This window comes from Pseudomonas sp. GW822-FHT03F04 (assembly GCF_058801405.1).
Window position 1 is genome coordinate 229753 of sequence record NZ_JBXANF010000007.1, and the last position, 54128, is coordinate 283880.

The window sequence follows — 54128 nt, forward strand, 5'->3', positions numbered from 1 at the left end:
TACGCTTTCATTCCCACGCCGGTCGATACACCGCCAGCGCCGTCGATTCTAACGGGTTGCTGGGTCTGCGCATATTGTTGCTGCGGGAACACTGTCATGCGAGTGGAGGTGATCAGGGTGTCGCGGTTCTTTTCATCGGTGCGCTTGACGCGAACCGAGTCGATCAGCTCGACCTCGGTGCCACCGGAATTCACTTCACCGCGCTCGCTGGTCACGTGCCATGGGAAGTCGGTGCCGCGATACATGTTCAGGTCGGGCTTGGTGACCAGTGTAATGTCGGTCGCCTTGACGTGCTCGGCCTTGTCGGAAGTCATTTCGTACTGCACCTTGCCGTCTTCCAGGTATTGCAAGGTGTGGGTGTTGGTCGCGTACCAGTCGATCGGGCTCTCTTCTGCCGAGACAGGAGGCTTGTCGAGGAAGCGTTCCGGGCTGATGTTCCAGTAGCCGACCGCGCCGAAAATGGCCGCGATGCAACCGAACAGCAGTATGTTGCGAAACTTTTTGCTAAACATGGTTTGACTCACAAATACGCGTTATTGGCGGCATCGAGGCTGCCCTGGGCGCGCAGGATCAGTTCGCAGAATTCACGGGCGGCACCCTCGCCACCACGGGCCTGAGTGACGCCATGGGCGTGCTCGCGCACAAAAGCGGCAGCGTTGGCCACCGCCATCCCCAGCCCCACCCGGCGAATCACCGGCAGGTCGGGCAGATCGTCGCCGAGATAGGCGACCTGTTCATAGCTTAGGCCCAGTTGCTCGAGAAGGCCGTCGAGGACGACGAGTTTGTCTTCACGACCCTGAAACAGGTGCGGAATGCCCAGGTTTTTCGCCCGGCGTTCGACCACCGGGGTCTTGCGACCACTGATGATGGCCGTTTGCACGCCGGCGTTCATCAACATCTTGATGCCCTGGCCGTCGAGCGTATTGAAGGTCTTGAACTCGCTGCCGTCTTCAAGGAAGTACAGGCGCCCGTCGGTGAGGACGCCGTCGACGTCGAAAACCGCCAGTTTGATGGCTTTGCCGCGTTGCAGCAGATCGGTGCTCATTTACATCACTCCTGCGCGCAGCAGGTCGGAGAGGTTGAAGGCGCCGATCGGGCGATCGTCCTCATCCACGACGACAAGCGCGTTGATTCGATGGTCTTCCATGATTTTCAGGGCCTCGGCGGCGAGCATTTCGGCGCGGGCGGTCTTGCCGTGCACGGTCATCACCTGGTCGATGGTGGCGCTGCGTATATCAATGCTTCGATCCAGCGTACGGCGCAAGTCGCCGTCGGTGAAGATCCCGGCAAGCTTGCCGTCGGCTTCAAGAATCACGGTCATGCCCAGACCCTTGCGGGTCATTTCCATCAGTGCGTCCTTGAGCAGCGTGCCGCGTTGTACCTGCGGCAGCTCCTGGCCGGCGTGCATGACGTTTTCCACTTTCAGCAGCAGGCGTCGGCCCAGTGCGCCACCCGGGTGGGAAAAGGCGAAATCTTCGGCGGTGAAGCCGCGGGCTTCCAGCAGCGCCACGGCCAGGGCATCGCCCATGACCAGTGCGGCGGTGGTCGAGGAGGTCGGTGCCAGGTTCAGCGGGCAGGCTTCGTGCTCGACGTGAACGTTGAGATTGACCTCGGCCGCTTTTGCCAGAGGCGATTGCGGGTTGCCGGTCACGCTGATCAGCTGGATGCCCAGGCGCTTGATCAGCGGCAGCAGGGTGACGATTTCGTTGGTGGAGCCGGAGTTCGACAGGGCCAGGATCACGTCGTCACGGGTGATCATGCCCATGTCGCCATGGCTGGCTTCGGCCGGGTGCACGAAAAATGCCGGGGTGCCGGTGCTGGCCAGGGTCGCGGCAATCTTGTTGCCGATGTGCCCGGACTTGCCCATGCCGACCACGACGACACGGCCCTTGCTGGCCAGAATCATCTCGCAAGCGCGTACGAAATCGGCGTCGATATGGGGCAACAAGCCTTGTACGGCTTCCACTTCGAGGCGGATGGTGCGTTGTGCCGATTGAATCAGGTCGCTGGTTTGGCTCATGTCAGAAATCGTATAGCCCGATGAAAAGGCGGCGATTATAGCGGTTATGTTGAAAAGCCTCACGCAAGTTCGTCGTGCTTTGTCATTCCTCGTTACTAAAACCCTCTAATAGAAGCATCGGGCCTGTCATATCGCTGAACGTGGCCGGGGAGAGGCCTTGGGCGCTTGCCCTTTGCAGTGATATAGTTCGCCGCCAGTTCGGCCTGCCCGGGATGTAGGGGCTTTCTCCAGAAAGCCAGGCGTCCGAGTGAGAGGCTGCATCGCAAGGAGTTTAGATGAGTGCCGATAACGCCTACGCGGTCGAGCTGAAGGGAGTCTCCTTCAAGCGCGGTGCGCGGAGCATTTTCAATAACGTCGATATCCGCATCCCGCGCGGCAAGGTCACCGGCATCATGGGGCCTTCCGGGTGTGGCAAGACCACGCTGTTGCGCTTGATGGGCGCCCAGTTGCGGCCTTCGCAGGGTGAGGTCTGGGTCAACGGCCAGAACCTGCCGAAGCTGTCGCGCAGCGATCTGTTCGATGCACGCAAGCACATGGGTGTGCTGTTTCAGAGCGGCGCGCTGTTCACCGATCTCGACGTGTTCGAGAACGTCGCCTTTCCCCTGCGCGTTCACACCGAATTGCCGGACGAGATGATCCGCGACATCGTTCTGCTCAAATTGCAGGCAGTCGGCCTGCGCGGCGCCATCGAATTGATGCCCGACGAGCTGTCCGGCGGCATGAAACGTCGTGTGGCGCTGGCCCGGGCGATTGCGCTGGATCCGCAGATTCTCATGTACGACGAACCGTTCGTCGGCCAGGACCCGATCGCCATGGGCGTTCTGGTGCGCCTGATCCGTCTGCTCAACGACGCGCTGGGGATCACCAGCATCGTGGTTTCCCACGATCTGGCGGAAACCGCGAGCATCGCCGACTACATCTATGTCGTAGGTGATGGCCAGGTGCTTGGGCAGGGTACGCCGGACGAGTTGATGAACTCGGACGAGCCGCGTATCCGTCAGTTCATGACCGGCAACCCCGATGGCCCGGTTCCGTATCACTTTCCAGCGACGGATTACCGCGCAGATCTTCTGGGGAAGCGCTGATGCGCAGAATTTCATTAATAGAACGCGTGCGTCGATTCGGCGAGTCAGCCATCGACGCTGTCGCGGTATTCGGTCGGGCGACCCTGTTCCTGTTCCATGCCCTGCTGGGCCGGGGCGGCATCAGCGGTGGTTTCGGCCTGCTGGTCAAACAGTTGCATTCAGTCGGCGTCATGTCTCTGGTGATCATCGTGGTGTCCGGGATCTTCATCGGCATGGTGCTGGCGCTGCAAGGCTTCAGTATTCTGTCGAGCTATGGTTCGGAGCAGGCGGTGGGGCAGATGGTTGCCTTGACCCTGCTGCGTGAACTGGGTCCGGTGGTGACGGCGCTGCTGTTCGCCGGTCGTGCCGGTTCGGCGCTGACGGCGGAAATCGGCAACATGAAGTCCACCGAGCAGTTGTCCAGCCTGGAAATGATCGGTGTGGACCCGCTCAAGTACATCATTGCCCCGCGTCTGTGGGCCGGTTTCATTTCCCTGCCGGTGCTGGCGATGATCTTCAGCGTGGTCGGCATCTGGGGCGGTTCCTGGGTCGCGGTCGACTGGCTGGGCGTCTATGAAGGCTCCTACTGGGCGAACATGCAGAACAGCGTGAACTTCTCCAGCGATGTGCTCAATGGCGTGATCAAAAGTATCGTTTTCGCCTTTGTCGTGACCTGGATCGCCGTATTCCAAGGCTATGACTGTGAGCCCACTTCCGAGGGGATCAGTCGTGCCACCACCAAGACCGTAGTGTTTGCCTCGCTGGCAGTGCTCGGCCTGGACTTTATTCTGACCGCTTTGATGTTTGGAGATTTCTGATGCAAAACCGCACCCTGGAAATCGGTGTCGGCCTGTTCCTGCTGGCAGGGATCCTGGCCTTGTTGCTGCTGGCCCTGCGGGTCAGTGGCCTGTCTCCGACGTCCACCACCGACAGCTATAAACTTTACGCGTACTTCGACAATATCGCCGGTTTGACGGTCAGAGCCAAAGTGACCATGGCCGGTGTGACCATCGGCAAGGTCACGGCGATCGATCTGGACCGCGACAGTTTCACCGGTCGGGTAACGTTGCTGGTGGACAAGAAGGTCGACAACCTGCCGACCGACTCCACAGCGTCTATCCTCACTGCTGGCCTGTTGGGCGAGAAGTACATCGGTATCAGCGTGGGCGGGGAAGAAACCCGCCTCAAGGATGGTGGAACCATCCACGACACGCAGTCGTCACTGGTACTGGAAGACCTGATCGGTAAATTCCTGCTCAATACCGTTAGCAAAGACGCCAAATGAGGAGCTTTTGAATGATCTCTACCTTGCGACGTGGCCTGTTGGTGTTGCTGGCGGCACTGCCGCTGGTGGCTAACGCCGTGGCGGCGCCTTCGGCGCACGACCTGGTTCAGGACACCACCAAACGGATGTTGGCCGATCTGGCCGCCAATAAAGAGAAGTACAAGCAGGACCCGAACGACTTCTACGCGGCGCTGAACAGCATCGTCGGACCGGTCGTGGATGCCGAGGGCATTTCCAAGAGCATCATGACGGTCAAGTATTCGCGCAAGGCAACACCGGCGCAGATGAAGACTTTCGAGGAAAACTTCAAGAAAGGCCTGTTCCAGTTCTATGGCAACGCCTTGCTCGAATACAACAACCAGGGCATCACTGTTGATCCGGCCAAGGACGAGTCGGGCGATCGCACCAGCGTCGGCATGACCGTCAAGGGCAGCAACGGCGCGATCTACCCGGTGTCGTACACGCTCGAGAAGATCAATGGCGAGTGGAAACTGCGCAACGTGATCATCAACGGCATCAACATCGGCAAGCTGTTCCGCGATCAGTTCGCCGATGCAATGCAGCGCAACGGCAACGACCTGGACAAGACCATCAACGGTTGGGCCGGGGAAGTGGCCAAGGCCAAGCAGTCGGCTGAACAGAACGGAAAGCCTGCCCAATGACCGAGTCGGCCATTCGTCTGGACGCCGCCAGTGAGCTGCAACTCACTGGCGTGCTGGATTACCGCACCGGTCCCGGCCTTCGGGAGCAGGGCCGGGCGCTGATCAAATCGTGCAATGCCCCGGCATTGGTGATCGATTGCTCGGCGGTGGAAAAGTCCAGCAGCGTCGGCCTGTCGTTGCTGCTGTGCTTCATTCGTGATGCGAAAGCCGCCGGCAAGGCCGTCAGCATCCGCGGGATGCCCGAAGACATGCGTGAAATTGCTCAGGTCAGCGAGCTGACCGAGCTGTTGGCGCAACCCTGAACCCGCATCTGTAAAGAAGCCCCCCGTCAGAGTCCTGCGCAGCGGGGTTCGCAGGCGCGGGGCTTTTTTGTATGATGTCCGACCCGTGCGCACAGGGCGCCGATTGAGGTTGAGCATGCAGGCCGTAGAAGTGAAGAGCTTCCTTGAAGCAAATCTGCCCGGAACCCGGGTGGAAGTTGAAGGCGAAGGCTGCAACTTTCAGCTGAACGTGATTAGCGATGAACTGGCGGCGTTGAGCCCGGTCAAGCGTCAGCAAAGCATCTATGCCCATTTGAACCCATGGATCGCCGATGGCAGCATCCACGCGGTCACTATGAAATTTTTCAGCAGCGCGGCCTGGGCCGAGCGCACCTGAGCCCTAGGGCGTCGAGATTGTTATGGATAAATTGATTATTACCGGTGGCGCTCGTCTTGATGGCGAGATCCGCATTTCCGGGGCGAAGAACTCCGCCCTGCCGATCCTGGCTGCCACCTTGCTGTGCGATGGCCCGGTCACCGTCGGCAACCTGCCGCACCTGCACGACATCACCACCATGATCGAGCTGTTCGGTCGCATGGGCATCGAGCCTGTGATCGACGAGAAGCTCAGCGTCGAAATCGACCCGCGCACCATCAAGACCCTGATCGCCCCGTACGAACTGGTGAAAACCATGCGTGCGTCGATCCTGGTGCTGGGCCCGATGGTTGCCCGTTTCGGTGAAGCCGAAGTGGCTCTGCCTGGCGGTTGCGCGATTGGTTCGCGTCCGGTCGATCTGCACATCCGTGGCCTGGAAGCCATGGGTGCGATCATCGACGTCGAAGGCGGCTACATCAAGGCCAAGGCCCCTGAAGGCGGCCTGCGCGGTGCACACTTCTTCTTCGATACCGTCAGTGTGACCGGTACCGAGAACATCATGATGGCCGCTGCTCTGGCCAAGGGCCGCAGCGTGCTGCAGAACGCCGCCCGCGAGCCTGAAGTGGTCGACCTGGCGAACTTCCTGAACGCCATGGGCGCCAAGGTTTCCGGCGCTGGCACCGACACCATCACCATCGATGGCGTCGAGCGTCTGGGTTCGGCCTTCTACAAGGTCATGCCTGACCGTATCGAAACCGGTACCTACCTGGTGGCCGCCGCGGTTACCGGTGGCCGCGTGAAGGTCAAGGACACCGATCCGACCATTCTCGAAGCCGTTCTGGAAAAACTTCGCGAAGCCGGTGCAGAAGTCACCACCGGTGAAGACTGGATCGAGCTGAACATGCACGGCAAGCGCCCGAAAGCGGTCAACGTGCGCACTGCGCCGTACCCGGCGTTCCCGACCGACATGCAGGCGCAGTTCATCTCGCTCAACGCCATTGCCGAAGGCACTGGTGCCGTGATCGAGACGATCTTCGAAAACCGTTTCATGCACGTGTACGAGCTGCACCGCATGGGCGCCAAGATCCAGGTCGAAGGCAACACGGCGATCGTGACCGGCACTGAAATCCTCAAGGGCGCGCCAGTGATGGCAACCGACCTGCGAGCGTCGGCCAGCCTGGTGATCTCGGCCCTGATGGCCGAAGGCGATACCCTGATCGACCGCATCTACCACATCGACCGTGGTTACGAGTGCATCGAGGAAAAACTGCAGATGCTGGGCGCCAAGATCCGTCGCGTTCCGGGCTAGTCGCTGCATCTGGACACAGGGAAGTGTCCGTTGAATTCGTTTTGATCGGGGGTGGTAACGCCCTCGATGTATGTCCGGCGCCGATTGCGACCGGACATGAGTACCTTGATAAGGACTGACGTTTCCCATGTTGACCATCGCACTGTCCAAGGGCCGCATCCTTGACGACACCCTGCCGCTTCTCGCCGAAGCGGGCATCGTGCCGACCGAGAATCCGGACAAGAGCCGCAAGCTGATCATTCCCACGACTCAGGAAGACGTACGCCTGTTGATCGTGCGTGCCACCGACGTGCCGACCTATGTCGAGCATGGCGCGGCCGACCTCGGCGTTGCCGGTAAAGACGTGCTGATGGAATACACCGGACAAGGCCTGTACGAGCCGCTGGACCTGCAGATCGCCCAGTGCAAGCTGATGACCGCCGGCAAGATCGGTGCTGTCGAGCCCAAGGGCCGTCTGCGCGTTGCGACCAAGTTCGTCAACGTTGCCAAGCGTTACTACGCCGAACAGGGCCGTCAGGTCGACATCATCAAGCTGTATGGCTCGATGGAGCTGGCACCGCTGATCGGTCTGGCCGACAAGATCATCGACGTGGTCGATACCGGCAACACTCTGCGTGCCAACGGTCTGGAACCCCAGGAACTGATCGCCACGATCAGCTCGCGTCTGGTGGTCAATAAAGCTTCGATGAAAATGCAACACGCCCGAATCCAGGCGTTGATCGACACCCTGCGCAAGGCAGTGGAGTCTCGACACCGCGGCTGATGTACCTGCGCGACCTTGAGTCGCGCCCGTCTATCCGCCTCATAGCCAGAATCTCAGGTGCCCAAGCGGAAACGACTGCTAAGTTAGGGCGCCTGAGTTTTTGCCATTCCTATGAGGCTCTCGCTATGACCGCACCGACTGCAATTCGCCGACTCAACGCTGCTGACCCGGATTTCGCGCATCATCTGGATCATCTGCTGAGCTGGGAAAGTGTGTCTGACGACTCGGTCAATCAGCGGGTGCTGGACATCATCAAGGCTGTGCGCGAGCGCGGTGACGCGGCGCTGGTCGAGTTCACCCAGAAGTTCGACGGCCTCGAAGTCGCCTCGATGGCGGACTTGATCCTGCCGCGCGAGCGCCTGGAACTGGCCCTGACTCGCATCACCGCACCGCAACGCGAAGCGCTGGAAAAAGCCGCCGCCCGCGTTCGCAGCTATCACGAAAAACAGAAGCAGGATTCCTGGAGCTACACCGAAGCCGACGGCACGGTGCTGGGCCAGAAAGTCACGCCACTGGATCGCGCCGGTCTGTACGTGCCGGGCGGCAAGGCGTCGTATCCGTCGTCGGTATTGATGAACGCGATTCCGGCCAAGGTTGCCGGCGTGACCGAAGTGGTCATGGTGGTGCCGACCCCGCGTGGCGAGGTCAACGAGCTGGTGCTGGCGGCGGCGTGCATCGCCGGTGTCGACCGGGTGTTCACCATCGGCGGCGCCCAGGCCGTTGCGGCGCTGGCCTACGGTACTGAAAGCGTGCCGCAGGTGGACAAGGTCGTCGGCCCGGGCAACATCTATGTGGCCACCGCCAAGCGTCACGTATTCGGTCAGGTCGGCATCGACATGATCGCCGGCCCGTCGGAAATCCTCGTGGTGTGCGACGGCCAGACCGATCCGGACTGGATCGCCATGGACCTGTTCTCCCAGGCCGAGCACGACGAAGACGCCCAGGCGATTCTGGTCAGCCCGGACGCCGAGTTCCTCGACAAAGTGGCCGCCAGCATCGACAAACTGCTGCCGACCATGGATCGCGCCACCATCATCGAAACTTCGATCAATGGTCGCGGTGCACTGATCCACGTGCGCGACATGGCCCAGGCCATCGAAGTTGCCAACCGCATCGCCCCGGAACACCTTGAACTGTCGGTCGCTGATCCGCAGGCCTGGCTGCCGCAGATTCGCCACGCCGGCGCGATCTTCATGGGCCGCCACACCTCCGAAGCGCTGGGCGACTACTGCGCAGGTCCGAACCACGTATTGCCGACGTCCGGCACCGCGCGTTTCTCCTCGCCGCTGGGTGTGTACGACTTCCAGAAGCGCTCGTCGATCATCTTTTGCTCCGAGGCCGGTGCTTCCGAACTGGGCAAGACCGCATCGATCCTGGCCCGTGGCGAATCGCTGAGCGCCCACGCTCGCAGCGCCGAGTACCGCATCAAAGACGAAGTGAAGGGGAACTGAACATGAGTAAATTCTGGAGCCCGTTCGTCAAGGATCTGGTGCCATATGTGCCGGGCGAGCAGCCGAAGCTGACCCGTCTGGTCAAACTCAACACCAACGAAAACCCGTACGGCCCGTCGCCAAAAGCCCTGGCGGCGATGCAGACCGAACTCAACGACAACCTGCGCCTGTACCCGGATCCGAACAGCGATCTGCTGAAAAACGCCGTCGCCAAATACTACGGCGTGCAGAGCAATCAGGTGTTCCTCGGCAACGGTTCGGACGAAGTGCTGGCGCACATCTTCCACGGCCTGCTGCAACACGATCAGCCGATCCTGTTCCCGGATATCAGCTACAGCTTCTATCCGGTCTACTGCGGCCTTTACGGCATCCAGTTCGATGCAGTGCCGCTGGACGCGCAGTTCCGGATCAACCCGGCCGATTACGCCAAACCGAACGGCGGGATCATCTTCCCCAACCCGAACGCGCCGACCGGTTGCCTGCTGGCACTGGAAGCGGTCGAGCAGATCCTCAAGGCCAGCCCGGATTCAGTGGTGGTGGTCGATGAGGCCTACATCGACTTCGGCGGCGAAACCGCGATCAGTCTGGTGGACCGTTATCCGAACCTGCTGGTGACTCAGACCTTGTCCAAGTCCCGTTCGCTGGCGGGTCTGCGGGTCGGTCTGGCGGTCGGGCATCCGGACCTGATCGAGGCGCTGGAGCGGATCAAGAACAGCTTCAACTCCTACCCGATCGATCGCATGGCGAACGTCGGTGCGGCAGCAGCGTTCGAGGATCGCGAATACTTCGACAAGACCTGCGCGCTGGTCATCGAGAGTCGTGAGTGGGTGGTTGCTCAGTTACAGGCCAAAGGCTTTGAAGTGCTGCCGTCAGCGGCAAACTTCATCTTCGCCCGGCATCCACAACACGATGCGGCAGGGCTGGCGGCCAAGCTGCGAGAGCAGGGTGTGATCGTGCGCCACTTCAAGCAGGAACGGATTGCCCAGTTCCTGCGGATCTCGATCGGTACGCCGGAGCAGAATCAGGCGTTGATCGACGGTCTCGGCGAGCTCTGAAACGACGCTGATCCCTGTGGGTTCCGTCCCGCAGGGATCAGCGTTGATTCATTCGTGATGCGGTTCGCCCAGGAACGTCAACGAACTGAACAACCCCCGACTGCTCACCTCTGCACTGCCCTTCACCGGCACTTCCACCTGCGCCGCAATCACATTCAATCCCTCATTACGCACCAGTACCTGTGCGCGACCGTCCTTGTCGGTTTCGGAGCTCAAGGTATTCGGTGCGTTGCGGTAGTCACCGATCAACTTCACGCCCGCTGCCGGTTTGCCATCCAGCAACACCCGCACCGGCAATGATTTCCCAGGCCCTACGGTCAGTGGATCGACCTCCGGCAAAATCAGCAATTTGATCTGATCCAGTTTGGGAAGCTTCGCTCCCGACTGATAAATCGCCAGGCTGTACTTGAGGGTCTCGGTCGACTCGATGGCTCCCGGGACTTTGCTGCGCCCCTCGTTGATCCATTTCTTGTCGGCGGTTTGCGACCACATGCCGTTGTTCAGCGCCACGGCCAACACCGCAGGCGGTTTCAACGGTTGCAGGCGGGCGTGATCTGCAAGGCGCTGCACACTGACGGGAATCATCTTGCCGCCCGCGTCAAAGGCCCACGCCCCGCTGACTTTCTGCGGTTTGAACGCATTGTCTTCGGCACCGTGGCCGTAGACGACTTCGATATTGCCGCGCCGTTGTTCGGTCCATAAACCATGGGCCGAAGCGTGAGTGGCGAACAGCGCGGCGATGAGCAGCAGGGATTTGCCGTATTGCATGGTGACGTCCTTTTACAGGTTAAGTGTCAGGCTGATCGTGAAATTGCGCGGCTCGCCGGGGTTGACCCAGTAATTGCTGTACGAGCGCTCGTAGTACTTTTCGTCGAACAGGTTGTTCAGGTTCAGGCCGACGGTGATGTTGTCGCTGGCCTTGTAATGGGCCAGCAGGTCGATGGTGTGATAGGCCGGCAGTTCGAAATCGCTGCCGGACTCACCCGAGCGGTCACCGACGTAGGTGAACGCCGCGCCGAAATCCGAGCCGCGCAAGCGGCCGTCCTGAAACTCGTAAACCCCCAACAGACTGCCGCTGCGTTTGGCCACCCCGAGGATGCGGCTACCGGCAGGAATCGCGGCATCACCCTTGGTGACTTCGGCGTCAATCCAGGCGAAGGCGCCGATCACTCTGACGGCGTCGGTCACTTGCCCGGTGACTTGCAGGTCGAAACCCCGACTGCGGGCCTTGCCCATGGCGCGGCTGGTGTCGGTGTCCGGGTCGAGGGCGAGGACGTTTTCCTTGTCGATATGGAAGAAGGCGAGGGTGCTGCTTAAACGTTCGTCGAACAGCTCGTTCTTGATGCCGATTTCGTAACCCACGCCTTCTTCCGGATCGAAGGGTTTGCCAGCCGCATCGAGGCCGTTGTTCGGTTTGAATGAGGTCGAGGCGTTGGCGAACAGGCCGGTGTCCGGGGTCAGTTGATAGAGCAGGCCTGCACGTTGAGTGAGCGCGTCGTGGGTCTGGCGGCTGGTGGTGTTGCGGCTGTGGTCATCGATGTTTTGCTCAAAGTGCTCGAATCGCACACCGAGCATCCCGCGCAGTTTTTCGTTGAAGACGATTTGATCCTGCAGGTTCAGCGCATGGCTTTCGACGTGTTCGAAGAAGTCTGTGCCGGAGCGTGCACCGTCGGGCTTGGGCTGGCCGTACACAGGGTTATAGATATCGATGGCGTAAGGGCCGCCGGCGATGGTGGTGACGCGTTCGTTCTTGCGGAAGTTCTCGTATTCGCTGCCGATCAGGAGTTCGTGTTGCCAGCTGCCGAGGTCGAACAGGCCGCGCAGTTCCAGTTGGGTGATGCTGTCGTGCCAGTTGGTATCGCGTTCGCGATAGCGGCGGTTGACGGTGTGGCCATCGGCGTTCAGCGGGCGGTTTTCGGAGGCGAACCCCCAGAGTTTGCCTTCCTTGTAATGGCTGGCCAGGCGCAGTTTCCAGGCATCGTTGAGGTGGTGTTCAAGCGTGGTTTGCAGCTTGTTGTTGTGGTTGTCGATGTTGCCGTCGTTGGGCTCGCCGAGGAACGTTGAGCGCGAAACACCGCTCCATTTATTGTTTGGCGCAACGATGCCGCGATCGAAGGTCGAGCTATGGCGCACGAATTCGCTCTCCACCAGCAGACTGGTGTCCGGGCTCAGTTGCCAGCTGAAGGAGGGGGCGACGAAGACGCGTTTGCTGTCGACGTGGTCGCGAAAACTGTTGTTGTCCTCGACCGCGAGGTTGATTCGCGACAGAACGTTACCCTGCTCATCGAGTGGTGTGTTGACGTCCAGTGCCGTGCGGTAGCGATCCCGACTGCCGGCGCTGGTTTGCAGGGTGGTGAAGGCCTCGGGCTGCGGTTTTTTGGTGACGATGTTCACCGTGCCACCCGGATCGCCTCGGCCGTACAGGCTGGCGGCCGGTCCCTTGAGCACTTCGATGCGCTCGATGTTGGCGGTGTCCGGTGTGCTCGGGTAACCACGGTTGGCGCTGAAACCGTCCTGGTAAAACTCGGAGGTGGTGAAGCCGCGCACGCTGTATTCGTAAAGCGTCAGGCCACCGAAGTTGTTTTGCTTCGACACGCCACCGGCGAAATCCAGCGCACGTTCGACGCTGGTGCTGCCCAGATCCTTGAGCACGTTGGCGGGCACCACACTGATGGCCTGCGGGATATCGCGGATCGCGGTATCGGTTTTGGTGGCGCTGGACGAGCGGGTGGCGCGATAGCCCTTGACCGGCCCGGTAGGGGATTCGTAGTCAGAAGTGACGCTGATGGCGTCGAGTTCGAGCGTTTGCGGTTCATCGGCAAACGCGGGATCGCCCAGCAGCCCAAGGGTCAGGCCGAGGAGGGAGGCCTTTTTTCGAGACGACATGTTATGTTGTTCCAATGCACTAATTGAAACAATATAACATGCCTGTTGAGAATGTCTGTTATTCGCGCCATTGGCGCGAACATAGTCTTACTCTTCTTTTTCCTGCACCGGCGCGGGTGGCGGGCGCAGACCAATTTCAGCGGTCAGCTTCAACTCCTTGCCATTGCGCATCACCTGAATCGTGACCTTGTCGGTCGGCTTGATCCGCGCCACCTGGTTCATCGACTTGCGGCCATCGCCCGCAGGCTCGCCATCAATGCTCAGAATCACGTCACCCAGTTGCAGGCCGGCCTTCTGTGCCGGGCCGTCGCGGAAAATCCCCGCCACCACAATCCCCGGACGCCCCGACAGACCGAACGACTCCGCCAGTTCCTGAGTCAGTGGTTGCACTTCAATGCCCAGCCAGCCACGAATCACCTGACCGTGCTCGATGATCGACTTCATCACTTCCATCGCCAGTTTCACCGGGATCGCAAAACCGATGCCCTGGGAACCGCCTGACTTGGAGAAAATCGCGGTGTTGATCCCGGTGAGGTTGCCGTTGGCATCCACCAGTGCGCCGCCGGAGTTGCCCGGGTTGATCGCCGCGTCGGTCTGGATGAAGTCTTCGTAGTTGTTCAGGCCGAGCTGGTTACGGCCGGTGGCACTGATGATGCCCATGGTCACGGTCTGGCCGACCCCGAACGGGTTGCCGATGGCGAGGGCGACGTCGCCGATGCGGATGTTGTCGGAACGGCCGACGGTGATCGACGGCAGGGTTTTCAGGTCGATCTTCAAGACGGCGAGGTCGGTTTCCGGGTCGCTGCCGATCACGCGGGCCAGGGTTTCACGACCGTCCTTGAGCGCCACGACAATCTGGTCGGCGCCGGTGGTGACGTGGTTGTTGGTCAGGATGTAGCCTTCCGGGCTCATGATCACGCCGGAACCGAGGCTCGACTCCATGCGTTTCTGCTTCGGCGAGTTGTCCCCGAAGAAACGACGGAACTGCGGGTCTTCGAACAGCGGATGGCTCGGCTTGTTGATGACTTTGGTGGTGTAGAGGTTGACCACCGACGGCGCGGCGATGACCACGGCGTCGGCATAGGACACCGGCCCCTGCTGCGTGCTGGTGGTCTGCGGGGCCTGGTGCAGGTTGACGTCGAGGCTCGGAAGCCCGACCCACTGCGGGTAACGCTGAATAATCAACAGAGCGATAAGCACGCCGGCCAACAGCGGCCAGCCGAAAAAACGCAGCGCCTTGAGCATTAAGCACGTCCTGGAAAAGTTGCAGGCGGGGTCAGACCGCCCATAATGTCGCGCATTATACGAGGCCGCGCGTGCCTCTGAACGGGATATTTAGGAGTCTTTCATGGCCGTCGCCCTGAGCACCCTGGTCGAAGAAGCCGACCGTTACCTCGGCAGTGCGAAAATTGCCGATTATTGCCCCAACGGCCTGCAGGTCGAGGGCCGCCCGCAAGTGATGCGCATCGTCAGCGGCGTCACGGCCAGCCAGGCGCTGCTCGATGCCGCCCTCGAAGCCGAGGCTGATCTGGTGCTGGTGCATCATGGTTACTTCTGGAAGGGTGAGAACCCGTGCGTCACCGGCATGAAGCAGCGGCGTCTGAAAACCTTGCTCAAACACGACATCAGTCTGCTGGCGTATCACCTGCCGCTGGATCTGCACCCGGACGTCGGCAACAACGTGCAACTGGCTCGGCAGCTCGACATTACCGTCGAAGGGCCGCTGGATCCGGACAACCTGAAGATCGTCGGCCTGGTCGGTTCGCTGGACGAGCCGGTGACCGCCCGCGACTTCGCCCGTCGTGTACAGGAACGCATGGGCCGTGAGCCGCTGCTGGTCGAGGGCAGCGCGATGATCCGTCGGGTCGGCTGGTGCACCGGCGGCGGTCAGGGCTACATCGACAACGCCATCGCTGCCGGCGTCGATCTGTTCCTCAGCGGTGAAGCCTCCGAGCAGACGTTCCACAGCGCCCGGGAAAACGACATCAGCTTCATCGCCGCCGGCCACCACGCCACCGAACGCTACGGCGTGCAGGCGCTGGGCGACTATCTGGCGAAGCGGTTTGCCCTGGAACACATCTTCATCGACTGCCCGAATCCGATCTGACTTTTCCCTGAAAAGCACCCGAACGAGCGGGCATATTCATATGCCCTTTCGATCTAGTTGGCGTCCTGATTAGAAGGGGTCGCTGTGCTAGGATTCCCCGCTCGAACACGGCCCGCTGGCCGTTCATAAGAAAGCTTTCGTGAGTAGCCATGGTCGACAAACTGACGCATCTGAAACAGCTGGAGGCGGAAAGCATCCACATCATCCGCGAGGTGGCCGCCGAGTTCGACAACCCGGTGATGCTGTACTCCATCGGTAAAGACTCCGCCGTGATGCTGCATCTGGCACGCAAGGCGTTCTTCCCGGGCAAACTGCCGTTTCCGGTGATGCACGTCGACACGCAGTGGAAATTCCAGGAGATGTACAAGTTCCGCGACAAGATGGTCGAAGAGCTTGGCCTGGACCTGATCACCCACGTCAACCCGGATGGCGTTGCGCAGGGCATCAACCCGTTCACCCACGGCAGCGCCAAACACACCGACATCATGAAGACCGAGGGCCTGAAGCAGGCACTCGACAAGCATGGTTTCGACGCCGCCTTCGGCGGTGCCCGTCGCGATGAAGAGAAGTCCCGCGCCAAGGAGCGCGTCTACTCGTTCCGCGACAGCAAACACCGCTGGGACCCGAAGAACCAGCGTCCGGAGCTGTGGAACGTCTACAACGGCAAGGTCAACAAGGGCGAATCCATTCGTGTGTTCCCGCTGTCGAACTGGACCGAACTGGACATCTGGCAGTACATCTACCTCGAAGGCATCCCGATCGTACCGCTGTACTTCGCCGCCGAACGCGAAGTGATCGAGAAGAACGGCACGCTGATCATGATCGACGACGAGCGCATCCTCGAACACCTGTCCGACGAGGACAAGGCGCGCATCGTCAAAAAGAAAGTGCGTTTCCGTACCCTTGGCTGCTACCCGTTGACGGGCGCGGTGGAGTCCGAGGCCGAAAGCCTGACGGACATCATTCAGGAAATGCTCCTGACGCGAACTTCCGAGCGCCAGGGCCGGGTCATCGACCACGATGGCGCAGGCTCGATGGAAGATAAAAAACGTCAGGGTTATTTCTAAGGGGTTGTCATGTCTCACCAGTCTGATTTGATCAGCGAGGACATCCTCGCCTACCTGGGCCAGCACGAACGTAAAGAGCTGCTGCGCTTTTTGACCTGCGGTAACGTCGACGACGGCAAGAGCACCCTGATCGGGCGCCTGCTGCACGACTCGAAGATGATCTACGAAGATCACCTCGAAGCCATCACCCGCGATTCGAAGAAAGTCGGCACCACCGGTGACGACATCGACCTGGCGTTGCTGGTCGACGGCCTGCAGGCCGAGCGCGAGCAGGGCATCACCATCGATGTCGCGTACCGCTATTTCTCCACCGCCAAGCGCAAATTCATCATCGCCGACACCCCCGGCCATGAGCAGTACACCCGCAACATGGCCACCGGTGCATCCACCTGTGACCTGGCGATCATCCTGGTCGACGCCCGTTACGGCGTGCAGACCCAGACCCGTCGCCACAGCTTCATCGCCTCGTTGCTGGGCATCAAACACATCGTTGTCGCCATCAACAAGATGGACCTCAAAGGCTTCGATCAGGGCGTGTTCGAGTCGATCAAGGCCGACTACCTGAAGTTCGCCGAAGGCTTGAAGATGAAGCCGACGAGCATGCACTTCGTGCCGATGTCCGCTCTGAAGGGCGACAACGTGGTGAACAAGTCCGAGCGCTCGCCGTGGTATACCGGCCAGTCGTTGATGGAAATCCTCGAGACCGTGGAAGTGGCGGGCGACCGCAACTTCACCGATCTGCGTTTCCCGGTGCAGTACGTCAACCGTCCGAACCTGAACTTCCGCGGTTTCGCCGGCACCCTGGCCAGCGGCATCGTCAAGAAGGGCGACGAAGTCGTGGTCCTGCCGTCAGGCAAGAGCAGCCGCGTGAAATCCATCGTCACCTTCGAAGGTGAACTGGAACACGCAGGTCCTGGCCAGGCCGTGACGCTGACCATGGAAGACGAGATCGACATCTCCCGTGGCGACCTGCTGGTACACGCCGACAACGTACCGCCGGTGACCGACAGCTTCGAAGCGATGCTGGTGTGGATGGCTGAAGAGCCGATGCTGCCGGGCAAGAAATACGACATCAAACGCGCCACCAGTTACGTGCCGGGCTCCATCGCCAGCATCGTCAACAAGGTCGACGTCAACACCCTCGAAGAAGGCCCGGCGAGCGCGTTGCAGCTCAACGAAATCGGCAAGGTCAGGATCGCGCTCGATGCGCCGATCGCCCTCGACGGTTACGACAGCAACCGCACCACCGGCGCGTTCATCATCATTGACCGTTTGACCAACGGCACCGTTGGCGCCGGCATGATCGTCGCGCAGCCAGTGACTCATGGCACGGCTACGCACCACGGCAAGCTGGCCCATGTAGCGACCGAAGAGCGCGCTCAGCGTTTCGGTCAGCAACCGGCGACCGTGCTGTTCAGCGGCCTGTCCGGCGCGGGCAAGAGCACTTTGGCGTACGCGGTCGAGCGCAAACTGTTCGACCTCGGTCGTGCGGTGTTTGTGCTGGATGGCCAGAACCTGCGTCACGACCTCAACAAAGGTCTGCCGCAGGATCGCGCCGGTCGCACCGAGAACTGGCGTCGTGCCGCGCATGTGGCGCGTCAGTTCAACGAAGCGGGTCTGCTGACGCTTGCTGCGTTTGTGGCGCCGAGTGCCGAAGGTCGTGAACAGGCGAAAGATCTGATCGGCAAGGAGCGTCTGCTGACGGTCTATGTCCAGGCTTCGCCGACTGTTTGCGCAGAGCGTGATCCGCAAGGGTTGTACGCTGCGGGTGGCGATAACATTCCGGGTGAGTCTTTCCCGTATGACGTGCCGTTGGATGCTGATCTGGTGATCGATACTCAGTCGTTGTCGCTGGATGAAAGTGTGAAGCAGGTGTTGGATCTGTTGCGTAAGCGTGGCGCGATTTAAGCGTTAGCTGCCAATAAGAAGCCCGCCGATGTGTGATCATCGGCGGGCTTTTCTTTTGTGGTTGGCAGGCCTATGGGTGTTGGCCTGCTGGCGGAGGCGGCCTTTGGGCCGGCCAGGCTCTGGGTGTTTTTTGTGAATATCCGTTTCTGCGGGTGTTGCGGCTGGCGGTTCCGCCCTTACGGCGGCTCACTTTTTCAAACGCCAAAAAGTAAGCAAAAGGCTTGGCCCCTGCGTTCGGCCCCTCGCTGGGGCTCGGGGTTCCTTCGTTCCGGGATTCATCCGGGGGCATCGCCTACGGTTTGCTTCGCTGCACCTCCTCTCGATGTGTTTGGCTTCGCCAAACGGCGCTGCGCGCCCATCCCCGGATGAATCCCTCCACTCAGCCTGCCGAAGGGGCCGGCACGTCAAAAGCGGTACTCGAGCTAACGCTCATTGTGTTGAGTGGTGAGGGGCGGAAGCCGGCCTGATTCTGTCGGGGGCTCCCTCAGGGGGATCAGCGTTGGTTCGGATACTCGAGGTGCATCTGCTCCAGCAGCGCATCTTTGTCCTGCCAGAGCTGGTTGATCCAGCCTTGAAACTGCAGGCGATATTCGCCGTCCTGGTCGTAGTTCTTGCCGATGAACTGCGCAGGGATTTTCAGTTCTTCAAAGTGCACCACTACATCCCGCACGTTGCCGCACAGCAGGTCCCAGAAGCCTGGACGCCCGCCCGGGTAGTGGATGGTCACGTTGACGATGGATTCCAGCTGTTCGCCCATCGCATCCAGCACGAAGGCAATGCCGCCGGCCTTGGGTTTGAGCAGGTATTTGAACGGTGACTGTTGCTGCGCGTGCTTGCCTTCGGTGAACCGTGTGCCTTCGACGAAGTTGAAGATGCCCACCGGGTTGTCGCGAAATTTCGCGCAGGTCTTGCGGGTGGTTTCCAGGTCTTTGCCTTTCTTTTCCGGGTGCTTTTCCAGGTACGCTTTCGAGTAGCGTTTCATGAACGGAAAGCCCAGCGTCCACCACGCCAGACCGATCACCGGCACCCAGATCAGTTCCTGCTTGAGGAAGAACTTCAGCGGCTGGATGCGTCGGTTGAGCACGTATTGCAGCACCAGGATGTCGACCCAGCTCTGGTGGTTACTGGTGATCAGGTACGAATGCTGGTAGTCCAGGCCTTGCAGGCCGCTGAGGTGCCAGCGGGTGCGGCGGACCAGGTTCATCCAGCCTTTGTTGTTGCTGATCCAGGCTTCGTGGGTGTGGCTCATCAGCCAGCGCGAGGCACGGCGTGCGAGGTCGAACGGCAGCACTTTGATCAGCGCCACGAGAAACAGGAACGAGCACAGCAGGATCGTGTTCAGCGCCAACAGCAGCGCGGCGATCACGCCGCGCAAGGGGGCAGGGAGAAAGGCCAGCATCGGGTCAGATATCCAGAGGTCGGTTGGCAGCTTGAATCGCGGTCAGGGCGATGGTGTAGACGATGTCGTCGACCTGCGCGCCGCGCGGCAGGTCGTTCACCGGTTTGCGCAAGCCTTGCAGCATCGGGCCGAGGCTGACGCAATCGGCGCTGCGCTGCACGGCTTTGTGCGTGGTGTTGCCGGTGTTCAGGTCGGGGAACACGAATACCGTGGCGCGACCGGCCACCTGGCTGTTCGGCGCCAGTTGCCGGGCCACGGTTTCGTTGGCGGCGGCGTCGTACTGCAACGGCCCGTCGATCAGCAGCGAGTGCTGTTGTTCGTGGGCGAGCAGGGTGGCTTCGCGGACTTTCTCGACGTCCTCGCCAGTGGCCGATTCGCCGCTGGAGTAGCTGATCATCGCCACCCGTGGCGTGATGCCGAACGCGGCGGCCGAGTCGGCGCTTTGCAGGGCGATCTCGGCCAGTTCGCTGGCGCTCGGGTGCGGGTTCATCACGCAGTCGCCGTAGACCAGCACTTCTTCGGGGAACAGCATGAAGAACACCGACGACACCAGCGTGCAGCCCGGCGCCGTCTTGATCAGTTGCAAGGCCGGGCGGATGGTGTTGGCGGTGGTGTTGATGATGCCGGAGACCAGTCCGTCGACTTCATCCAGCGCCAGCATCATGGTGCCGATCACCACCGTGTCTTCCAGTTGCTGCTCGGCCATCGGCGCGTTGAGGCTTTTGCTCTTGCGCAGGGCGACCATCGGTTCGACGTAGCGCTCGCGGATCAGGTCCGGATCGAGAATTTCCAGCCCCGGCGGCAGCACGATGCCCTGGGCCCGGGCCACGGCTTCGACGTCTGCCGGTTTGGCCAGCAACACACAGCGGGCAATCCCGCGTTCCTGACAGATCGCCGCCGCTTGCACGGTGAACGGCTCGCTGCCTTCGGGCAGCACGATGCGCTTGTTGGCGGCTTGGGCGCGTTGAATCAGTTGGTAGCGGAACACCGCCGGTGACAGGCGCATTTCCCGCGGCGTGCCGCAGCGCTGGTGCAGCCAGTTGGCATCCAGATGACTGGCGACGAAATCGGTGATGATCTCCGCGCGCTCGCGGTCGTCGACGGGGATTTCCTTGTTCAGGCCGTTGAGCAGGTTGGCGGTGTCGTAGGAACCGGTGCTCACCGACAACACCGGCAAGCCAGCCTGCAACGCGCCACGGCACAGGTCCATGATGCGTGGATCCGGCAGGGTGTCGCTGGTCAGCAGCAGGCCGGCCAGCGGTACGCCGTTGATGGCCGCGAGGCTGACGGCGAGGATGATGTCGTCGCGATCGCCGGGGGTCACTACCAATACGCCGGGCTTGAGCAGGTCCACGGTGTTGCGCATGGTGCGCGCGCAAATGATGGTCTTGGTCATGCGCCGGGTTTCGTAGTCGCCGGCGTTGAGCACCTGGGCGCCCATCAGGTCGGCGACGTCGCGGGTGCGCGGGGCATTGAGTTCCGGCTGGAACGGAATGCAGCCGAGCAGGCGGAAATCACCACTGCGCAGCAACGGCGAATGCTCTTTCAAACGCGCGGCGAAGGCGTCCATGCTTTCGTCGGTCTTGACCTTGTTGAGGATCACGCCAAGGACTTTCGGGTCTTTCGGGCCGCCGAACAGTTGCGCCTGCAACTCGACGCGACCGGACAGTTCGGTCAGCACTTCGTTTTCCGGCGCCGAGACCAGAATCACCTCGGCATCAAGGCTCTTGGCCAGGTGCAGGTTGACCCGCGCGGCATAGCTGGCGCTGCGGGTCGGCACCATGCCTTCGACGACCAGCACGTCTTTGCCGATGGCCGCCTGCTGGTAGAGAGCGATGATTTCTTCAAGCAGCTCGTCGAGCTGACCGTCGCCGAGCATCCGCTCGACGTGGGCCAGGCCCAGTGGCTGCGGCGGTTTCAGGCCGTGGGTGCGGGCCACCAGCTCGGTGGAGCGCTCAGGGCCGGTGTCGCCCGGATGCGGCTGGGCAATCGGTTTGAAAAAGCCGACTTTCAGCCCGGCCCGTTCCAGCGTACGCACCAGCCCGAGGCTGATGGAGGTCAGACCCACACCAAAATCGGTGGGCGCGATAAAAAAAGTTTGCATGCGGATTCTCTAAGGGTGCATGGCAAGGGCGTTGGCCTATGGCTGGCCTTCCACCGGTTTTTCAGGCGTCAAGGTTAGCGCTAACCGAGCCTTGAGCGCACCAACCGCAAGCAAAGGGTTGGCCTATTTTTTCAATACGTTGCGTTGCATCCAGCACCCATGCCCGTGACTGCCATGGCGGCTGGTGTCGCAAGTGCTGGGTGTGGCCGCAGGAAAGTTCGGCCACCCAGTGACCGTCCTCGTCCTGATGGAAGCCTGTGATCGTCGAATCCCGTTTGTCAGGGTTGTGTTCGCTTTCGAGCGATTGCTTCGCTAAACTTGGCCTTTCTATATTCTTATGCAAAAGGTCTCGCCCCATGCTGATCGCCGCCAATAAGGCTGTCTCCATCGACTATACCCTGACCAATGACGCTGGTGAGGTCATCGACAGCTCCGCCGGCGGCGCTCCGCTGGTTTACCTGCATGGCGCAGGCAACATCATCCCGGGCCTGGAAAAAGCCCTGGAAGGTAAAACCGTCGGTGACGACCTGCAAGTTGCAGTCGAGCCGGAAGATGCCTACGGCGAATACGCTGCCGAACTGGTCAGCACCCTGAGCCGCAGCATGTTCGAAGGCGTTGACGAGCTGGAAGTCGGCATGCAGTTCCACGCTTCGGCGCCGGACGGCCAGATGCAGATCGTCACCATTCGTGACCTGGACGGCGACGACGTCACCGTCGACGGCAACCACCCGCTGGCCGGTCAGCGCCTGAACTTCAAAGTGAAGGTCGTTGCCATCCGTGACGCCAGCCAGGAAGAAATCGCTCATGGTCACGTCCATGGCGAAGGTGGCCATCACCACTGATTTTCTGCGCTAAGCTCAGAGAACTGGAGAGGCGCCCGAGGGCGCCTTTTTAGTCCGCGGCTGTCCTTGGTGGCCTCGCCAAGTGGCTGTTTCGAGTAGAAAACGGGAATCTGGAGTTCGTCATGAGTGCTTTTCACGACCTTAAGTTGACAGCCCTGGATGGTCAGGAGCTACCGCTGGCACCCTTCAAGGGCCAAGTCGTGCTGGTGGTCAACGTCGCCTCCAAATGCGGCTTGACCCCACAGTACGCGGCGCTGGAAAACCTCTATCAGCAATACAAAGGCAAAGGCTTCAGTGTGCTGGGCCTGCCGTGCAACCAGTTTGCCGGTCAGGAACCGGGCAGCGAGCAGGAGATTCAGGAATTCTGCAGCCTCAACTATGGCGTGAGTTTTCCGTTGTCGAAAAAGCTCGAAGTCAACGGTCACGATCGCCATCAGCTGTACCGCCTGCTGGCGGGCGAGGGTGCCGAATTTCCCGGTGACATCACCTGGAATTTCGAGAAATTCCTGCTCGGCAAGGACGGTCGTGTACTGGCCCGCTTCTCGCCGCGCACGGCGCCGGATGATCCTTCGGTGATTACGGCGATTGAAAAAGCCCTGAGCTGAAACGCGAAAATCGCAGCCATCGAGCTGCGATTTTTTTTGCCTGTCTTTTGACCCTTAATCATTCAGATCAATAATGCTTTCGGCTGGTTGAAACTCCGCATATTATCGCCGTCATATGAATCACCTGCCCGTCGATGACCTTTTCGTGGAGCCTCCCATGCCTGTTCAAGCCTTGTTCAAACCGTTCCAGCTCGGTGCCCTCGAACTGCCGACCCGTGTGGTCATGGCGCCGATGACCCGTTCGTTCTCTCCGGGTGGCGTACCCAATTCCAAAGTGATTGAGTATTACCGTCGTCGTGCGGCGGCCGGTGTCGGCCTGATCATCACCGAGGGCACCACCGTCGGCCACCAAGCCTCCAACGGTTACCCGAATGTGCCGCAGTTCTTCGGCGAAGCGGCACTGGCCGGCTGGAAGAAAGTTGTCGACGCGGTGCACGCCGAGGGCGGCAAGATCGTTCCGCAACTGTGGCACGTCGGCAGCGTTCGTCGCATCGGCACCGAGCCGGATGCCAGCGTGCCGGGCTACGGCCCGACGGAGAAACTCAAGGACGGTCAGGTCGTGGTGCACGGCATGACCAAGCAGGATATCCAGGACGTGATCGCAGCCTTCGCCCAGGCTGCCAAAGATGCCCAGAGCATCGGCATGGACGGCGTGGAAATCCACGGCGCCCACGGTTACCTGATCGACCAGTTCTTCTGGGAAGGCAGCAACCAGCGTACCGACGAATATGGTGGCAGCCTGGCCAACCGTTCGCGTTTCGCCATCGAGCTGATCCAGGCCGTGCGCGCTGCCGTGGGTGAAGGCTTCCCGATCATCTTCCGCTTCTCGCAATGGAAGCAGCAGGACTACACCGCACGCCTGGTGCAAACCCCGGAGGCGCTGGGCGAGTTCCTCAAGCCGTTGTCCGACGCCGGCGTGGATATTTTCCACTGCTCGACGCGCCGTTTCTGGGAACCGGAATTCGACGGTTCCGAACTGAACCTGGCTGGCTGGACGCGCAAACTGACCGGCAAACCGACCATCACTGTCGGCAGTGTCGGCCTCGATGGCGAGTTCCTGCAGTTCATGGTCAACACCGACAAGGTCGCGCAACCGGCCAGTCTGGAAAAACTGCTGGAGCGCCTGAACAACGACGAGTTCGATCTGGTGGCGGTAGGTCGTGCGCTGCTGGTGGACCCGGACTGGGCGCAGAAAGTGCGCGAAGGCCGCGAGCAGGACATTCTGCCGTTCAGCCGTGAGGCGTTGATGACGCTGGTTTGATTGCAGTGGGGGGCTTGTCGCGCAGGTCGCGGCAGGCTCCCTGCAAATGGTTTTCAAACTGCTCGATGATGGCCGCCCAGCCCTGGCGACTCGCATGCTGGCGGGCATTCAATCGGACGCAACGCAGGGTTTCATCCTCTTCCAGCAGCCATTGCGCTGCATCGCAAAACGCCTCTTCATCCCCCGGCATCGCCAGCACGCCGTTGTAGCCGTGGCGGATATGCTGCGCAGCCGCCGCCTGATCGTACGCCACCACGCCAAGACCCGAAGCCAGCGCCTCCAGCACGACGTTGCCGAACGTCTCGGTCATGCTCGGAAACAGGAACAGATCGCCAGACGCATAGTGCGCTGCCAGCGCTTCGCCGCGTTGTGAGCCGCAGAAAATCGCCTCGGGCAATTCTTTTTCCAGGGCCACCCGTTGTGGTCCGTCACCGACGATGATGAGTTTCAGGTTGCGTTGTGGATAAGCGCTGGCGAGCTTGTCGAAGCAGCGCTTGAGCAGGCCGAGATTCTTTTCTGGCGCCAGGCGTCCTACGTGAATCACCGCGATGTCCTGCTCGCTCAGTCCCCATTGCTCACGCAAGGCGTTCAGGCGTTTGGTCGGGTGGAACAACTGACTGTCGACCCCTCGGGACAGCAGCGCGAGACGATCGAAATGTCGTCGTTCCAGTTCCAGGCGCTGGCTGACGCTCGGCACCAGGGTCAGCGCCGAACGATTGTGGAACCAGCGCAGATAGTGGGTCAGCAATCGTGTCAGCAGGCCGAGGCCGTACTGGTTGGTGTACTGCTGGAAATTGGTGTGGAAGCCGCTGACCACGGCGATGCCCAGGCGGCGCGCGGCTCGCAGTGCCGACAACCCGAGCGGGCCTTCGGTGGCGATGTACAGCACATCCGGGCGCTGGCGAGTCCAGCGTCGCAGTAACTTGTGCATCGACGACTGACCCCACTGCAACCCCGGATAACCCGGCAGCGGCCAGCCCCGGCACAACAGCAGCGCATCGTCTTCACTGCGCTGCGGATCGTCACCCTGACGTGGCCGCACCAGTTCCACCCGATGCCCGCGTGCGCGCAAACCGTCGCACAAGCGGCCAAGGGTATTGGCCACCCCGTTGATTTCCGGTGGGAAGGTTTCGCTGATCAGAGTGATGTGTAGAGCTGTCGTCATGACCTCAGTGTCGGCTGAGGCCATGTCGTGGTTGTGACGTTCGGATGATGGATTTGTGAACGCGACTTCAGCGTTGCGTCACGAGGTTTTCGGCACCGCGCTCACGCACCCAGAACAGCGTAGCCCCGGCCACGGCGGCCGGCATCATCAGGATGTTCACCACTGGAATCAGCAACGCCAGGTAAACGATCCCGCCGAAGCTCATGCTCTGCCAGCGCTTCTGCCGCAGCCAGGCCAGCATCTCGTTCCAGCCCAGCTTGTGGTTGTCCGCCGGGTAGTCGATGTACTGGATCGCCATCATCCACACGCCGAACAGCAGCCACAGCGGTGCGGCGACGATGTTCACCACCGGGATGAACGAGAGGATGAACAGGCCGATCGCCCGGGGCAGGAAGTAGCCCAGTTTGCGCATTTCCCGGGCCAGGGTGCGCGGGATCATCTCAATCAGTTCGCCCCAACTGAAGGCCGGGAAGTCGTCGGTGCCGCGTACCACGACTTCGACTTTTTCCGCGAGGAAGCCGTTGAAGGGCGCCGCGATCACGTTGGCCAGCAGGGTGAAGGTGAAAAACACCATCAATGCCACCAGCACCACGAACAGCGGCCACAGGATGTAGCTCAGAAAGCTCAGCCAGTCGGGGAGCGACGGCATCAGGGTATCGACCCACAGGCTGAACTGGTGGCCGGCGAAATAGATCAATCCGACGAACAGCACCAGGTTGATGGCCAGCGGCAGCAGCACAAAAAGGCGCAGGCCAGGGCTCAAGACCAGTTTCAGGCCTTCACGCAGGTATTGCGGGCCGGAGAGAACAGGGGCGGGCATAAGGTGCTCCGAGCAAGGGAAATCGCGCCGACCTTACCGACTTTGCATAACCTGTGAAAGCGCGGCAGCGGGATCGACATTCACTGTAACAAAGACGTCCATCTCGTCAGTGTGTCGGCATAGAGACCACCTATGAGCTGGATTGTTAAACCGTATTTCCTTAATCTTGCCCCCCTCGATACGCTGCACCCAACTTTTTACAGGACTGTCGAGCTCATGCCTTCCCCAAGGTTATCCACAGTCCTTTTTTATTCTCGCCGGCAGTCCGGCGTCCGCGCCTGATGTATTGGCCGGTCAACAGGAGACAGGTTCATGTCTGAAGTCCGTCATTCGCGAGTGATCATCCTCGGTTCCGGCCCTGCCGGTTACAGCGCTGCTGTCTACGCTGCCCGTGCCAACCTCAAGCCGCTGCTGATCACCGGCATGCAGGCCGGCGGTCAACTGACCACCACCACCGAAGTCGACAACTGGCCGGGCGACGTCCACGGTCTGACCGGTCCGGTGCTGATGGAGCGCATGCGTGAGCACGCCGAGCGTTTTGAAACCGAGATCGTGTTCGATCACATCAACGCGGTGGACTTCGCTTCCAAACCGTACAGCCTGACTGGCGACAGCGGCACCTACACCTGCGACGCCCTGATCATCGCCACCGGCGCCAGCGCTCGTTACCTGGGCCTGCCGTCGGAAGAAGCGTTCATGGGCAAAGGCGTTTCGGCCTGCGCGACCTGCGACGGTTTCTTCTATCGCAACAAGCCGGTGGCCGTGGTCGGTGGCGGCAACACCGCTGTAGAAGAAGCCCTGTACCTGGCCAACATCGCCAGCAAGGTCACCCTGATCCACCGTCGCGAAACCTTCCGCGCCGAGAAGATCCTGATCGACAAGCTCAACGCCCGTGTGGCCGAAGGCAAGATCGAGCTGAAACTGAACGCGACCCTGGACGAAGTGCTGGGCGACAACATGGGCGTGACCGGTGCACGTCTGAAGAACAACGACGGCAGCTTCGACGAAATCAAGGTCGACGGCGTGTTCATCGCGATCGGCCACACCCCGAACACCTCGCTGTTCGAAGGTCAGCTGGAGCTGAAGGACGGCTACCTGGTGGTTCAGGGCGGCCGTGAAGGCAACGCCACTGCGACCAGCGTCGAAGGCATCTTTGCTGCCGGCGACGTGGCCGACCACGTTTACCGTCAGGCCATCACCTCGGCCGGCGCCGGCTGCATGGCGGCACTGGACACCGAGCGTTACCTGGACGATCTGCAGAACGCTTCGTTCTAAGATCGCAGGTACAAAAAAAACCGGCCAATTGGCCGGTTTTTTCATGCTCGCGATTCGCTCGGAATCAACGGCGCGTCAGCGGCTGCGCTTCGAACTTCACGCCCGCCAGACCGTGCTGGATCAGCGCACGGATATTGCCGTGATCGCTGCCTTCAGGCGTCGCCACGACCGAACGGTAGTGTTCGCCGAACGCCAGCAGCGCTTCTTCATCGCTCAAGCCTTCCAGCAGCGCCAGACCCAGCGTCTTGCACGAACCTTCATTCTGCCCGGCCGCGTTTTCCACGCCTCCGTTGTTGAACGCCTGTGGCTGGTAGTCGTAACCGGCGGCGACGAACGCCAGGGTGTCGGCAAAAACGTGTTCGCCGCTCTTGAGGCTGGCGCGCAGGGTGTTCAGATCACTCATTGGGTTTTCCTTTGGCGAACGCCGCTTGTTGTTCGGCGCTGGCTTCTTGCTGATATTGGGCTTTCCACTCGGCGTACGGCATGCCGTAAACCACTTCGCGGGCATCGTCGAGGCTGACGTCGATCTGGCGCTCGTCGGCGGCGGCCTTGTACCACTTGGACAGGCAATTGCGGCAGAACCCGGAGAGGTTCATCAGGTCGATGTTCTGCACATCCTTGCGGCTGTCCAGGTGGGCGACCAGCCGGCGGAAGGCGGCGGCTTCGAGTTCGAGGCGTTGTTGCTCGGTCATGATGGGCTCTGTGCAGTCAAATCGTGGCGCGGATGATAAAAGTCTGACGCTTGAAGCGCCAGACGCACTCAGCGGCTGGCGGCGAGGGTGATCGACACCGACTCGGCAAAACGCAACGCGTGCGGCTTGTCGACTTCGACCTCGGCGTACAGCACCGATTCGTTGACCATCACCAGATCCAGCAATTCCTGGGTCAGGCGTTCGAGCAGCGCGAAGCGGTTGCCTTCCACGTGGGCGATGATCGCCTTGGTGATGGTGCGGTAGTTCAGCGCGTGGTCGATGTCGTTGTCGCGCACCGCTTCCTGCGCGGCGTACAGGATGGTCAGGTTGATCAGCACATCCTGCTTGTTGAGGATTTCGTCCTCGTTGATCCCGATAAAGGTGCGCAGGCGCAGATCCTTGACCCGGATGCGCGCCATTCCCGGTTGAAGTTGTGGCATTTACTTGCTCCGTCCAATCAATTGCAGGAACTCCTGGCGGGTGTTGCTCGACTCGCGGAAGGCGCCGAGCATGACCGAGGTGTTCATGGTCGAATTCTGTTTCTCGACACCGCGCATCATCATGCACATGTGCCGGGCTTCGATGACCACCGCGACACCGGCGGCATCGGTGACTTGCTGGACCGCCTCGGCGATCTGCCGGGTGAGGTTTTCCTGGATCTGCAGGCGGCGGGCGAACATGTCCACCAGCCGTGCGATCTTCGACAGCCCCAGCACCTTGCCCGTCGGAATATAAGCCACATGGGCCTTGCCGATGAAGGGCAGCAGGTGATGTTCGCACAACGAGTAGAGCTCGATGTCCGCGACGATGATCATCTCGTCGGTGTCGGAAGCAAACAGCGCACCATTGACGATCTCGTCGACGCTCTGCTCATAGCCGTGACACAGATACTGCATGGCCTTGGCCGCCCGCACCGGTGTGTCGAGCAAGCCTTCACGGTCGGGATCTTCACCGAGGCCGATCAGGATCTCGCGGTAGTTTTCGGGCAGGGAACGGGTCATGGAGCATCCTCGCGGGGGCGTTTTACTTGACGTGCCGCCCGCCGTTGACGGTCAGGGTCGTGCCGGTGACATAAGGGTTGTCGAGCAGATAGCGCAGGCTCTGATAGATCACTTCGCTGCCGGGTTCGATGCCCAGCGCGGACTTGGCCAGCGCCTTGGCGCGGTATGCCGCGTCGTCGTCGGGATTGAACAATAGCAGGGCTGGCGCGATGCCGTTGACCTTGATTGACGGGGCGTAGCGCGCGGCGAAGGACAGCGTGAGACTGTCGAGCCCGGCCTTGCTGGCGCAATAGCCGATGTGTTTGCTGCTGCCCTTGCGGGTGACGTCGTCGCTGATGTGGATGATATCGGCGGGGTTCGAGCGTCGCAGCAGGTCGGCGCAATGCAGATTGATCAGGTACGGCGCCAGCATGTGGATGTTGAACATGCGAGTGAAGGCTTCGGCTTCGTCGTCCCCGTTTTCCGCCAGCCACTCGGAGGCGTTGTGGACGATGGCTCGCAGGCTGTCGGTGTGGGTTTTCAGTTCGGCGATGAACGCCAGGATGGAAGCTTCACTGGAAAAGTCCGCGAACACGCCGATCGCGCCCAGGTCCTTCAGCGTCTTCACGCCCGGACGTTCGCTACGGTAAGTGAAGATGACCCGGTGACCGTCCTCCAGCAACCGCTGCGCACAATGCAGCCCGACGCGCTGGCCGGCACCAGTGATGAGAATGGGAGCTGCAAAAGAGGTCATGAACGGCTCGCGTCGAGGTCAGAGCAAAAACTATAACAGCGACGCGAGCGATGGTTTCAGCGATTTTGCGTGGACGCCGCGCCAGGCAGTGGACGGGGCGGGGAACTGTTGAGCCAGCCGGCCAGCAGGCGTGTCGACAGTGGAATGAAGAAATAGACCATCAACGGCGTCAGGCACAGTGTGCTGATGAACACGCGGGGCAACAGGCTCATTTCACCGAGCAGCGGACCGAGCACGAAGTTGAACAGCAGGGAAACCGGGAAAAACGCCAGCCAGATGGCCACGGCCTGTTTCCAGCGCGGAGGACGCACGCCGGCTGCACCGAACCAGCCTTCGATGCCGCTGACCCGATGTTCGGTCGGGTGGGCAAACAGATCACTGCCACGGGCCAGCCACGCGGTGCGCGAGGCCGAGTGCTCCCAGGCGTGCAGGGTCTGTTCGTCGACAAAGCGGAAAATGATCTGGAACTCATCGTCGCCGGGAGGCGGAGCCAATACGCCGGAACCCAGGTAGCCGGGAAAGTCGGTGGCCAGTTGTTCGCCTTCGCGCAGCCAGGCGATCAGGTCCTGATAGCGGCCATCGGCGACGCGACGCGCGACCATCAGCGTGACGGGGGAAGTAGACATCGTGTATCTCCGTATTACGTTTGCGTCGTTCCGGGTAGGAACTTCGCCTGACGCAGCGCCGGGGTAGAGGGCTGCGCTTTTCGACAAGCAAGGATTATTCCTGATTATTGTGACGAAACCAGAGAATTTCGTCCCGTTTCATAGCTTGAACCGACAAGGGGCATCCGGAGTAGAATGGGATTCAACTACGCTAACAACGCCAACAAGGACGTGCCCGCACACATGCCTGTCATTACAGACGTTCGCCCTGCTTCGCAGGCATCTGTTGCGCTTGAGCGCGAGGAGCTTTTCCCCATACGTGAAGTGGCGCGTCTGACCGGAGTGAACCCGGTCACGCTGCGCGCATGGGAGCGACGTTATGGTTTGATCCAGCCGACACGCACCGAAAGTGGGCACCGGCTGTATTCGATGACCGATATCGAGCGCATTCGCAGCATCGTCGACTGGATTGATCGTGGTGTCTCGGTGAGCAAGGTCGGCAGGATCCTCGCCAAGACCGAGCCGATGAAGGCGCTGGCGCACATCATTCCCAATGACATGGTGCAGGCCGACTATCTGCAATGGCAGGATCAGGTCCAGCGCGCGGTCAGTTCATTCGATGACCAGGAACTGGATCGGGTCTACGGGCAGATTTTCTCTTCCTACACGCTGCCTGTGGTGTTCCAGGACATCCTCATGCCGCTGTGGCTGCGCTTGTTGCAGCGTCAGGATTCATTCGGGCAAACCAGCGAGTGGCTGTTCCTTGATGGTTTCCTGAGGGCGCGGGTGCTGCAGCGCATTGTCGTGTTGCGTGGCTCGCATCCTCGCAAGGTGATTGTCAGCGCCCTGGCGGGGCAGTGCCGCGAACTCGAATTGCTGGTGGCGGCGCTGTTTCTCAGTGGCAATGACACGGGCGTTCGTGTGTTGACCACCGGCCAGCCGTTCGATGAGCTGACGCTGGTTTGCGAAAAAATCAAACCGCAGGCGCTGGTGCTGTTTTCCAATCACGCCCCGACTACCGAATTGCCCCGGCGTCTGAACCGCCTGGCCCTGAGCCTGGATTGTCAGTTGATGCTGGCGGGCGATGCGTCGGATCTGGCACAGGACAGCCTGGCCGGTTCATCGGTGGGCTGTCTGGGCAATGAAGGTTCGACCATGCGCCAGCGCCTGAACCAGTTTCTCGCGGGGACGCTGGATACCTGAGACTCAGGTGTGCAGGGCAGGGTGAGTCAGGCGATGTTGCTGAAGGATGAACTGGCGCAGGCGCTCGGTCTCGTCGGCGTCGCTCTGGCTCAAGTCGTAGGCGTAGAAACCACTTTCGGTTTCCCGTTCGAAGGTGCCGCGCAGGGAAATCCGCTCATAGCCTGAAGGGCTGAACCACAGGGCGAAATGCTTCGGTGGCTTGGTCTTGTTGCGCACTTCCAGCAACACGCCTTTGTGCGAAACCTCGTGAACCCACAGCATGCCCGGTTGACCCTTGGCATTCTCCAGCGCTACCGGTTCTTCAAGGGTCAGACGCCATGGGCGAACCATCGGCCCGTCTTCATAAATGCTTGGCACACCCAGGCGCAAATGCAGGGCGTGGAATTCGTCTTCCACCAGATGCAGCGGAAAGGTCATCTGCTGGTTTTCGAAGTTGGCCTGGATGGTGACTTGCTCATGGGCCGCCAGGCGCGTGAGCAGATCACGGATTTGCGAACCACCATTGACCAACAGGCTCGACGTCGCATCCCGCACATTGAGCTGCGGGTTGTGTTGCATGGTCTGGATAAAATCCAGCTCGTCCTGGGTCAGGAGGGCGTCGCGTTGCATGGTTAGCTCGAAATAAATAATTACAAAGTCATTGGTGATTGTAGTTAATGACACTTAGTTCGCTGTTTTGTTTGCGCCGTTCGTCGCTTTGATGGCCGCCAGCTCTGCCTCGAGTGCCGCGACCTGGGCTTCCAGCTGTGCCACTCGCTGCTGCGCCTTGACCTGAACGGTCACGTCCTTTTGCACGCCGACGAAGTAAGTCTGTCCATCGTCAGCGTTTTTTACCGTCGACAGCGACAGCTCGTTCCAGAACGGTGTGCCGTCCTTGCGGTAGTTACGCAGAATCTCGCGGCACGAGCCGTTATTGCGCAGGGTCTCTCGAATGAGGGGCAGGTTGCCCTGATCCCGGTCTCCGGCCTGCAGAAAACGGCAATCCTGATACAGGATCTCTTCACTGGTGTAACCCGTCAGGCGTTCGAAAGCCGGGTTCACGTAAATCAGGATGTTGTCCTCTTTACCTTCCCGTTCGGCCACCACGATTCCATCGTTCGACGCGTTGATCACCATCTGCAGCAGGCTGGCATTGATCATCTTTGAATCCTTTCAAGGGTGTCGGTGGCAGGCATTCTAGAAGATCAATCGGCGCTGTCTACTGGCCATCAGCGCTTATCGAGAGCCAATCGCAACATTGCGCCGCCGGCTGTTACTATCGCCGCTCTTTTTTTCAGTTTCAGGATCAGATTGATGAAAGTCGCCATCCTCTCCGGCTCGGTGTACGGCACGGCCGAAGAAGTCGCCCGCCACGCCCAGAGCCTGTTGAAAGCCGCCGGTTTTGAAACCTTCTACAACTCGCGTGCCAGCCTCGCCGACCTCCAGGCCTATGGCCCTGAAGCCTTGCTGGCCGTGACCTCGACCACGGGCATGGGCGAGTTGCCGGACAACCTGCAACCCTTGTACTCGACCCTCCGCGATCAGCTGCCGGCAGCCTGGCGTGGCTTGCCTGGCGCGGTGATCGCATTGGGCGACGCCAGTTACGGCGACACTTTCTGCGGCGGCGGCGAGCAGATGCGTGAGCTGTTCGGCGAACTCGGCGTGCGTGAAGTGCAGGACATGCTGCGCATCGACGCCAGCGAAAGCGTCACCCCGGAAACCGACGCCGAGCCTTGGCTGGAACAGTTGATCGCCACGCTCAAGGGCTGATCCCGTGTTCGCGCAACAGCGCGAGCCAGGCTTGTGCAGCCTTCGACAGATACGCGCCCCGGCGCCAGATGAAGGCGATGTCCCAGCGCAGGTAATCCGGCGCGTTCAAGGTCAGGCGAACCACGCCTGGCCGCACCAGACCGCGTGCCACCACGCTCGGCAGCAGCACCACGCCTTGCCCGGCGGCCACCAGCGCCGCGAGAAAATCCGCCTGGCCGCTACGGCCACCTTCTTTCGGGGTGAAGCCCATCTGCTGGCACGCCTGAAGCAAACGGTCATTGAGCACGAAACTGCGTTGATACAAAAGGAACGGCGTCTCGGCCAGTTCCTCCAGACCGATTTCACCTTTCGTCGCCAGCGGGTGATCCACCGGCAGCAGCGCATCGAGCGGTTCATCGCAGAAGGGCTGGAAGTCGAACTGTGGGTCTTTCGGCCGCAGACTGCCGCCCAGTTCCAGTTCACCGCTCAATACCGCCTGTTCGATATTGCGGCTGCCACCTTCGAGCAACTGCACGCTGATGTTCGGGTAACGCCGCCGGTACTCGGCGAACAGCCCGGCAAACAGGGCATCGCTGCCCAGCAAGGGCAAACCGAGACGCAGCTCGCCGCGCGCCAGTTGGCTGAGGTCATCCAGTTCACTGAGCAATTCATTGCGCAGGCGCAGCATGCCTTCGGCCCGTTGCAGCACCACGCTGCCGGCGGCGGTCAGGCGTAGCTGCGAGCCCAGTCGTTCGAGCAGCGGCGTGCCGAGGCTCTGTTCGAGCTGAGCGATCTGCTTGCTCACGGCGGACTGACTGATGTGCAGGTTTTTTGCCGCCTGAGTGAAACCGCCCTGATGCATGACTTCGACGAAGCTTTTGAGCTGTTTGAATTCCATGGCCTGATTCCAGATTGGAATGGCTTTGAGTCTAACAATTCGCTTCGGGGATGGCAGTCCGGTTCGTAAAATAGGCCCCTGAAAGGAGCCCACCCATGAACGCCTCGACATTCAAATATCTCTCTCGCCTGCTGGCCGAACTGGCCGTGCTGCTCGGTCTCTATCTGCTCGGCTGCCAGTTGGCTGCGTGGCTGGCATGGCCGATCCCCGGCGGCGTGATCGGCATGGCGTTGCTGCTGTTGGCTTTTGCGTTCGGCTGGGTCAAGCCGGCGGCGCTGCAAATGGGCGCGGGACTGCTGATGGCCGAGATGCTGCTGTTCTTCATTCCGGCCTTGATGAGCCTGCTGGATTACGGCGCATTGCTGCGAGATGACGGCTGGCGAATTCTGTTGGTAATCGCCGCCAGCACGCTGATGGTAATGCTGGTGACCGCGTTCACCGTGGAGCTGGCCGTGCGCCTGAGGCGGTCCCATGAAGCTTGAACTGATGCCGATGTTCTGGCTGGCATTCACGCTGCTGGCCTACCTGTTCAGTCGCTGGCTGTATCGTCGGACCGGTCGCTACGTGCTGTCGCCACTGATTCTGGTCCCCGCATTATTGCTGGCTCTTGCCGTTCCGCTGCATACCGCCTACGCCGAATATTCCAGCAACACCCATTGGCTGATGCTGGTGCTCGGTCCGGTCACCGTCGCGTTTGCCGTACCGATCTGGCAACAGCGGCGTCTGCTGGTGCGTCACTGGTCGGCGTTGCTGCTGGGCATGCTCGCTGGCAGTGCGGCGTCGATCGCGACTTCGTTTGGCCTGGCCAGGGCCTTGGCGCTGGACAGTTCGGTGACGCTGTCATTGGTGCCGCGCTCGATCACCACGCCGTTTGCCATGCCGCTGGCGCAGGATCTGGGCGGTGTGCCCGAACTGACGGCGGTGTTCGTGATGTTCACCGGGGTGTTCGGCGCCATGCTGGGCGGGGTGTTGCTCAAGTGGCTGCCGCTGCGCAGTGCCCTGGCGCGCGGCGCCCTGTTTGGCGTTGGCGCTCATGGTGCGGGCGTCAGTCGCGCCCATGAAGTGGGGGGCGAAGAAGGTTCGGTGGCGGGGCTGGTCATGGTGCTCACCGGGCTGCTCAATCTGTTCGCCGCGCCTTTGTTGGCGTCGTTGCTTTGACATGGATCCAAGCGGCTGGCGTGGCTGACTCGTTCAGTCATCAAGCTGGCTGCCAATGCAACTACGCGATCCCCCGGGGCTGACTAGACTGCTGACACCTGCCGAAAAAAACAAAAACAGAGGTGCATACAGTGAGCGTAGCCCCCGTCCCTTCTTCCTTGAATGTCAAAGACCAGGTCAGTGCTGCGGAGTGGCAGACCCGGGTCGATCTCGCCGCCTGTTATCGACTGGTCGCCCTGCATGGCTGGGACGATCTGATCTTCACCCACATCTCGGCCAAGGTGCCGGGCACCGAAGACTTCCTGATCAACCCGTTCGGCCTGATGTTCCATGAGATCACTGCGTCCAGTCTGGTGAAGGTCGACCAGGCCGGCAACAAACTCATGGACAGCCCTTACGAGATCAACCCCGCCGGTTACACCATTCACAGTGCCGTCCACGAAGTGCGGCATGACGTGACCTGCGTGCTGCATACCCACACCGCTTCCGGCGTTGCGGTGTCAGCGCAGAAACAGGGCGTGTTGCCGATCAGTCAGCAATCGTTGTTCGTGCTGTCGAGCCTGGCCTTTCACGCTTATGAAGGCGTGGCGCTCAATCACGAAGAGAAGGCCCGGTTGCAGGCCGACCTCGGCGAAAACAATTTCTTGATGCTGCACAACCACGGCTTGCTGACCTGCGGCGGCACCATCGCCGACACGTTCCTGATGATGTTCACCTTTCAGCGTGCCTGTGACATCCAGGTCATGGCGCAAACCGGCGGTGCCGAACTGATCGCCATCGAACCGCAGATTCTGGCAGGTGCCAAGGCGATGATCGCTGGCGTCACCAAAAGTGCTCAAGGGATGGGCGGCGCACTGGCCTGGCCGGCACTGCTGCGCAAACTCGATAAACAAGACCCGGGGTATAAACTGTAATGCCTCTCGCCGAGATTCCTCTGAGTGCCTGGCGCAAACGCAGCCAGACGTTTGTCTTTCGTGGCCAGCCGATCCGCTACTGGACGGCCGGGCAGGGCGAACCGCTGCTGCTGATCCATGGTTTTCCGACGGCCAGTTGGGATTGGCATTACCTGTGGCAGCCGCTGTCCCAGCGCTACCGGGTGATTGCCTGCGACATGCTCGGCTTCGGCGACTCTGCCAAACCGCTGAATCACACCTACAGCCTGCTGGAGCAGGCCGATCTGCAACAGGCCTTGCTGGCGCATCTGCAGGTCGAGCAACCAGTGCACATTCTGGCTCACGACTATGGCGACAGCGTTGCCCAGGAACTGTTGGCCCGGCATTACGATGACCTGATCGAGGTCGCCAGTTGCGTGTTCCTCAACGGTGGTCTGTTTCCGGAAACCCATCGGCCGCTGCTGACGCAAAAACTGTTGCTCAGCCCGTTGGGCTGGATGATCGGTCGCGCGTTTACCCGCGATGCGCTGGTAAAGAGTTTCCATCAGATCTTCGGCCCGGACACCCGGCCCAGTGAAAGTGAAATGGATGATTTCTGGAGCCTGATCGAGTGCAATCGCGGCCCGCGAATCATGCACAAACTGATCACCTATATTCCGGAGCGTCGGGTGCAGCGTGATCGTTGGGTCGCGGCGATGCAGCGCGGCGAGGTGCCGCTGCGGGTGATCGATGGCGCAGTCGATCCGATTTCCGGTGCGCACATGGTCGAGCGTTATCGCGAGCTGATACCCGACGCGGACACCGTGCTGTTGCCGGGCATCGGTCATTACCCGCAAAGCGAAGCGCCGGTGCAGGTGCTCAAGCACTACCTCGAATTTCGCGATCACTTCGTGTTGCCGCCGCGCAAGGTGGCGTGTTCCTGATCGCAGGGCGGAGGCGCTTTGCGCCTCTGCACGGTTTCATCATCCCCCAGCCTTATCGCGCACCATTCAGCCTCAGCCGTGTTCGTTGTGACCGCAGGCTCTGTGCCTGACACTCAGGGACACTGTCCCTCAGGCCTGCTGGAGTTGCCTCGATGAATGAGTCTGTGCGTTTCGAAGATAAAGTCGTGATCGTCACCGGAGCCGGCGGTGGCCTGGGACGCGCACATGCTTTGCTGTTCGCCAAACAGGGCGCCAAAGTGCTGGTCAACGACCTCGGCGGCTCGACCCAGGGCGAAGGCGCCAACGCCTCGGCCGCCGACCGCGTGGTGGCGGAAATCCGCGAGGCCGGCGGCATCGCCGAAGCCAACCATGATTCCGTCACCGACGGCGACAAACTGGTGCAGAACGCCCTCGATGTGTTCGGTCGCGTCGACGTGGTGGTCAACAACGCCGGGATCCTGCGCGACAAGACTTTCCACAAGATGGAAGACGCCGACTGGGATCTGGTCTACCGCGTCCACGTCGAAGGCGCCTACAAGGTGACCCGCGCCGCATGGCCACACCTGCGCGAGCAAAACTATGGCCGGGTGATCTTCACCGCATCGACCTCGGGCATCTACGGCAACTTCGGCCAGTCCAACTATGGCATGGCCAAACTCGGTCTTTACGGTCTGACCCGCACCCTGGCCATCGAAGGTCGCAAGAACAACATCCTGGTCAACGCCATCGCCCCCACCGGCGGCACGCGCATGACCGAAGGCCTGATCCCGCCGCAAGTGTTCGAACAACTCAAACCGGAACTGGTCAGCCCGCTGGTGGTGTACCTGGCCAGCGAGCAATGCCAGGAAACCTCGGGCCTGTTCGAAGTCGGCGGCGGCTGGATGGGCAAGGTGCGCTGGGAGCGCAGCCTGGGCGCCGGTTTCGATCCGCGCGTGGGGTTCTCACCGGAAGAGGTGGCGGCGCACTGGCAGCAGATCTGTGATTTCGAAGGGGCGGCGCATCCGAAGGACAACATTGAGGCGCTGAAGGAAATGATGGGGAATTTGCAGAAGTATTCGTTGTAGCTTGAAGTGGCCACCAGGCGGGAGCCTGGTGGCCTATTGGCCGGTCAGGAGTATCTGTTTTCGATCATGAATTTCGGAGGTGACCAGTTCGGGCCTTTGATTGCCAGACCATGCTCTCCAACGGCCAATACACCGGCGGCGAAGAGTCGGGAATAAGCGCTTTCGAGCGCACCATACCCTTTGAGGATGTCACGGTTGTAGAGCCTGATCATCCTGTCCAGATGTGGATTTGGTTTGATCAGCGCGAATACCGCAACGATGTCATCCAGAGACTCGTTTTTTACGATCTGTTCGACGGTGCTCATTTCCACATCTCCTTCAACAACTGCTGGTATGCGCGTTCTGCTTGTTCTGCGTCTGCTGCCAGCGCTTCAGGTGTATAGAGCAGAGAAGCGTCATCCTTCAATTTGAAGTCTTCCAATGTTGCTGTGTGCACATTGTTCCAAACAGGTGAATCTGGATCAGGCCGCTCGGTATCGCCATACCCCAAGGCTCTGAATCTTTCTAGCTCCCTTAACTCGTGAGTGTAGAAGCGCTTGTCTGTGTCCGTTATTTCAAGCTCTCCGCTGATGATTTTTTCCAGGCGGTCAATCATTACCTTATTGGCGGCCGATTCAGGAAATCTGGATATGTGCAGTTTTACGATAGTTGCTCCTTCTGATGTTGCAGTTACAGGTGTCCATGCCAAATCAAGAATTGAGCCGCCGGTTTCTTTGGGGTTGAATGCGCGGCCGCTGTGCTCGCCATCTTCGACGCCTCCGTCATAAGGACTGCTGAAAACCACATACAGCGGCGGTATCCCCGACTCAATCGGAAAAACCGTGATAAACCCACCCAACTCATACCGATCCAGTTCAGGAAACGGATCAATCCGTCCCTCTCCGGGAATCACTTCAGCTCCGTCGTAAACCGGCAGATCCGTATCGGCCTGCGGTAAATCCGTCGAAGGATTCAGTGGATTGACCAATGGCGTCCAGGTCAGCGTGGGGCCGTTGGCGTCGCTGGCAGTGGAAACGTAGGTGTTGGTGCGAGCGTCGAAACGGGCGACCCTGACGGGCACATTGGCAGGGACAGTCAGACCATCCGTGGTGACAACAACGAACTCGATTTTGTCGCCCATCGTCGACGAACCGAGCCTGACCGGCAGATCGACTTCCCCTCCAATGGCGGCCAACTGATACAGCTCATCGCTGCTCAAGTCGGGTGCGAGGTCTGACAGTGGAATGCTGGCAGAGTAAAGATCGCCATTGCCCAGTTTCGAGGGGGCGAGCAAAGCGGCGAATCCGACGATCACTGGTGCAGCCGCTGTGGAGATGGCCGCCAGCGCCAGGGACACCGCCGTTCGCAGCGACGTTCTGAGTGCCAGCGTGGTTGCCGGGTTGTTGCCAAAAACACCGAGCGGCCCGGTAAAGGTCGGGCCGAATGCGGCCATCGATCCGGCATTGGCAAAGACGGGAGATTGTCCGCTCAGGGCGTTTTCTGCTTGCCGTCGGGCTTGTTCCCTGGCGTTCTTGCGCGCTTTTTTACGGCGTCTTTTCTGTGCCTTTCGCAGCGCTTTCTGCTGTTTTTCCTGCCGTGTTTTTTCAGCCAGCAGCCGGCGCTCTTCATTGCGGCGCTGAGCATCGGCTTGCGCTTGCAGACGTGCCTGTTCGGCAGCAATCTGTTGCGCGGCAGCGTCGGCGGCGATTTGCGCCTGCTCAGCTGCGAGCCGTTGTGCTTCAGCCAGCGCTGCAAGGCGCGCCTCTTCACGAGCCTGGATTTCCTCTTGTTCCTTTTGCTGCCGTGCCGCCTCTGCGAGTGCTTGCTGACGGTGTTGTTCGGCGGCAAAGCGCTCTCGCTCGGCCACTACGCGTGCAGCTTGTGCCAGCGCTTCAAGTCGAGCTTGTTCATTGATCCGCGCCAGTTCGGCAGCAGCTCTCTGCGCTTGTTGCTCTGCAGCGATTCGTGCTTGATCGTTGGCCTGAACGGTCGCCAGCCAGTTGAGCACATTGACTTGCTGCTGGTTGAGCAACTGCAACGATTGCGACAACAGCCTCGCTTCGTGAGCGGCCCGGTATGAGAACGACCAGGTCTGAAAGGCAATGCCATCAGGCTTGAGAGGGCGCTCCATCGTTCGCGCCCGTGCGGTGAAATCGTTCAACGGCCGGTTCAGGGGATCGCTGCCATAAAACGTGTTGCCCAAGGCGGTCTGGCGATGAAACTCGGCAGTCTTGCGCGCCATCAGCGTATTGCGAACACCGAGCTCGCGAATGATTGCCTCGGCGGGCGGCAGAGGGTGAGTTGAAACTTCAAGTCTGGCGGCGGCAAGTTCATGTTCGAGGGTTTGTGCAAGTTGGCTGGCTCTGGCCTGAAACTCCTGATCCAGAACTTGAGCGGTGCCTTTCACGATATGTACGTTGCCCGCAAAGGCAGGCGGCCTTTGAAAGGCGCCGCTGCTGCTGACATCGAATGTCGTTGCCGGTAACGGGTTGTAGCCGGGAGGCGCTGGTGCTGTCGTGTGGACAGGTTCGGTCAGCTCCCATGCTGGAGGCCTTTGCATATTCATATCCTTTTGAATGTGCGCTGTTTAAAAGTGATGAGTTGTTCTGCCATTAGAAGTTACAGGTGAAACGTTGGGCGCGGGTCCGAGAGTCCTGTAGGCAGTTACAGAAGAGTGCGGCAGAAAATTCGGTGATAAATAACGAATAGAAGTTGTTCGTTATTTCAATAAGGAAGTTTCCGAAAAGGATTCAGGAAGCATCTGACAGTGGCGGGGGGGAGTGACAGATTGCTGACACGACGCGATAAACCAGCGCCCATAAAAAAGGCCGCTGCAAACGCAGCGGCCAAGGTAAGACGTTGGATCAAGGAGCTACAAATCAACGTCAGTGAACACCAGGGCGATGGAGCGAAAAACGCTTCGGTCCATCAGAAATCGGTTGCCGACGACTCGGTCGCGGACTTTGTGCTTCGTGGCGGTCTGCCTTGAAAGCCCGCTCAGAATAAGGGCTTGAAGCCAAAGGAAAAATAGCGATTCCGGACATGCACTGTTACGGGGCATGTAACAGTGCTGCGTCTTGAGGTGGGCATCATCCGTTGAATTGATCATGGGTTATCCAGCTTGCCCATGCCTCGCGGCAAGCCCCGTTCCAGGCGGGGATTCATCCTTTCGGGCGACAGCGCGAATACCTCCTTGGTGCGCTTATCGTCCCCGTGTGGCGGCAGTAGGGTGGGGCCTTCTGTCACTCACCGGGGAAGACGCATGACAAAAACAACAATGCGCGCCATCTTCAAACCGCAGGCGCTGGCGGCTGCGGTCGCCTTGGGTTGCTGTGCCCAGGCCCATGCGATCGATTTCAACATCGGCGAAATCGAAGGCACGTTCGACTCATCGCTGTCGGTCGGCGCGAGCTGGGGCATGCGCGATGCGGACAAGTCACTGGTCGGCACGGTCAATGGCGGTACGGGCCAGTCTTCGACCGGTGATGACGGGCGCTTGAACTTCAAGAAGGGCGAGACCTTTTCCAAGATCTTCAAGGGCATCCACGACCTTGAATTGAAGTACGGCGACACCGGTGTGTTCGTACGTGGCAAGTACTGGTACGACTTCGAACTCAAGGACGAAGACCGCGAGTTCAAGCCCATCAGCGACAAGGGCCGCAAGGAAGGCGCCAAGTCTTCCGGCGGGCAGATTCTTGATGCGTTCGTCTATCACAACTATTCAATCGCCGATCTGCCGGGCACCGTGCGTGCCGGCAAGCAGGTGGTGAGCTGGGGCGAAAGTACCTTCATCGGCAACTCGATCAACAGCATCAACCCGATCGACGTCTCGGCCTTCCGCCGGCCCGGCGCGGAGATCAAGGAAGGCCTGATTCCGGTGAACATGCTGTTCGGCTCGCAAAGCCTGACGGACAAACTTTCGGTCGAGGGCTTCTATCAGCTGGAGTGGGACCAGACCGTTCTCGACAACTGCGGCACCTTCTTCGGTGTCGACGTCGCGGCGGATGGTTGCAACCATGGTTACACCGTCGCCAATCCGGCGATCGCCCCGCTGGCACCGGTGGCCGCCGCTTTCGGACAACCCATCGAAGTCACGCGCGAAGGCGTCGTCGTGCCCCGTGGCGGTGATCGCGATGCACGGGATTCCGGGCAGTGGGGTACGGCGCTGCGCTGGCTCGGTGACGATACCGAATATGGCCTCTATTTCCTCAACTACCACAGCCGTACGCCCACGGTGGGCACCACCACGGCGGGCCTGTCGACTCTGGCGGCGCTGCCGGGGATGGTCAGCACCGCCAATCGCCTGGCCCCCGGCAGCGGTTCCGGGCTGGCGCAAAGCGTGATGCTCGGACGCGGTCAGTATTACCTCGAATACCCGGAAGACATCCGTCTGTATGGCGCGAGTTTCGCCACCACATTGCCCACCGGTACTGCGTGGACCGGCGAACTCAGCTACCGCCCCAACGCCCCGGTGCAGGTCAACACCAACGACCTGACCCTGGCCTTGCTCAACCCGATTGCCGGCGGCGCGGCGTCGCCGCTGACTACGTCGCCGGGGGCCGACAACAAAGGCTACCGGCGCAAGGAAGTGACGCAACTGCAGAGCACGCTCACGCACTTCTTCGATCAGGTGTTGGGTGCCGAACGCCTGACCGTGGTCGGTGAGGCGGCGGTGGTCCGGGTCGGTGGTCTGGAGTCGCGCAGCAAGCTGCGTTACGGCCGTGATTCGGTGTACGGCCAGTACGGTTTCGGCGGCGACACTGGTGGTTTCGTCACTTCGACCTCATGGGGCTATCGCGCCCGGGCCATCCTCGACTACGCCAACGTGATCGGCGGGATCAACCTCAAGCCCAACCTGTCCTGGTCCCACGACGTCTCCGGTTACGGCCCCAACGGGTTGTTCAACGAAGGCGCCAAGGCAATCAGCGTCGGGGTCGATGCCGACTACCGCAACACCTACACCGCGAGCCTCAGTTACACCGACTTTTTCGGCGGCGATTACAACGTCCTCACCGACCGTGACTTCGTGGCCCTGAGCTTCGGCGTGAACTTCTGATCTGCCCGAGAAGGATGAAATCAATGCGCAAGATGATTCTGCAATGCGGTGTCCTGGCCTTGAGTCTGCTGGCCGCCAACGTGATCGCGGCGGTGTCGCCGCAAGAGGCCGAGAAACTCGGCACCAGCCTGACGCCGCTGGGCGCCGAAAAGGCGGGTAACGCCGATGGCTCGATTCCGGCCTGGACCGGCGGCATCCCGAAAAACGCAGGGGCGGTGGACAGCAAAGGTTTTCTCGCCGACCCGTTCGCCAGCGAAAAACCCCTGTTCACTATCACCGCGGCCAACGTCGACCAGTACAAGGCCAAACTCTCCGAAGGCCAGGTGGCGATGTTCAAGCGCTATCCCGAAACCTACAAAATTCCGGTCTACCCGACCCACCGTACCGTCGCCGTGCCGCCGGAAATCTATGAGTCGGCCAAACGCAGTGCGCTGAACGTGACCTCGATAAACGACGGCAACGGTCTGGCCAATTTCACTGGCAATCGCTACTACGCCTTTCCGATTCCGAAGAACGGTGTCGAGGTGCTGTGGAACCACATCACCCGTTACCACGGTGGCAACCTGCGCCGGATCATCACCCAGGTGACCCCGCAGACCAACGGCAGCTACACACCGATCCGCTTCGAGGAAGAGATCGCCGTGCCGCAGTTGATGAAGGAGCTGGATCCGGAGCAGGCCGCCAACGTGCTGACCTTCTTCAAGCAGTCCGTGACTGCCCCGGCACGTCTGGCCGGCAACGTATTGCTGGTGCACGAAACCCTCGACCAGGTGAAAGAACCGCGTCTGGCGTGGATCTACAACGCCGGTCAGCGCCGGGTTCGCCGTGCGCCGCAAGTCGCCTACGACGGCCCGGGTACCGCCGCCGATGGCCTGCGTACGTCGGACAACTTCGACATGTTCTCCGGCGCGCCGGATCGTTACGACTGGAAACTGGTTGGCAAGAAGGAAATGTACATTCCGTACAACAGCTACAAACTCGATTCGCCGAAGCTCAAGTACGACGACATCGTCAAGGCCGGGCACATCAATCAGGACCTGACCCGTTACGAACTGCACCGGGTCTGGGAAGTGATCGGCACGGTCAAGCCGAGTGAGCGGCATATCTACGCCAAGCGTCACATGTACATCGACGAGGACAGCTGGCAAGTGGCGCTGGCCGATCACTACGACGGTCGCGGACAGTTGTGGCGGGTGGCCGAAGGGCATGCCCAGTATTACTACGATCACCAGGCCCAGGCCTACACACTGGAAGCGCTCTACGACATCATCGCCGGTCGCTACATTGCCCTGGGCATGAAGAACGAGGAGAAGCACAGCTTCGAATTCGGCTTCGAAGCCAAGGCGGCCGACTTCACACCTTCGGCCCTGCGCGCCGAGGGCGTCCGGTAAGGGGAGCGATACACTCGCGAGACAAAAGGCGACCGGTTGGTCGCCTTTTTTATGGGCAGCAATCAGCGTACTGAATACTCGTCAACAAGCATCGGGGAGAGGGCTAGGGTGAACGCACAACGATAAAAAGGCGCACCCGATGACCGCCATGACACCCCGTCTGGATCGAGCAGATTTTTTTCCGAGACTTTCTTCCCATCACCTGCCACGTCCGCGACTTTGCGATGCACTGCTTGAGTCGACGGCACGGGTCAAACTGATCTGCGCGCCGGCCGGCAGCGGCAAAACCGCGCTGCTCACCGAATGCCTGCTGCAAGCGCCCGTCAATTGCACCGTCTGCTGGTTGCCGCTGGCCGGTGCATCCTTGAGCGCTGGCGAATGTTGCGAACGACTTGCGCAAGCAATGGGGCTGACAACCTCGGACGAAGCGTCACTGCTGTATGAACTGGCGCGACGGTCTACGGTGACCTGGGTGCTGATCGACGATTATTGCCGATACCCGGAGCCGGCGCTGGATGCGTTGCTCGACCGGATGCTGGCGATCAGCAGTCCGGCCGTGACGTGGTGGATCGGCACGCGACGGCGCCCAACCTGCAACTGGCCGCGCCTGCTGCTCGACGATGCCTTGTACGAATGTGAAGGCACGGCGTTGGCGCTGACCCGGGACGAGATTGCACAAGTGCTGCGTCACTTGCCACCCGCCCAGGCCGACAGTGTGGCGGGGCGTATCTTTCAGCGCAGTGGCGGCTGGTGTGCCGGGGTGCGGATGCTGTTGATGCAAAAATGCGACTGGTCGCAAAAGACCTTGCCGCAGCAACGCATGGACACCTTGCTGGACTACCTGCAACACGAATTGTTCAGCGGTCTGAGTCCGGAGCTGGCCGAGGCCTGGCGGGTGCTGGCGCATTTGCCGCGGTTCAATGCCGGCCTTTGCGACCATCTGTTCGGTGCTGGTGACGGGGCGCAATGGATGCGCAGTCTGCAAACGCTCGGGTGCTTTATTGAACCCTGGCAAGACTCGCCCGAGTGGTTGCAAGTGTGTGCCCCGCTGTCGCGTTTGATGCGCGACGAACCCTGGCCTGCCGGACGTTCCTGGCATCGCCGGGCCTGTCAGTGGTTTGCTGCCGGACAGCATTGGAAATGCGCCTTCGAGCAGGCGTTGCTGGCCGAGGAATACGAGGTCGCGGTGAGCCTGTTGCAACACTTCAGTTTCGAGCATCTGTTCGAGGAGCAGACGGTTGTGCTGTTGCTGCGTCTTTATGAGCAACGCGGTGAAGAACTGCTGCTGGGCTCTGCGCAATTGGTCGGTTTGATCACGGCGGCGTTGCTGTTCGCCGGGCGATTTGCGCAGGCTGCAGATTGCATCGGGCAACTTTCGCGCTTTTTGCCGCCACCGTCGGCTGACCAGCAACGGCAATTGATCGCCCGCTGGCAGGCTCAGCAAGGCTGGCTGTCGCATCTGCAAGGACGGATGGAGGAAGCACGCGATCACTTCGAGCAAGCCTTGAACGATCTACCGCCGCAGGCCTGGACGGCACGCCTGCTTTGTCTGTCGGGTCGCACTCAGCAGGCGTTGCTGGGCGGTGATCTGGAGTTGGCTCATTCGATCAATCGTGAAGCGTTGTGTCTGGCCCGGGCTGAGGGTTCTCTGTTGTTCGAAGCGTTGCTGGAACTTGATCATGCCCAATTGCTGGAGCAACGTGGCGCGTCGGCTCGAGCCGAAGAACTACTGGCCAATCTGTATGAGCTGCTTGTTCAGTCAATCGAGCGACCGACGCCGCTGCTGGGGCGGATCGCCCTGCGTCGCGGGCGGCTGGCACTGAGCATGGGGCAGCAGGACCGGGCGGCCGGACTCTTTCAGCAAGGGCTCGACGACTGTCTGCGCAGCTTTGACAAGCGCGTGCTTTACGGCTTTCTCGGTCAGGCGCAACTGGCCGCCGATCAGGGTGATTACGCTTACGCCTTCATGCGACTGCGCGATGCTGAACGGTTGATGCAGCAGCGGCAGATTCCGGACACGGTTTATCGCGGCGTCCTGCTGCAGGTCAGCAGTGAATTCTGGCTGCAACAAGGACGACCCGAACTGGCTCGCGAGGCGTTGAGCCGGGTGCTCAGACATTATCGCGGCCCGCATGCAAGGCAAGCCCCGCCGGCGACGCTGGAGCTGATTCCGCGCATTGAGTGTTTGCTGATTCTGGCTGAGGCCCGGTTGCAGCAGGCGCAACAGCCAGTGGTGCGATTGCAGTCTTTGCTCGAGCAGGCTCACGCCAGCCGGATGATCGTGCTTGAAGCCGAGTTGCTGTTGGCGATGAGCGAGGTGGCCTGGATACTCAATGATCGGGAGTCAGCCCGGCATTACTTCGATAAAGGGCGAACGTTGGCCAGTCATATCAATCTGCAGCGGTTGTCGAAGAGGTTTGATGAGCAAGCGCTCAGTATCTGGCCCGTCTCAACGGTCGCTGATCCACTTTTTGATGAAGGGGATAACGAAGGCTCATTGAGTTTGAGAGAGTCGCAAGTTCTTGGGCTGATCGCGTCGGGAAGTTCCAATCAGCAAATCGCGGACACGTTGTTCATCTCGTTGCACACGGTCAAAACGCATGTCCGGCGAATTCACGCGAAGCTGGGCGTCGAGCGCAGAACTCACGCTGTGGCGCGGGCGAGAGTGCTCGGTTTGTGCCGTTGAATATTCACGCTGGCTGATACCCCATCCGCCAACTCACGGCCCGTGTCGCCGCCAGCAACCGCTGCGCCGCCGGGCCGTTTTCGTCGGCGTGGAACAGCGAGGTCGGGCCGACGATGGTCAACACCGCGGCGATCTGCCCGAGGGCGTTGAACACTGGTGCTGACAAGGCATCGACACCGGGCATCAGCAAACCGTGCACATGATGCAGACCGCGTTCGCGGATCTGTTCACATAACGCCGCATAGGCTTTTTCGTCCGCCAGCGGATGGCCGCCACTGGCGATTTCCTGTTCGCGCAATTCGTCGGTTTCCCGGTGCGGCAGGTAGGTGCTGAACACCAGACCGGTGGATGAACTGAGCAGCGGCAACACCGAGCCCAGTTGCGTCACGACCGTCACCGCGCGCACCGCCGGTTCGATGTGCACAACGGTTGCGCCCTGATTGCCCCACACCGCGAGGAAACAGGTTTCGTTGAGTTCGTCGCGCAGTTCGGCCAGCGGCAGGGCGGCGACTTTCAGCACGTCCATACTGTTGAGTGCGGCCAGGCCCACGCGCAGCGCTTCACGGCCGAGACCGTAATGGTTGGTGGCGGTGTTCTGCTCGGCGAAACCGCTGGCGATCAAGGCCTGCAGATAGCGGTGAACCTTGCTCGCCGGCATCTGCACATGTTCGGCCAGGCGCGACAGCGAAGTGGACGGCGACAACTCGGCCAGGGCCTTGAGGATGTCGGTGCCGACTTCGGCGGAGCGGACTTTCTGTTTGCCGTTGCTGTCGCTGGTTTTTTCCATGGTGCTGCCGTGTCCCGGAACGAATGGGCGTCTTTATAGCTTGACGCTGGATAGCGAGCAAATTACGTTATGCGTAATTGGATTACGATAAAAATAACCCCGGCGTGCCAAGACCTCTGATCCAGAGCGTCCGGCCATGCCGACTCCCTGTTCAGGAGGCTCCATGAACCTCGATTCAGCCCTGGCTTACCAGTCCGGTTTCGGCAACGAATTCAGCTCCGAAGCGTTGCCCGGCGCACTGCCCGTCGGCCAGAACTCCCCGCAGAAAGCCCCGTACGGTCTCTACACCGAACTGTTCTCCGGCACTGCGTTCACCATGACCCGCAGCGAAGCGCGGCGTACCTGGATGTACCGGATCCAGCCGTCGGCCAATCACCCGGCATTCGTCAAACTGGAGCGGCAACTGGCCGGTGGACCGTTGGGTGAAGTGACCCCCAATCGCCTGCGCTGGAACCCGCTGGAGATCCCGGCCGAACCGACCGATTTCATCGACGGTCTGGTGAATATGGCGGCCAATTCCGCTGCCGAGAAACCGGCCGGCATCAGCATTTATCACTACTGCGCCAACCGTTCGATGGAACGGGTGTTCTTCAACGCCGACGGCGAGCTGCTGCTGGTGCCGCAACTGGGGCGTCTGCGCATCGCAACCGAGCTGGGTGTGCTGGAAGTGGCGCCGCTGGAAATCGCCGTGTTGCCACGGGGCCTGAAATTCCGCGTCGAACTGCTCGACCCGCAGGCGCGCGGTTACGTCGCCGAGAACCATGGCGCGCCGCTGCGCCTGCCGGATCTGGGGCCGATCGGCAGCAACGGCCTGGCCAATCCACGGGACTTCCTGACTCCGGTCGCCGCCTACGAAAACCTGCAACAACCAACCACCCTGGTGCAGAAATTCCTCGGCCAGTTGTGGGGCACCGAACTCAATCACTCGCCGCTGAACGTGGTCGCCTGGCACGGCAACAACGTGCCGTACAAATATGACCTGCGCCGCTTCAACACCATCGGCACCGTCAGTTTCGATCATCCGGACCCGTCGATCTTCACCGTGCTCACGTCGCCGACCAGCGTCCACGGTCTGGCCAACCTCGACTTCGTGATCTTCCCGCCGCGCTGGATGGTGGCCGAGAACACCTTCCGTCCACCGTGGTTCCACCGCAACCTGATGAACGAGTTCATGGGCCTGATCCAGGGCGAGTACGACGCCAAGGCCGAAGGTTTCGTGCCTGGCGGCGCGTCGCTGCACAGCTGCATGAGTGCTCATGGCCCGGACGGTGAGACCTGCACCAAAGCCATCAACGCGGACCTGAAACCGGCCAAGATCGACAACACCATGGCCTTCATGTTCGAGACCAGCCAGGTGCTGCGTCCAAGCCGCTTTGCCCTCGACTGTCCGCAACTGCAATCCACTTACGACGCCTGCTGGGCCACGCTGCCCGCCACGTTCGACCCGACCCGGAGATAACCCATGACTCAGAATTCCATCACCCGCAGTTGGGTCGCTTCGGCCAACGGCCACACCGATTTCCCGTTGCAGAACCTGCCGCTGGGCGTGTTCAGCCTCAACGGCTCGGCGCCGCGCGCGGGCGTGGCGATTGGCGAACACATCTTCGATCTGCAAGTGGCGCTGGAGGCCGGGTTGTTCGACGGCGTCGCGCGCAGTGCAGTCGAAGCCATGCAAGGCGGCCAGTTGAACGCCTTCTTCGAACTCGGCCGCGACGCTCGCGTTGCCCTGCGCGAACGACTGCTGGAGCTGTTCAGCGAAGGCAGCACCCATCGCGGCAATATTGAAGCCCAGGGCGCAAAACTGCTGCCGCTGGCCGCCGATTGCCAACTGCACCTGCCGGCGCGCATCAGTGACTACACCGACTTCTACGTCGGCATCGAGCATGCGCAGAACGTCGGCAAGCTGTTCCGTCCGGACAACCCGTTGCTGCCGAACTACAAACACGTGCCGATTGGTTACCACGGTCGTGCGTCCACCGTACGTGCTTCCGGCACCGACGTGCGTCGCCCGAAAGGCCAGACCCTGCCGGCCGGTGCGACCGAGCCGACCTTCGGCCCGTGTGCGCGTCTGGACTATGAGCTGGAGCTGGGGATCTGGATCGGTCAGGGCAACGAGATGGGCGAGTCGATCGCCATCGGCGATGCCGCTGAACACATTGCCGGTTTCTGCCTGCTCAACGACTGGTCGGCCCGTGACATCCAGGCCTGGGAATACCAGCCGCTCGGCCCGTTCCTCTCCAAAAGCTTCATCACCAGCGTCTCGCCATGGGTGGTGACCGCCGAAGCGCTGGCGCCATTCCGCACCGCGCAACCGGCGCGCCCGGAAGGTGATCCGCAGCCATTGCCGTACCTGTTCGACAAGCGCGATCAGGATGGCGGTGGTTTCGATATCGAGCTGGAAGTGCTGCTGCTCACCGAGAAAATGCGCGAGCAGAACCTGCCGGCCCATCGCCTGACTCTGAGCAACACCCGCTACATGTACTGGACTGTCGCGCAAATGGTCGCGCACCACAGCGTCAACGGCTGCCAGTTGCAGGCCGGTGACCTGTTCGGTTCGGGCACTTTGTCCGGCCCTGAAAACGGCCAGTTCGGCAGCCTGCTGGAAATCACCGAGGGTGGCAAAAAGCCAATCGAGCTGGCTTCCGGTGAGGTGCGCAAATTCCTTGAAGATGGCGACGAAATCATCCTGCGCGCTCGTTGCGCCCGTGAAGGTTTTGCCTCGATCGGTTTCGGCGAATGCCGTGGCACTGTGCTGGCGGCGCGCTGACAGGAGCGGCTCATGGATCTCTATACCTATTACCGTTCCACTTCGTCCTACCGGGTACGGATCGCGCTGGCACTCAAGGGCCTCGACTATCAGGCGTTGCCAGTCAATTTGATCGCGCCGCCCGGCGGTGAACATCGGCAACCGGCGTACCTGGCGATCAATCCCCAGGGCCGGGTGCCGGCGCTGCGTACCGATGACGGCAAGTTGCTGATTCAGTCGCCGGCCATCATCGAGTACCTGGAGGAACGTTATCCACAGGTGCCGCTGCTGCCCGAGGACCTCGTTGCCCGCGCACAAGTGCGCGGCGTGGCGGCGGTGATCGGCTGCGACGTGCATCCGCTGCACAACGTCAGCGTGCTCAATCGCCTGCGTGGTCTGGGCCATGACGAGCCGCAGGTCAACGAGTGGATCGCTCACTGGATCGGTCAGGGGCTGGCGACGGTGGAGCAGTTGATCGGCGACAGCGGCTTCTGTTTCGGCGAGTGGCCGTGCGTGGCAGACGTGTACCTCATCCCTCAGTTGTATGCGGCCGAGCGTTTCAACGTTTCGCTGGAGGCGTATCCACGGATCCGTCGGGTGGCCGCGTTGGCTGCTGAACATCCGGCGTTCATCGCGGCGCATCCGGCGAATCAGCCGGACACGCCGAAGTAGCATTTGATGGCTCCCGTGCAGCGCACGGGAGCCATTCCGGTTACCCGCAAAAAAACATAAAAACAAAACAGGTACCTTGCGATGCATAACCAGATTGCCAGCTTCCGGGCGGCACTCGACGCCCGTCCTGTGTCCCGTTTTCAGTGGTTGCTCCTGATTCTTCTCGCCTTGTTGCTGGTCACCGACGGCTATGACGCCCAGGTACTCGGTTACGTGGTGCCCGCGCTGGCGCAGGACTGGGGCCTGGAGAAATCCGCGTTCGGCCCGGTGTTCAGCGCCAACCTGTTGGGCCTGACTCTAGGCTCGCTCGCCGTGACGCCGCTGGCCGACCGTTTCGGCGTACGGCGGATTCTGCTCGCCTGTGTGCTGATCTACGCCAGCCTCACGGTGCTGATGGTGTTCGCCGATTCCCTGAATACCTTAATGATCGCGCGCTTCATCTGCGGCATCGGCATGGGCGGCGCAATGCCCAGTGCCATGGCGTTGATGTCGGAGTACTCCCCGCCACGCCTGCGCACGTTGATGGTGACGCTGGCGGCGTGCGGTTTTTCCTTCGGCGGGGCGGCGGGTGGTTTTGTCGCGGCCGGGTTCATCGACCGGTTCGGCTGGCAAGCGGTGTTCCTCGCCGGCGGCGTTACGCCGTTGCTGCTGTTTCCGTTCCTCTGGTGGATGCTGCCCGAGTCACTGCCGCGCCTGCTGCGCGATGCGCCACCGTATGCGCGGCTGCGCAAGGTTACCGCGCGGATGCTGCCGGACTGGCAACCGCCCGCTGCGTCGGTCGAGCAGAACGAACGCGAGCAGGGCAGCAAACTGACCGTGGTTGAATTGTTCCGCAACGGCTACGCACGCCCGACCTTGCTGATCTGGGCGACGTTTTTCGTCAGTCTGATCCTGCTGTATTTCATGATCAGCTGGCTGCCGTCGCTGCTGCTGGAAAGTGGCCTGAAACTCAATGAAGCGAATCTGGTGACGTCGATGTTTCTGTTCGCCGGTACGCTGGGTGCGATCTGCATGGCGTGGTTCGCTGATCGTCTGAAGCGCAAAGTGCGGTTGCTGTCCGGTGTGCTGGCCGGCGCGGCGGTGTGCACGATTCTGCTGGGCCTGAATCACGACAACCCGCGCTATCTGGTGGCCTGTGTGTTTGCGGCGGGCTTCTGCATCATTGGCGGGCAACTGACGCTCAATGCGTTCGCCAGCAATTTCTATCCGGCGCACGTGCGCGCCACCGGCACCGGTTGGGCGTTGGGAGTGGGGCGTTTCGGCTCGATTCTCGGGCCGCTGTTCGGCAGCCTGTTGCTGGCGATGCACATTCCGGTGGAGCAGATTTTCTTCTTCTGCGCGATTCCGGCAGTGATTGCGGCGTTGTTGATCATTCAGGTGCGTTCGCCTGCTGCGGCGTCAGTCAGTGCACCACCGAATTGGGCGGCAGATGCCCCAGCCGCTCCGTCAGGCGAAGTCGCTGAATCGGGTCGTCACTGAGCAGCAGCGCGTGCTCAAGATCGAAGCGCTCGGCGTTCGGGCAGTCGAGACGCTGGTACAGGCTGGCCCGGGCCAAGTAGTCGGCGGCGCTGGCATCGCCCATTTCGAGCACGCGTTCGGCATCGATCAGCGCGGCGATGAAGTCATCGTGGGTCAGGTGCAACTGGCGCAGGTTGCGCGACAGGCGTTGAAGCATCTGTAGCGGTGTGGCGGCCAGCAGGTGATCGGCGTTGAGTTGCATCTGGTGGCCGTATTGGCGATGCAGCAGTTCGCGGCAATCGTTCGGATACAGGCGCCGCCCACCGCACGGATCGAGCAAGTGATCAGCCCCGGGCACCTTCAGCAGGAAATGTCCGGGGAAGTTCACACCCACCAGCGGGATCTCCAGACCACGGGCCAGTTCCAGCGCGATCAGCGCCAGGGCCAACGGTTGGCCGCGTCGGGTCTGCAACACCTTGTTGACCATCGCGGCCTGCGGGCGCAACGGCGCAAAATCATCCTGTGCAAAACCCAGATCGGTCATCCGCCGCAGGAGCGGCTGCGCCAGTTCGCTGACCGGCAACAGTGGCAAACCGGAACTGACGCGCTGTTGCAGTTCCTTGAAGTCCTGCAATAGCGCTTCGGGGTCGACGTGTTTGTCATGCTCGGCAGCCATCCACAACGCCGCCTCGAACAGCGCGGGCGGTGAACGGTGCAGACAGTCGAAAAAACGTTGGCGCGGACTCATCAAAATCTCCGGGGAATGCCTCG

General features: G+C 60.9%; 55 protein-coding genes (1 of these 55 running past the window's edge). 31 read left to right on the forward strand and 24 right to left on the reverse strand.

What is annotated here, in order from left to right:
• The 3 genes in view from lptC to AC1RMX_RS18295 are tightly spaced (at most 8 nt apart) and all read right to left on the reverse strand, a layout consistent with a single transcriptional unit that may run on beyond the window.
• A protein-coding gene (gene lptC, locus AC1RMX_RS18285) for an LPS export ABC transporter periplasmic protein LptC (RefSeq protein WP_085711782.1) crosses the window boundary here: on the reverse strand, positions 1-512 show its 5' portion. Its footprint begins 61 nt before the window's first position; only the first 512 of its 573 coding nucleotides appear in the window; the start codon lies at positions 510-512; the stop codon falls past the left edge of the window.
• A gap of 8 nt (positions 513-520) precedes the next feature.
• Positions 521-1045 carry a KdsC family phosphatase gene (locus AC1RMX_RS18290; RefSeq protein WP_011332476.1) on the reverse strand — a complete coding sequence of 175 codons (525 nt, stop codon included), beginning with the start codon at positions 1043-1045 and terminating at the stop codon, positions 521-523.
• Positions 1046-2020, reverse strand: a complete 975-nt coding sequence (locus tag AC1RMX_RS18295; RefSeq protein WP_085729618.1) for a KpsF/GutQ family sugar-phosphate isomerase — start codon at positions 2018-2020, stop codon at positions 1046-1048.
• 275 nt (positions 2021-2295) lie between these two features.
• On the opposite strand from AC1RMX_RS18295, the gene AC1RMX_RS18300 reads away from it, so the two are divergent.
• The 10 genes from AC1RMX_RS18300 to hisC all read left to right on the forward strand — a co-directional run bounded on the left by AC1RMX_RS18300 (position 2296) and on the right by hisC (position 10245).
• The gene (locus tag AC1RMX_RS18300; protein ID WP_096818967.1) at positions 2296-3105 is read left to right on the forward strand and encodes an ATP-binding cassette domain-containing protein; all 810 of its coding nucleotides are present in this window, start codon (positions 2296-2298) and stop codon (positions 3103-3105) included.
• The gene (gene mlaE / locus AC1RMX_RS18305; protein ID WP_096818969.1) at positions 3105-3902 is read left to right on the forward strand and encodes a lipid asymmetry maintenance ABC transporter permease subunit MlaE; all 798 of its coding nucleotides are present in this window, start codon (positions 3105-3107) and stop codon (positions 3900-3902) included. The genes AC1RMX_RS18300 and mlaE overlap by 1 nt, the downstream gene beginning before the upstream one ends.
• On the forward strand, positions 3902-4369 hold the full coding sequence (mlaD, locus tag AC1RMX_RS18310) for an outer membrane lipid asymmetry maintenance protein MlaD (RefSeq protein ID WP_096818971.1): 468 nt from the start codon (positions 3902-3904) through the stop codon (positions 4367-4369). The genes mlaE and mlaD overlap by 1 nt, the downstream gene beginning before the upstream one ends.
• 11 nt (positions 4370-4380) lie before the next feature.
• Positions 4381-5031, forward strand: a complete 651-nt coding sequence (locus tag AC1RMX_RS18315) for an MlaC/ttg2D family ABC transporter substrate-binding protein (RefSeq protein ID WP_096818974.1) — start codon at positions 4381-4383, stop codon at positions 5029-5031.
• Positions 5028-5333, forward strand: coding sequence for an STAS domain-containing protein (locus AC1RMX_RS18320; protein WP_096818976.1), 306 nt, complete (start codon positions 5028-5030; stop codon positions 5331-5333). The genes AC1RMX_RS18315 and AC1RMX_RS18320 overlap by 4 nt, the downstream gene beginning before the upstream one ends.
• 115 nt (positions 5334-5448) lie before the next feature.
• Positions 5449-5688 carry a BolA family protein gene (locus AC1RMX_RS18325; protein ID WP_096818978.1) on the forward strand — a complete coding sequence of 80 codons (240 nt, stop codon included), beginning with the start codon at positions 5449-5451 and terminating at the stop codon, positions 5686-5688.
• Positions 5689-5710: 22 nt separating this feature from the next.
• Complete coding sequence (murA, locus tag AC1RMX_RS18330) at positions 5711-6976, forward strand: UDP-N-acetylglucosamine 1-carboxyvinyltransferase (protein ID WP_085729622.1); 1266 nt, start codon at positions 5711-5713, stop codon at positions 6974-6976.
• A 127-nt stretch (positions 6977-7103) separates the two neighbouring features.
• Positions 7104-7739 carry an ATP phosphoribosyltransferase gene (hisG, locus tag AC1RMX_RS18335; protein WP_096818980.1) on the forward strand — a complete coding sequence of 212 codons (636 nt, stop codon included), beginning with the start codon at positions 7104-7106 and terminating at the stop codon, positions 7737-7739.
• Positions 7740-7864: 125 nt separating this feature from the next.
• Entirely contained in the window at positions 7865-9190 is a 1326-nt protein-coding gene (gene hisD, locus AC1RMX_RS18340; protein ID WP_096818982.1) for a histidinol dehydrogenase, read from the forward strand.
• 2 nt (positions 9191-9192) lie between these two features.
• Positions 9193-10245: a histidinol-phosphate transaminase gene (gene hisC, locus AC1RMX_RS18345; RefSeq protein ID WP_096818983.1), complete on the forward strand. Its 1053-nt coding sequence runs from the start codon at positions 9193-9195 to the stop codon at positions 10243-10245.
• Positions 10246-10293: 48 nt separating this feature from the next.
• Here hisC and AC1RMX_RS18350 read toward each other — a convergent pair whose 3' ends face one another.
• The 3 genes from AC1RMX_RS18350 to algW form a co-directional block, all read right to left on the reverse strand.
• Positions 10294-11013, reverse strand: coding sequence for a DUF4198 domain-containing protein (locus AC1RMX_RS18350; protein WP_493072679.1), 720 nt, complete (start codon positions 11011-11013; stop codon positions 10294-10296).
• 12 nt (positions 11014-11025) lie between these two features.
• Entirely contained in the window at positions 11026-13131 is a 2106-nt protein-coding gene (locus AC1RMX_RS18355; protein WP_096818987.1) for a TonB-dependent siderophore receptor, read from the reverse strand.
• A gap of 87 nt (positions 13132-13218) precedes the next feature.
• Positions 13219-14376, reverse strand: a complete 1158-nt coding sequence (gene algW / locus AC1RMX_RS18360; protein ID WP_096818989.1) for a Do family serine endopeptidase AlgW — start codon at positions 14374-14376, stop codon at positions 13219-13221.
• 103 nt (positions 14377-14479) lie between these two features.
• On the opposite strand from algW, the gene AC1RMX_RS18365 reads away from it, so the two are divergent.
• The 3 genes from AC1RMX_RS18365 (at position 14480) to cysN (ending at position 18213) form a co-directional block, all read left to right on the forward strand.
• Positions 14480-15238 (forward strand): Nif3-like dinuclear metal center hexameric protein, encoded by a 759-nt coding sequence (locus AC1RMX_RS18365; protein ID WP_493072680.1) that lies wholly within the window; start codon positions 14480-14482, stop codon positions 15236-15238.
• 149 nt (positions 15239-15387) lie between these two features.
• A complete protein-coding gene (gene cysD / locus AC1RMX_RS18370) occupies positions 15388-16305 on the forward strand; it encodes a sulfate adenylyltransferase subunit CysD (RefSeq protein ID WP_096818994.1) in 918 nt (305 codons plus the stop codon).
• A 9-nt stretch (positions 16306-16314) separates the two neighbouring features.
• Positions 16315-18213: a sulfate adenylyltransferase subunit CysN gene (cysN, locus tag AC1RMX_RS18375; RefSeq protein WP_096818996.1), complete on the forward strand. Its 1899-nt coding sequence runs from the start codon at positions 16315-16317 to the stop codon at positions 18211-18213.
• Between the two features lie 493 nt (positions 18214-18706).
• Here cysN and yihG read toward each other — a convergent pair whose 3' ends face one another.
• The 3 genes from yihG to AC1RMX_RS18390 form a co-directional block, all read right to left on the reverse strand.
• Positions 18707-19612, reverse strand: coding sequence for a 1-acylglycerol-3-phosphate O-acyltransferase, YihG family (yihG, locus tag AC1RMX_RS18380; RefSeq protein ID WP_096818998.1), 906 nt, complete (start codon positions 19610-19612; stop codon positions 18707-18709).
• 4 nt (positions 19613-19616) lie between these two features.
• Positions 19617-21716: a phosphate acetyltransferase gene (gene pta / locus AC1RMX_RS18385; protein WP_096819000.1), complete on the reverse strand. Its 2100-nt coding sequence runs from the start codon at positions 21714-21716 to the stop codon at positions 19617-19619.
• Between the two features lie 61 nt (positions 21717-21777).
• Entirely contained in the window at positions 21778-22104 is a 327-nt protein-coding gene (locus AC1RMX_RS18390) for a DUF3565 domain-containing protein (protein ID WP_096819002.1), read from the reverse strand.
• Here AC1RMX_RS18390 and AC1RMX_RS18395 point away from each other — a divergent pair.
• The 3 genes from AC1RMX_RS18395 (at position 22073) to AC1RMX_RS18405 (ending at position 24424) form a co-directional block, all read left to right on the forward strand.
• Complete coding sequence (locus AC1RMX_RS18395) at positions 22073-22558, forward strand: FKBP-type peptidyl-prolyl cis-trans isomerase (RefSeq protein WP_096819004.1); 486 nt, start codon at positions 22073-22075, stop codon at positions 22556-22558. The two genes, AC1RMX_RS18390 and AC1RMX_RS18395, sit on opposite strands and share 32 nt — an antisense overlap.
• 122 nt (positions 22559-22680) lie before the next feature.
• On the forward strand, positions 22681-23163 hold the full coding sequence (locus AC1RMX_RS18400; RefSeq protein ID WP_007959082.1) for a glutathione peroxidase: 483 nt from the start codon (positions 22681-22683) through the stop codon (positions 23161-23163).
• A gap of 157 nt (positions 23164-23320) precedes the next feature.
• The gene (locus AC1RMX_RS18405) at positions 23321-24424 is read left to right on the forward strand and encodes an NADH:flavin oxidoreductase (RefSeq protein WP_085711765.1); all 1104 of its coding nucleotides are present in this window, start codon (positions 23321-23323) and stop codon (positions 24422-24424) included.
• On the opposite strand, the gene AC1RMX_RS18410 is transcribed toward AC1RMX_RS18405, so the two are convergent.
• Entirely contained in the window at positions 24393-25613 is a 1221-nt protein-coding gene (locus AC1RMX_RS18410) for a glycosyltransferase family 4 protein (protein WP_096819008.1), read from the reverse strand. The two genes, AC1RMX_RS18405 and AC1RMX_RS18410, sit on opposite strands and share 32 nt — an antisense overlap.
• A 43-nt stretch (positions 25614-25656) precedes the next feature.
• Positions 25657-26409, reverse strand: a complete 753-nt coding sequence (gene cysZ, locus AC1RMX_RS18415; RefSeq protein WP_493072681.1) for a sulfate transporter CysZ — start codon at positions 26407-26409, stop codon at positions 25657-25659.
• 312 nt (positions 26410-26721) lie between these two features.
• Between cysZ and trxB the strand changes: the two genes are divergently transcribed.
• Positions 26722-27684 (forward strand): thioredoxin-disulfide reductase, encoded by a 963-nt coding sequence (trxB, locus tag AC1RMX_RS18420; RefSeq protein ID WP_085711762.1) that lies wholly within the window; start codon positions 26722-26724, stop codon positions 27682-27684.
• A gap of 64 nt (positions 27685-27748) precedes the next feature.
• Here trxB and AC1RMX_RS18425 read toward each other — a convergent pair whose 3' ends face one another.
• The 6 genes from AC1RMX_RS18425 to AC1RMX_RS18450 all read right to left on the reverse strand — a co-directional run bounded on the left by AC1RMX_RS18425 (position 27749) and on the right by AC1RMX_RS18450 (position 30736).
• Positions 27749-28087: a HopJ type III effector protein gene (locus tag AC1RMX_RS18425; RefSeq protein WP_096819012.1), complete on the reverse strand. Its 339-nt coding sequence runs from the start codon at positions 28085-28087 to the stop codon at positions 27749-27751.
• The gene (locus AC1RMX_RS18430) at positions 28080-28376 is read right to left on the reverse strand and encodes a DUF1244 domain-containing protein (RefSeq protein WP_102619451.1); all 297 of its coding nucleotides are present in this window, start codon (positions 28374-28376) and stop codon (positions 28080-28082) included. Before AC1RMX_RS18430 ends, AC1RMX_RS18425 begins: the two co-directional genes overlap by 8 nt.
• 68 nt (positions 28377-28444) lie before the next feature.
• Positions 28445-28816, reverse strand: coding sequence for a dihydroneopterin triphosphate 2'-epimerase (gene folX / locus AC1RMX_RS18435; protein WP_096819038.1), 372 nt, complete (start codon positions 28814-28816; stop codon positions 28445-28447).
• A complete protein-coding gene (folE, locus tag AC1RMX_RS18440; protein WP_096819040.1) occupies positions 28817-29377 on the reverse strand; it encodes a GTP cyclohydrolase I FolE in 561 nt (186 codons plus the stop codon).
• A 22-nt stretch (positions 29378-29399) separates the two neighbouring features.
• Positions 29400-30110, reverse strand: a complete 711-nt coding sequence (folM, locus tag AC1RMX_RS18445) for a dihydromonapterin reductase (RefSeq protein WP_102619452.1) — start codon at positions 30108-30110, stop codon at positions 29400-29402.
• A 56-nt stretch (positions 30111-30166) separates the two neighbouring features.
• On the reverse strand, positions 30167-30736 hold the full coding sequence (locus AC1RMX_RS18450; protein ID WP_102619453.1) for an antibiotic biosynthesis monooxygenase: 570 nt from the start codon (positions 30734-30736) through the stop codon (positions 30167-30169).
• A 222-nt stretch (positions 30737-30958) separates the two neighbouring features.
• Here AC1RMX_RS18450 and AC1RMX_RS18455 point away from each other — a divergent pair, with 222 nt between their 5' ends.
• Entirely contained in the window at positions 30959-31918 is a 960-nt protein-coding gene (locus AC1RMX_RS18455; protein WP_493072748.1) for a MerR family transcriptional regulator, read from the forward strand.
• 3 nt (positions 31919-31921) lie between these two features.
• Here the strand turns inward: AC1RMX_RS18455 and AC1RMX_RS18460 are convergent, their stop codons facing one another.
• Positions 31922-32527, reverse strand: coding sequence for a hypothetical protein (locus AC1RMX_RS18460; protein WP_096819046.1), 606 nt, complete (start codon positions 32525-32527; stop codon positions 31922-31924).
• 54 nt (positions 32528-32581) lie between these two features.
• Positions 32582-33058 (reverse strand): PAS domain-containing protein, encoded by a 477-nt coding sequence (locus tag AC1RMX_RS18465; protein WP_493072682.1) that lies wholly within the window; start codon positions 33056-33058, stop codon positions 32582-32584.
• Positions 33059-33211: 153 nt separating this feature from the next.
• Here AC1RMX_RS18465 and AC1RMX_RS18470 point away from each other — a divergent pair, with 153 nt between their 5' ends.
• Entirely contained in the window at positions 33212-33667 is a 456-nt protein-coding gene (locus AC1RMX_RS18470) for a flavodoxin (RefSeq protein ID WP_493072683.1), read from the forward strand.
• On the opposite strand, the gene AC1RMX_RS18475 is transcribed toward AC1RMX_RS18470, so the two are convergent.
• Positions 33657-34544, reverse strand: a complete 888-nt coding sequence (locus tag AC1RMX_RS18475) for a LysR family transcriptional regulator (protein ID WP_493072684.1) — start codon at positions 34542-34544, stop codon at positions 33657-33659. The genes AC1RMX_RS18470 and AC1RMX_RS18475 overlap by 11 nt on opposite strands.
• A 95-nt stretch (positions 34545-34639) precedes the next feature.
• Between AC1RMX_RS18475 and AC1RMX_RS18480 the strand changes: the two genes are divergently transcribed.
• From AC1RMX_RS18480 to AC1RMX_RS18500, 5 genes are all read left to right on the forward strand, one after another.
• Positions 34640-35026 carry a CidA/LrgA family protein gene (locus AC1RMX_RS18480; RefSeq protein ID WP_096819054.1) on the forward strand — a complete coding sequence of 129 codons (387 nt, stop codon included), beginning with the start codon at positions 34640-34642 and terminating at the stop codon, positions 35024-35026.
• Entirely contained in the window at positions 35016-35702 is a 687-nt protein-coding gene (locus AC1RMX_RS18485; protein ID WP_096819057.1) for an LrgB family protein, read from the forward strand. Before AC1RMX_RS18480 ends, AC1RMX_RS18485 begins: the two co-directional genes overlap by 11 nt.
• A gap of 131 nt (positions 35703-35833) precedes the next feature.
• Entirely contained in the window at positions 35834-36616 is a 783-nt protein-coding gene (locus AC1RMX_RS18490; RefSeq protein WP_493072685.1) for a class II aldolase/adducin family protein, read from the forward strand.
• Positions 36616-37518 carry an alpha/beta fold hydrolase gene (locus AC1RMX_RS18495; RefSeq protein WP_493072686.1) on the forward strand — a complete coding sequence of 301 codons (903 nt, stop codon included), beginning with the start codon at positions 36616-36618 and terminating at the stop codon, positions 37516-37518. Before AC1RMX_RS18490 ends, AC1RMX_RS18495 begins: the two co-directional genes overlap by 1 nt.
• A gap of 152 nt (positions 37519-37670) precedes the next feature.
• Positions 37671-38582 carry an SDR family oxidoreductase gene (locus AC1RMX_RS18500; protein ID WP_096819060.1) on the forward strand — a complete coding sequence of 304 codons (912 nt, stop codon included), beginning with the start codon at positions 37671-37673 and terminating at the stop codon, positions 38580-38582.
• A gap of 44 nt (positions 38583-38626) precedes the next feature.
• Here the strand turns inward: AC1RMX_RS18500 and AC1RMX_RS18505 are convergent, their stop codons facing one another.
• Complete coding sequence (locus tag AC1RMX_RS18505; RefSeq protein WP_493072687.1) at positions 38627-38887, reverse strand: hypothetical protein; 261 nt, start codon at positions 38885-38887, stop codon at positions 38627-38629.
• Complete coding sequence (locus tag AC1RMX_RS18510; protein WP_493072688.1) at positions 38884-41121, reverse strand: S-type pyocin domain-containing protein; 2238 nt, start codon at positions 41119-41121, stop codon at positions 38884-38886. Before AC1RMX_RS18510 ends, AC1RMX_RS18505 begins: the two co-directional genes overlap by 4 nt.
• A gap of 702 nt (positions 41122-41823) precedes the next feature.
• On the opposite strand from AC1RMX_RS18510, the gene AC1RMX_RS18515 reads away from it, so the two are divergent.
• The 3 genes from AC1RMX_RS18515 (at position 41824) to AC1RMX_RS18525 (ending at position 47694) form a co-directional block, all read left to right on the forward strand.
• A complete protein-coding gene (locus tag AC1RMX_RS18515; protein WP_096819067.1) occupies positions 41824-43617 on the forward strand; it encodes a DUF1302 domain-containing protein in 1794 nt (597 codons plus the stop codon).
• A gap of 23 nt (positions 43618-43640) precedes the next feature.
• On the forward strand, positions 43641-45008 hold the full coding sequence (locus AC1RMX_RS18520; RefSeq protein WP_493072689.1) for a DUF1329 domain-containing protein: 1368 nt from the start codon (positions 43641-43643) through the stop codon (positions 45006-45008).
• Between the two features lie 139 nt (positions 45009-45147).
• Positions 45148-47694 (forward strand): LuxR C-terminal-related transcriptional regulator, encoded by a 2547-nt coding sequence (locus AC1RMX_RS18525; protein WP_493072690.1) that lies wholly within the window; start codon positions 45148-45150, stop codon positions 47692-47694.
• A 4-nt stretch (positions 47695-47698) separates the two neighbouring features.
• Here the strand turns inward: AC1RMX_RS18525 and AC1RMX_RS18530 are convergent, their stop codons facing one another.
• Positions 47699-48481, reverse strand: coding sequence for an IclR family transcriptional regulator (locus AC1RMX_RS18530; protein ID WP_096819072.1), 783 nt, complete (start codon positions 48479-48481; stop codon positions 47699-47701).
• A gap of 163 nt (positions 48482-48644) precedes the next feature.
• Between AC1RMX_RS18530 and hmgA the strand changes: the two genes are divergently transcribed.
• From hmgA to AC1RMX_RS18550, 4 genes are all read left to right on the forward strand, one after another.
• On the forward strand, positions 48645-49940 hold the full coding sequence (hmgA, locus tag AC1RMX_RS18535; protein ID WP_493072691.1) for a homogentisate 1,2-dioxygenase: 1296 nt from the start codon (positions 48645-48647) through the stop codon (positions 49938-49940).
• A gap of 3 nt (positions 49941-49943) precedes the next feature.
• Positions 49944-51248 carry a fumarylacetoacetase gene (gene fahA, locus AC1RMX_RS18540; RefSeq protein WP_493072692.1) on the forward strand — a complete coding sequence of 435 codons (1305 nt, stop codon included), beginning with the start codon at positions 49944-49946 and terminating at the stop codon, positions 51246-51248.
• Between the two features lie 12 nt (positions 51249-51260).
• Positions 51261-51899, forward strand: a complete 639-nt coding sequence (gene maiA / locus AC1RMX_RS18545; RefSeq protein WP_102619468.1) for a maleylacetoacetate isomerase — start codon at positions 51261-51263, stop codon at positions 51897-51899.
• 81 nt (positions 51900-51980) lie between these two features.
• Complete coding sequence (locus tag AC1RMX_RS18550; protein WP_493072693.1) at positions 51981-53378, forward strand: MFS transporter; 1398 nt, start codon at positions 51981-51983, stop codon at positions 53376-53378.
• On the opposite strand, the gene AC1RMX_RS18555 is transcribed toward AC1RMX_RS18550, so the two are convergent.
• On the reverse strand, positions 53302-54105 hold the full coding sequence (locus AC1RMX_RS18555) for a SirB1 family protein (RefSeq protein WP_096819080.1): 804 nt from the start codon (positions 54103-54105) through the stop codon (positions 53302-53304). The genes AC1RMX_RS18550 and AC1RMX_RS18555 overlap by 77 nt on opposite strands.
• Positions 54106-54128: the final 23 nt, after the last annotated feature.

What these genes read in the sequence shown, in the direction of transcription:
- AC1RMX_RS18290 (WP_011332476.1), bottom strand. Translation starts at nt 1,045, where the DNA reads ATGAGCACCGATCTGCTGCAACGCGGCAAAGCCATCAAACTGGCGGTT.
- AC1RMX_RS18295 (WP_085729618.1), bottom strand. Translation starts at nt 2,020, where the DNA reads ATGAGCCAAACCAGCGACCTGATTCAATCGGCACAACGCACCATCCGC.
- AC1RMX_RS18300 (WP_096818967.1), top strand. Translation starts at nt 2,296, where the DNA reads ATGAGTGCCGATAACGCCTACGCGGTCGAGCTGAAGGGAGTCTCCTTC.
- mlaE (WP_096818969.1), top strand. Translation starts at nt 3,105, where the DNA reads ATGCGCAGAATTTCATTAATAGAACGCGTGCGTCGATTCGGCGAGTCA.
- mlaD (WP_096818971.1), top strand. Translation starts at nt 3,902, where the DNA reads ATGCAAAACCGCACCCTGGAAATCGGTGTCGGCCTGTTCCTGCTGGCA.
- AC1RMX_RS18315 (WP_096818974.1), top strand. Translation starts at nt 4,381, where the DNA reads ATGATCTCTACCTTGCGACGTGGCCTGTTGGTGTTGCTGGCGGCACTG.
- AC1RMX_RS18320 (WP_096818976.1), top strand. Translation starts at nt 5,028, where the DNA reads ATGACCGAGTCGGCCATTCGTCTGGACGCCGCCAGTGAGCTGCAACTC.
- AC1RMX_RS18325 (WP_096818978.1), top strand. Translation starts at nt 5,449, where the DNA reads ATGCAGGCCGTAGAAGTGAAGAGCTTCCTTGAAGCAAATCTGCCCGGA.
- murA (WP_085729622.1), top strand. Translation starts at nt 5,711, where the DNA reads ATGGATAAATTGATTATTACCGGTGGCGCTCGTCTTGATGGCGAGATC.
- hisG (WP_096818980.1), top strand. Translation starts at nt 7,104, where the DNA reads ATGTTGACCATCGCACTGTCCAAGGGCCGCATCCTTGACGACACCCTG.
- hisD (WP_096818982.1), top strand. Translation starts at nt 7,865, where the DNA reads ATGACCGCACCGACTGCAATTCGCCGACTCAACGCTGCTGACCCGGAT.
- hisC (WP_096818983.1), top strand. Translation starts at nt 9,193, where the DNA reads ATGAGTAAATTCTGGAGCCCGTTCGTCAAGGATCTGGTGCCATATGTG.
- AC1RMX_RS18350 (WP_493072679.1), bottom strand. Translation starts at nt 11,013, where the DNA reads ATGCAATACGGCAAATCCCTGCTGCTCATCGCCGCGCTGTTCGCCACT.
- AC1RMX_RS18355 (WP_096818987.1), bottom strand. Translation starts at nt 13,131, where the DNA reads ATGTCGTCTCGAAAAAAGGCCTCCCTCCTCGGCCTGACCCTTGGGCTG.
- algW (WP_096818989.1), bottom strand. Translation starts at nt 14,376, where the DNA reads ATGCTCAAGGCGCTGCGTTTTTTCGGCTGGCCGCTGTTGGCCGGCGTG.
- AC1RMX_RS18365 (WP_493072680.1), top strand. Translation starts at nt 14,480, where the DNA reads ATGGCCGTCGCCCTGAGCACCCTGGTCGAAGAAGCCGACCGTTACCTC.
- cysD (WP_096818994.1), top strand. Translation starts at nt 15,388, where the DNA reads ATGGTCGACAAACTGACGCATCTGAAACAGCTGGAGGCGGAAAGCATC.
- cysN (WP_096818996.1), top strand. Translation starts at nt 16,315, where the DNA reads ATGTCTCACCAGTCTGATTTGATCAGCGAGGACATCCTCGCCTACCTG.
- yihG (WP_096818998.1), bottom strand. Translation starts at nt 19,612, where the DNA reads ATGCTGGCCTTTCTCCCTGCCCCCTTGCGCGGCGTGATCGCCGCGCTG.
- pta (WP_096819000.1), bottom strand. Translation starts at nt 21,716, where the DNA reads ATGCAAACTTTTTTTATCGCGCCCACCGATTTTGGTGTGGGTCTGACC.
- AC1RMX_RS18395 (WP_096819004.1), top strand. Translation starts at nt 22,073, where the DNA reads ATGCTGATCGCCGCCAATAAGGCTGTCTCCATCGACTATACCCTGACC.
- AC1RMX_RS18390 (WP_096819002.1), bottom strand. Translation starts at nt 22,104, where the DNA reads ATGGAGACAGCCTTATTGGCGGCGATCAGCATGGGGCGAGACCTTTTG.
- AC1RMX_RS18400 (WP_007959082.1), top strand. Translation starts at nt 22,681, where the DNA reads ATGAGTGCTTTTCACGACCTTAAGTTGACAGCCCTGGATGGTCAGGAG.
- AC1RMX_RS18405 (WP_085711765.1), top strand. Translation starts at nt 23,321, where the DNA reads ATGCCTGTTCAAGCCTTGTTCAAACCGTTCCAGCTCGGTGCCCTCGAA.
- AC1RMX_RS18410 (WP_096819008.1), bottom strand. Translation starts at nt 25,613, where the DNA reads ATGGCCTCAGCCGACACTGAGGTCATGACGACAGCTCTACACATCACT.
- cysZ (WP_493072681.1), bottom strand. Translation starts at nt 26,409, where the DNA reads ATGCCCGCCCCTGTTCTCTCCGGCCCGCAATACCTGCGTGAAGGCCTG.
- trxB (WP_085711762.1), top strand. Translation starts at nt 26,722, where the DNA reads ATGTCTGAAGTCCGTCATTCGCGAGTGATCATCCTCGGTTCCGGCCCT.
- AC1RMX_RS18425 (WP_096819012.1), bottom strand. Translation starts at nt 28,087, where the DNA reads ATGAGTGATCTGAACACCCTGCGCGCCAGCCTCAAGAGCGGCGAACAC.
- AC1RMX_RS18430 (WP_102619451.1), bottom strand. Translation starts at nt 28,376, where the DNA reads ATGACCGAGCAACAACGCCTCGAACTCGAAGCCGCCGCCTTCCGCCGG.
- folX (WP_096819038.1), bottom strand. Translation starts at nt 28,816, where the DNA reads ATGCCACAACTTCAACCGGGAATGGCGCGCATCCGGGTCAAGGATCTG.
- folE (WP_096819040.1), bottom strand. Translation starts at nt 29,377, where the DNA reads ATGACCCGTTCCCTGCCCGAAAACTACCGCGAGATCCTGATCGGCCTC.
- folM (WP_102619452.1), bottom strand. Translation starts at nt 30,110, where the DNA reads ATGACCTCTTTTGCAGCTCCCATTCTCATCACTGGTGCCGGCCAGCGC.
- AC1RMX_RS18450 (WP_102619453.1), bottom strand. Translation starts at nt 30,736, where the DNA reads ATGTCTACTTCCCCCGTCACGCTGATGGTCGCGCGTCGCGTCGCCGAT.
- AC1RMX_RS18455 (WP_493072748.1), top strand. Translation starts at nt 30,959, where the DNA reads ATGCCTGTCATTACAGACGTTCGCCCTGCTTCGCAGGCATCTGTTGCG.
- AC1RMX_RS18460 (WP_096819046.1), bottom strand. Translation starts at nt 32,527, where the DNA reads ATGCAACGCGACGCCCTCCTGACCCAGGACGAGCTGGATTTTATCCAG.
- AC1RMX_RS18465 (WP_493072682.1), bottom strand. Translation starts at nt 33,058, where the DNA reads ATGATCAATGCCAGCCTGCTGCAGATGGTGATCAACGCGTCGAACGAT.
- AC1RMX_RS18470 (WP_493072683.1), top strand. Translation starts at nt 33,212, where the DNA reads ATGAAAGTCGCCATCCTCTCCGGCTCGGTGTACGGCACGGCCGAAGAA.
- AC1RMX_RS18475 (WP_493072684.1), bottom strand. Translation starts at nt 34,544, where the DNA reads ATGGAATTCAAACAGCTCAAAAGCTTCGTCGAAGTCATGCATCAGGGC.
- AC1RMX_RS18480 (WP_096819054.1), top strand. Translation starts at nt 34,640, where the DNA reads ATGAACGCCTCGACATTCAAATATCTCTCTCGCCTGCTGGCCGAACTG.
- AC1RMX_RS18485 (WP_096819057.1), top strand. Translation starts at nt 35,016, where the DNA reads ATGAAGCTTGAACTGATGCCGATGTTCTGGCTGGCATTCACGCTGCTG.
- AC1RMX_RS18495 (WP_493072686.1), top strand. Translation starts at nt 36,616, where the DNA reads ATGCCTCTCGCCGAGATTCCTCTGAGTGCCTGGCGCAAACGCAGCCAG.
- AC1RMX_RS18500 (WP_096819060.1), top strand. Translation starts at nt 37,671, where the DNA reads ATGAATGAGTCTGTGCGTTTCGAAGATAAAGTCGTGATCGTCACCGGA.
- AC1RMX_RS18505 (WP_493072687.1), bottom strand. Translation starts at nt 38,887, where the DNA reads ATGAGCACCGTCGAACAGATCGTAAAAAACGAGTCTCTGGATGACATC.
- AC1RMX_RS18510 (WP_493072688.1), bottom strand. Translation starts at nt 41,121, where the DNA reads ATGCAAAGGCCTCCAGCATGGGAGCTGACCGAACCTGTCCACACGACA.
- AC1RMX_RS18515 (WP_096819067.1), top strand. Translation starts at nt 41,824, where the DNA reads ATGACAAAAACAACAATGCGCGCCATCTTCAAACCGCAGGCGCTGGCG.
- AC1RMX_RS18520 (WP_493072689.1), top strand. Translation starts at nt 43,641, where the DNA reads ATGCGCAAGATGATTCTGCAATGCGGTGTCCTGGCCTTGAGTCTGCTG.
- AC1RMX_RS18525 (WP_493072690.1), top strand. Translation starts at nt 45,148, where the DNA reads ATGACCGCCATGACACCCCGTCTGGATCGAGCAGATTTTTTTCCGAGA.
- AC1RMX_RS18530 (WP_096819072.1), bottom strand. Translation starts at nt 48,481, where the DNA reads ATGGAAAAAACCAGCGACAGCAACGGCAAACAGAAAGTCCGCTCCGCC.
- hmgA (WP_493072691.1), top strand. Translation starts at nt 48,645, where the DNA reads ATGAACCTCGATTCAGCCCTGGCTTACCAGTCCGGTTTCGGCAACGAA.
- fahA (WP_493072692.1), top strand. Translation starts at nt 49,944, where the DNA reads ATGACTCAGAATTCCATCACCCGCAGTTGGGTCGCTTCGGCCAACGGC.
- maiA (WP_102619468.1), top strand. Translation starts at nt 51,261, where the DNA reads ATGGATCTCTATACCTATTACCGTTCCACTTCGTCCTACCGGGTACGG.
- AC1RMX_RS18550 (WP_493072693.1), top strand. Translation starts at nt 51,981, where the DNA reads ATGCATAACCAGATTGCCAGCTTCCGGGCGGCACTCGACGCCCGTCCT.
- AC1RMX_RS18555 (WP_096819080.1), bottom strand. Translation starts at nt 54,105, where the DNA reads ATGAGTCCGCGCCAACGTTTTTTCGACTGTCTGCACCGTTCACCGCCC.